Annotated in this window: 56 protein-coding genes (1 of these 56 running past the window's edge); 24 read left to right on the top strand and 32 right to left on the bottom strand. The window is 61.3% G+C overall.

Translation table 11 applies throughout. The features are described from left to right. The 9 genes from KW403_RS18315 to KW403_RS18275 form a co-directional block, all read right to left on the bottom strand. On the bottom strand, positions 1-292 hold the 5' portion of the coding sequence (locus tag KW403_RS18315; protein ID WP_223022681.1) for a carbon-nitrogen hydrolase family protein. It extends 515 nt beyond the left edge of the window; the window shows 292 of its 807 coding nt (coding positions 1-292); the start codon lies at positions 290-292; its stop codon lies off the left edge, out of view. Positions 293-329: 37 nt separating this feature from the next. Beyond that, complete coding sequence (locus KW403_RS18310) at positions 330-1,613, bottom strand: TRAP transporter large permease (RefSeq protein ID WP_223022680.1); 1,284 nt, start codon at positions 1,611-1,613, stop codon at positions 330-332. Between the two features lie 15 nt (positions 1,614-1,628). Then, entirely contained in the window at positions 1,629-2,132 is a 504-nt protein-coding gene (locus tag KW403_RS18305; protein ID WP_223022679.1) for a TRAP transporter small permease, read from the bottom strand. Between the two features lie 34 nt (positions 2,133-2,166). Further along, positions 2,167-3,171, bottom strand: coding sequence for a TRAP transporter substrate-binding protein (locus KW403_RS18300; protein WP_223022678.1), 1,005 nt, complete (start codon positions 3,169-3,171; stop codon positions 2,167-2,169). Between the two features lie 98 nt (positions 3,172-3,269). After that, complete coding sequence (locus tag KW403_RS18295) at positions 3,270-4,187, bottom strand: LysR family transcriptional regulator (protein WP_223022677.1); 918 nt, start codon at positions 4,185-4,187, stop codon at positions 3,270-3,272. 94 nt (positions 4,188-4,281) lie between these two features. Then, positions 4,282-5,472 carry an acetylornithine deacetylase gene (gene argE, locus KW403_RS18290; protein WP_223022676.1) on the bottom strand — a complete coding sequence of 397 codons (1,191 nt, stop codon included), beginning with the start codon at positions 5,470-5,472 and terminating at the stop codon, positions 4,282-4,284. Further along, positions 5,465-6,958, bottom strand: a complete 1,494-nt coding sequence (locus tag KW403_RS18285) for a tripartite tricarboxylate transporter permease (protein ID WP_223022675.1) — start codon at positions 6,956-6,958, stop codon at positions 5,465-5,467. Before KW403_RS18285 ends, argE begins: the two co-directional genes overlap by 8 nt. Positions 6,959-6,985: 27 nt before the next feature. Then, positions 6,986-7,498 (bottom strand): tripartite tricarboxylate transporter TctB family protein, encoded by a 513-nt coding sequence (locus KW403_RS18280; RefSeq protein ID WP_246637990.1) that lies wholly within the window; start codon positions 7,496-7,498, stop codon positions 6,986-6,988. Positions 7,499-7,524: 26 nt separating this feature from the next. Then, the gene (locus KW403_RS18275) at positions 7,525-8,499 is read right to left on the bottom strand and encodes a Bug family tripartite tricarboxylate transporter substrate binding protein (RefSeq protein WP_007007218.1); all 975 of its coding nucleotides are present in this window, start codon (positions 8,497-8,499) and stop codon (positions 7,525-7,527) included. A 137-nt stretch (positions 8,500-8,636) separates the two neighbouring features. Between KW403_RS18275 and KW403_RS18270 the strand changes: the two genes are divergently transcribed. Further along, a complete protein-coding gene (locus KW403_RS18270; protein ID WP_007007217.1) occupies positions 8,637-9,545 on the top strand; it encodes a LysR substrate-binding domain-containing protein in 909 nt (302 codons plus the stop codon). 159 nt (positions 9,546-9,704) lie between these two features. On the opposite strand, the gene KW403_RS18265 is transcribed toward KW403_RS18270, so the two are convergent. Then, positions 9,705-10,715 (bottom strand): LacI family DNA-binding transcriptional regulator, encoded by a 1,011-nt coding sequence (locus KW403_RS18265; RefSeq protein ID WP_223022674.1) that lies wholly within the window; start codon positions 10,713-10,715, stop codon positions 9,705-9,707. Positions 10,716-10,971: 256 nt separating this feature from the next. Between KW403_RS18265 and KW403_RS18260 the strand changes: the two genes are divergently transcribed. From KW403_RS18260 to KW403_RS18200, 13 genes are all read left to right on the top strand, one after another. Next, positions 10,972-11,670, top strand: a complete 699-nt coding sequence (locus KW403_RS18260; protein ID WP_223022857.1) for a 6-phosphogluconolactonase — start codon at positions 10,972-10,974, stop codon at positions 11,668-11,670. Beyond that, entirely contained in the window at positions 11,663-12,433 is a 771-nt protein-coding gene (locus tag KW403_RS18255; RefSeq protein ID WP_223022673.1) for a sugar isomerase domain-containing protein, read from the top strand. Before KW403_RS18260 ends, KW403_RS18255 begins: the two co-directional genes overlap by 8 nt. After that, on the top strand, positions 12,430-13,581 hold the full coding sequence (locus KW403_RS18250; RefSeq protein WP_223022672.1) for an N-acetylglucosamine-6-phosphate deacetylase: 1,152 nt from the start codon (positions 12,430-12,432) through the stop codon (positions 13,579-13,581). The genes KW403_RS18255 and KW403_RS18250 overlap by 4 nt, the downstream gene beginning before the upstream one ends. Next, on the top strand, positions 13,578-14,840 hold the full coding sequence (locus tag KW403_RS18245; RefSeq protein WP_223022671.1) for a neutral/alkaline non-lysosomal ceramidase N-terminal domain-containing protein: 1,263 nt from the start codon (positions 13,578-13,580) through the stop codon (positions 14,838-14,840). Before KW403_RS18250 ends, KW403_RS18245 begins: the two co-directional genes overlap by 4 nt. 144 nt (positions 14,841-14,984) lie before the next feature. Continuing rightward, entirely contained in the window at positions 14,985-16,307 is a 1,323-nt protein-coding gene (locus KW403_RS18240; RefSeq protein WP_223022670.1) for an extracellular solute-binding protein, read from the top strand. Positions 16,308-16,385: 78 nt separating this feature from the next. Beyond that, positions 16,386-17,273: a carbohydrate ABC transporter permease gene (locus KW403_RS18235; RefSeq protein WP_007007211.1), complete on the top strand. Its 888-nt coding sequence runs from the start codon at positions 16,386-16,388 to the stop codon at positions 17,271-17,273. Between the two features lie 47 nt (positions 17,274-17,320). Next, the gene (locus KW403_RS18230) at positions 17,321-18,151 is read left to right on the top strand and encodes a carbohydrate ABC transporter permease (protein ID WP_378597181.1); all 831 of its coding nucleotides are present in this window, start codon (positions 17,321-17,323) and stop codon (positions 18,149-18,151) included. Further along, positions 18,148-19,389, top strand: a complete 1,242-nt coding sequence (locus tag KW403_RS18225) for an AGE family epimerase/isomerase (RefSeq protein WP_223022669.1) — start codon at positions 18,148-18,150, stop codon at positions 19,387-19,389. Before KW403_RS18230 ends, KW403_RS18225 begins: the two co-directional genes overlap by 4 nt. Positions 19,390-19,391: 2 nt before the next feature. Beyond that, the gene (locus KW403_RS18220) at positions 19,392-20,453 is read left to right on the top strand and encodes an ABC transporter ATP-binding protein (protein WP_223022668.1); all 1,062 of its coding nucleotides are present in this window, start codon (positions 19,392-19,394) and stop codon (positions 20,451-20,453) included. 6 nt (positions 20,454-20,459) lie between these two features. Further along, on the top strand, positions 20,460-21,920 hold the full coding sequence (locus tag KW403_RS18215) for a mannitol dehydrogenase family protein (RefSeq protein ID WP_223022667.1): 1,461 nt from the start codon (positions 20,460-20,462) through the stop codon (positions 21,918-21,920). Beyond that, the gene (uxuA, locus tag KW403_RS18210) at positions 21,917-23,077 is read left to right on the top strand and encodes a mannonate dehydratase (protein WP_223022666.1); all 1,161 of its coding nucleotides are present in this window, start codon (positions 21,917-21,919) and stop codon (positions 23,075-23,077) included. Before KW403_RS18215 ends, uxuA begins: the two co-directional genes overlap by 4 nt. 293 nt (positions 23,078-23,370) lie before the next feature. Continuing rightward, positions 23,371-24,006, top strand: coding sequence for a group III truncated hemoglobin (locus tag KW403_RS18205; RefSeq protein WP_425518231.1), 636 nt, complete (start codon positions 23,371-23,373; stop codon positions 24,004-24,006). 4 nt (positions 24,007-24,010) lie between these two features. Further along, positions 24,011-24,475, top strand: coding sequence for an Rrf2 family transcriptional regulator (locus tag KW403_RS18200; RefSeq protein ID WP_223022665.1), 465 nt, complete (start codon positions 24,011-24,013; stop codon positions 24,473-24,475). A gap of 19 nt (positions 24,476-24,494) precedes the next feature. On the opposite strand, the gene KW403_RS18195 is transcribed toward KW403_RS18200, so the two are convergent. From KW403_RS18195 to KW403_RS18175, 5 genes are all read right to left on the bottom strand, one after another. Next, entirely contained in the window at positions 24,495-25,973 is a 1,479-nt protein-coding gene (locus KW403_RS18195; RefSeq protein WP_223022664.1) for a M81 family metallopeptidase, read from the bottom strand. A gap of 23 nt (positions 25,974-25,996) precedes the next feature. Then, positions 25,997-26,362, bottom strand: coding sequence for a RidA family protein (locus KW403_RS18190; protein WP_223022663.1), 366 nt, complete (start codon positions 26,360-26,362; stop codon positions 25,997-25,999). A 26-nt stretch (positions 26,363-26,388) separates the two neighbouring features. Beyond that, positions 26,389-27,213 (bottom strand): carbohydrate ABC transporter permease, encoded by an 825-nt coding sequence (locus KW403_RS18185; protein WP_007007193.1) that lies wholly within the window; start codon positions 27,211-27,213, stop codon positions 26,389-26,391. Continuing rightward, positions 27,210-28,085 carry a carbohydrate ABC transporter permease gene (locus tag KW403_RS18180; protein ID WP_223022662.1) on the bottom strand — a complete coding sequence of 292 codons (876 nt, stop codon included), beginning with the start codon at positions 28,083-28,085 and terminating at the stop codon, positions 27,210-27,212. The genes KW403_RS18185 and KW403_RS18180 overlap by 4 nt, the downstream gene beginning before the upstream one ends. Positions 28,086-28,169: 84 nt before the next feature. Further along, complete coding sequence (locus tag KW403_RS18175; RefSeq protein ID WP_223022661.1) at positions 28,170-29,402, bottom strand: ABC transporter substrate-binding protein; 1,233 nt, start codon at positions 29,400-29,402, stop codon at positions 28,170-28,172. A 287-nt stretch (positions 29,403-29,689) separates the two neighbouring features. Between KW403_RS18175 and KW403_RS18170 the strand changes: the two genes are divergently transcribed. Genes KW403_RS18170 through KW403_RS18150 form a run of 5 tightly spaced genes read left to right on the top strand, consistent with a single transcriptional unit; the run spans position 29,690 to position 34,017 of the window. Next, positions 29,690-30,448 carry an SDR family NAD(P)-dependent oxidoreductase gene (locus KW403_RS18170; protein ID WP_223022660.1) on the top strand — a complete coding sequence of 253 codons (759 nt, stop codon included), beginning with the start codon at positions 29,690-29,692 and terminating at the stop codon, positions 30,446-30,448. An 11-nt stretch (positions 30,449-30,459) separates the two neighbouring features. Further along, the gene (locus KW403_RS18165; RefSeq protein ID WP_223022659.1) at positions 30,460-31,527 is read left to right on the top strand and encodes an ABC transporter ATP-binding protein; all 1,068 of its coding nucleotides are present in this window, start codon (positions 30,460-30,462) and stop codon (positions 31,525-31,527) included. Between the two features lie 2 nt (positions 31,528-31,529). Further along, entirely contained in the window at positions 31,530-32,441 is a 912-nt protein-coding gene (locus KW403_RS18160) for a MurR/RpiR family transcriptional regulator (RefSeq protein WP_223022658.1), read from the top strand. 4 nt (positions 32,442-32,445) lie between these two features. Continuing rightward, a complete protein-coding gene (locus KW403_RS18155; protein WP_223022657.1) occupies positions 32,446-33,504 on the top strand; it encodes a D-TA family PLP-dependent enzyme in 1,059 nt (352 codons plus the stop codon). Between the two features lie 27 nt (positions 33,505-33,531). Continuing rightward, positions 33,532-34,017 (top strand): hypothetical protein, encoded by a 486-nt coding sequence (locus tag KW403_RS18150; protein ID WP_223022656.1) that lies wholly within the window; start codon positions 33,532-33,534, stop codon positions 34,015-34,017. Here the strand turns inward: KW403_RS18150 and KW403_RS18145 are convergent, their stop codons facing one another. Genes KW403_RS18145 through ugpB form a run of 4 tightly spaced genes read right to left on the bottom strand, consistent with a single transcriptional unit; the run spans position 34,018 to position 38,224 of the window. Then, entirely contained in the window at positions 34,018-35,094 is a 1,077-nt protein-coding gene (locus KW403_RS18145; protein WP_223022655.1) for a sn-glycerol-3-phosphate import ATP-binding protein UgpC, read from the bottom strand. It abuts the gene before it with no gap. A 16-nt stretch (positions 35,095-35,110) separates the two neighbouring features. Further along, positions 35,111-35,947, bottom strand: a complete 837-nt coding sequence (gene ugpE, locus KW403_RS18140) for a sn-glycerol-3-phosphate ABC transporter permease UgpE (RefSeq protein ID WP_223022654.1) — start codon at positions 35,945-35,947, stop codon at positions 35,111-35,113. A 12-nt stretch (positions 35,948-35,959) separates the two neighbouring features. After that, positions 35,960-36,841: a sn-glycerol-3-phosphate ABC transporter permease UgpA gene (ugpA, locus tag KW403_RS18135; RefSeq protein ID WP_223022653.1), complete on the bottom strand. Its 882-nt coding sequence runs from the start codon at positions 36,839-36,841 to the stop codon at positions 35,960-35,962. Between the two features lie 60 nt (positions 36,842-36,901). Next, complete coding sequence (gene ugpB / locus KW403_RS18130) at positions 36,902-38,224, bottom strand: sn-glycerol-3-phosphate ABC transporter substrate-binding protein UgpB (protein ID WP_246637989.1); 1,323 nt, start codon at positions 38,222-38,224, stop codon at positions 36,902-36,904. Positions 38,225-38,437: 213 nt separating this feature from the next. On the opposite strand from ugpB, the gene KW403_RS18125 reads away from it, so the two are divergent. The 3 genes from KW403_RS18125 to KW403_RS18115 are packed head-to-tail and all read left to right on the top strand — an operon-like array spanning position 38,438 to position 40,667. After that, the gene (locus KW403_RS18125; protein WP_223022652.1) at positions 38,438-39,076 is read left to right on the top strand and encodes a lysophospholipid acyltransferase family protein; all 639 of its coding nucleotides are present in this window, start codon (positions 38,438-38,440) and stop codon (positions 39,074-39,076) included. Next, a complete protein-coding gene (locus tag KW403_RS18120; RefSeq protein ID WP_223022854.1) occupies positions 39,076-40,026 on the top strand; it encodes a phosphatidate cytidylyltransferase in 951 nt (316 codons plus the stop codon). Before KW403_RS18125 ends, KW403_RS18120 begins: the two co-directional genes overlap by 1 nt. Continuing rightward, the gene (locus tag KW403_RS18115; protein ID WP_223022651.1) at positions 40,023-40,667 is read left to right on the top strand and encodes a CDP-alcohol phosphatidyltransferase family protein; all 645 of its coding nucleotides are present in this window, start codon (positions 40,023-40,025) and stop codon (positions 40,665-40,667) included. The genes KW403_RS18120 and KW403_RS18115 overlap by 4 nt, the downstream gene beginning before the upstream one ends. Positions 40,668-40,674: 7 nt before the next feature. Here KW403_RS18115 and KW403_RS18110 read toward each other — a convergent pair whose 3' ends face one another. The 7 genes from KW403_RS18110 to KW403_RS18080 form a co-directional block, all read right to left on the bottom strand. Then, entirely contained in the window at positions 40,675-41,307 is a 633-nt protein-coding gene (locus KW403_RS18110; protein WP_223022650.1) for a MarC family protein, read from the bottom strand. Positions 41,308-41,413: 106 nt separating this feature from the next. Continuing rightward, the gene (iolB, locus tag KW403_RS18105) at positions 41,414-42,229 is read right to left on the bottom strand and encodes a 5-deoxy-glucuronate isomerase (protein ID WP_223022649.1); all 816 of its coding nucleotides are present in this window, start codon (positions 42,227-42,229) and stop codon (positions 41,414-41,416) included. A 10-nt stretch (positions 42,230-42,239) separates the two neighbouring features. Further along, positions 42,240-42,434, bottom strand: coding sequence for a DUF3329 domain-containing protein (locus KW403_RS18100; protein WP_246638006.1), 195 nt, complete (start codon positions 42,432-42,434; stop codon positions 42,240-42,242). 2 nt (positions 42,435-42,436) lie between these two features. Next, complete coding sequence (gene iolE / locus KW403_RS18095; protein WP_223022647.1) at positions 42,437-43,345, bottom strand: myo-inosose-2 dehydratase; 909 nt, start codon at positions 43,343-43,345, stop codon at positions 42,437-42,439. Continuing rightward, on the bottom strand, positions 43,346-45,169 hold the full coding sequence (iolD, locus tag KW403_RS18090) for a 3D-(3,5/4)-trihydroxycyclohexane-1,2-dione acylhydrolase (decyclizing) (protein ID WP_223022646.1): 1,824 nt from the start codon (positions 45,167-45,169) through the stop codon (positions 43,346-43,348). Then, the gene (locus KW403_RS18085) at positions 45,166-47,088 is read right to left on the bottom strand and encodes a bifunctional 5-dehydro-2-deoxygluconokinase/5-dehydro-2-deoxyphosphogluconate aldolase (RefSeq protein ID WP_223022645.1); all 1,923 of its coding nucleotides are present in this window, start codon (positions 47,086-47,088) and stop codon (positions 45,166-45,168) included. The genes iolD and KW403_RS18085 overlap by 4 nt, the downstream gene beginning before the upstream one ends. 142 nt (positions 47,089-47,230) lie before the next feature. Continuing rightward, positions 47,231-48,043: a MurR/RpiR family transcriptional regulator gene (locus KW403_RS18080; protein ID WP_223022644.1), complete on the bottom strand. Its 813-nt coding sequence runs from the start codon at positions 48,041-48,043 to the stop codon at positions 47,231-47,233. A gap of 83 nt (positions 48,044-48,126) precedes the next feature. Here KW403_RS18080 and KW403_RS18075 point away from each other — a divergent pair, with 83 nt between their 5' ends. After that, positions 48,127-49,245, top strand: coding sequence for a Gfo/Idh/MocA family protein (locus tag KW403_RS18075; protein WP_223022643.1), 1,119 nt, complete (start codon positions 48,127-48,129; stop codon positions 49,243-49,245). 145 nt (positions 49,246-49,390) lie between these two features. Continuing rightward, positions 49,391-49,777: a hypothetical protein gene (locus KW403_RS18070; protein ID WP_223022642.1), complete on the top strand. Its 387-nt coding sequence runs from the start codon at positions 49,391-49,393 to the stop codon at positions 49,775-49,777. Here KW403_RS18070 and KW403_RS18065 read toward each other — a convergent pair. The 6 genes from KW403_RS18065 to KW403_RS18040 all read right to left on the bottom strand — a co-directional run bounded on the left by KW403_RS18065 (position 49,774) and on the right by KW403_RS18040 (position 56,478). Further along, the gene (locus KW403_RS18065) at positions 49,774-50,469 is read right to left on the bottom strand and encodes a GntR family transcriptional regulator (protein WP_223022641.1); all 696 of its coding nucleotides are present in this window, start codon (positions 50,467-50,469) and stop codon (positions 49,774-49,776) included. The genes KW403_RS18070 and KW403_RS18065 overlap by 4 nt on opposite strands. A gap of 3 nt (positions 50,470-50,472) precedes the next feature. Beyond that, a complete protein-coding gene (locus tag KW403_RS18060) occupies positions 50,473-51,402 on the bottom strand; it encodes an ABC transporter permease (RefSeq protein ID WP_223022640.1) in 930 nt (309 codons plus the stop codon). Further along, positions 51,399-52,919, bottom strand: coding sequence for a sugar ABC transporter ATP-binding protein (locus KW403_RS18055; RefSeq protein WP_223022639.1), 1,521 nt, complete (start codon positions 52,917-52,919; stop codon positions 51,399-51,401). The genes KW403_RS18060 and KW403_RS18055 overlap by 4 nt, the downstream gene beginning before the upstream one ends. Positions 52,920-52,930: 11 nt before the next feature. Then, entirely contained in the window at positions 52,931-53,845 is a 915-nt protein-coding gene (locus KW403_RS18050; protein ID WP_246637988.1) for a sugar ABC transporter substrate-binding protein, read from the bottom strand. A gap of 12 nt (positions 53,846-53,857) precedes the next feature. Then, positions 53,858-55,303, bottom strand: coding sequence for a xylulokinase (locus KW403_RS18045; protein ID WP_223022638.1), 1,446 nt, complete (start codon positions 55,301-55,303; stop codon positions 53,858-53,860). Between the two features lie 194 nt (positions 55,304-55,497). After that, a complete protein-coding gene (locus tag KW403_RS18040; RefSeq protein WP_246638005.1) occupies positions 55,498-56,478 on the bottom strand; it encodes a helix-turn-helix transcriptional regulator in 981 nt (326 codons plus the stop codon). Positions 56,479-56,765 lie beyond the last annotated feature (287 nt).

Below are 56,765 nucleotides of genomic sequence, written 5' to 3'. Positions count from 1 at the left end.
TGGTCGTGTTGTAGCACTTCTCGCCGGCGGCCTCGGCCATGGAGCCGGCGTGAATGTTCACCTTGAGTTCGGCCGCCAGGGCCGACATGGCGCGATAGGCTTCGCCGTCAGGAAAGGTTTCCGCATTTGCACGGCGGCTTTCCACGGTCCCGCCCATATAGGTGAAGGTTTCGGGCAGAACGACGAGATCGGAGTTGTCCTCGGCCACGGCCTTTCGGATCAAGGCTTCCGCATCGGCGATGTTTTTTGCCTTGTCATCCTGCGAGTTCATTTGAACGACGGAGATTTTCATGACTGTCCCTTGGTTTGGAGTGTGAACGGATCGGCCGTCAGGCCGGCCCCAGAACGAGATTGGGAAGGAAGAGCACCAGCTCGGGCACGAAGGTGATGACGAGCAGGGCGACGATGAGCGGAACGAGGAAAGGCAGGATCGCCACCGCCACTTTCTCGAACGGCACCTTTCCCACCTCCGACACGATGTAGAGCGCAATGCCCATGGGAGGCGTGGCAATGCCGATCAGCAGCGCCAGGGTGATGATCAGGCCGAAGTGAATCCGGTCGATGCCGAACTGGTCGATGATCGGCAGCAACATCGGCACGAGGATCAGCTTTGCCGGCACACCTTCCACGAAACAGCCGACAAGAAGCAGGAAGCCGAGCAGGAGAAACAGGAAGACCGTGCGCGATTCGGTGAACAGAAGGATCTGATCCGCCAGTTGCTGCGGGATTTGCTCGATGGCCAGAAGCCAGCCCATCACATGCGAGAAGCCGATGATGATCATGATCACGCTGGTGATGGTCATCGTCTCCGTCAGCGCCTGCCAGAGCATGCGGAAGGAGAAGGTACGGTAAACGAAGCCCAGCGCGATGGTGTAGACGCAGGCCAGAACGCCGGCTTCCGTCGCGGTCGTGAAACCGGTGAGGATCGCCACGAGAATGATGCCCGGCGCAACGAGAGCGGCAATGCCATCAATGGCGGCGCGACCGATCTGCGGCAGGCTCTTGCGCTCCTCGCGCGGGAAGTCCTGCTTCAGCGCGACGAGATAGTTGAACGCCATCAGCGACAGGCCGACGATGATGCCGGGAATGATGCCCGCCAGAAAAAGTCGCGCCACCGATGTGTTGGACAGAAACGCATAGACCACAAGGCTGATGGATGGCGGGATGATCGGCCCGACCACAGCGCTTGCAGCCGTGAGGGCCGCCGCAAAGGGTGCTGGGTAGCCGCGCTCGCGCATCGCCTTGATCTCGATCGTGCCAAGGCCGGCACAATCGGCCACCGCCGCACCGGAAACACCGGCAAAGAGCAGCGAGGAAACGACGTTCACCTGTGCAAGGCCCGCCCGCATATGGCCGACAAGAGCGGAGGCGAAGTTGAAGATGCGGTCGGTCATGCCGACGCCATTCATTAGATTGCCGGCCATGATGAAGAAGGGGATGGCAAGCAGGGACGGGTTGTCGACCCCGTCGAGAACCTGAAGCGGGATGATGTAGAGCGTGTCGGAAAAGCCCGCGTAGATGAGCGCGGAGAGCACCGCCAGGCCGATCGCCATGGTGATCGGCACACGCAGAAGGATGAGGGCGACGAAGCCCGCGAAAAGTAGCAAGGTCATGGTTCTACCCGGATCCTAGATGTCGCCGACATGATGGTGTTCAGGCTCCGGATGCCCCTTGAGGGCATGGACGAAGTCGCTGAAGAAATGCAGGGCAATCAACCCGCAGGACACGAAGAAGGGGACACTCAGCCAATAGCGCTGGATTCCCACCATCTCGATATTGCCCACCTGACGTTGGATCAGCTCCGGCGCCTCGCGCAGAATGATGAGCAACAGTGCGATGACGGCAATGTCCACCAGCATCCGCCCGGCGCGGCGCACCGGAGGCGGGGTTGCGTTCAGCAGAAAATCGACGGTGATGTCCTTGTTCTGCCGGTAGACGACGAAAAAGCCCAGAAAACTCATCCACACGAAGCAGACGATGCTGATGGGGAAGGCCCAGACCACCCCCTGGCCGAGAAACGCGCGTGACGCGACATTGAGTGCGGTCACAAGGAGCATGGCAAACAGGGCCGTATTCGCTCCCACAAGAAACAGCCGGTCTATAACGGCCAGGATTCGATCCAGGACGGGCATGAAACCTCCCCCATCAATGAAAGTTCAAGGAAACCTATTCGGCGCGCGACGAACGAACCGCATCGAGGAAACCTTCAGGCAGTTCGCCCTTCTCTTCCATCTCCTGATAGAAGCTCTGCATGCGCTCGACGAAATCGGACGTGTCCGGCTCGGTATAGGAAACGTCCTTTGCCTTCATGGCTTCAAGGTCATTGTTTGCCGCCGCGATCGTACGCTTCTCCGACTCTGCCGCCATGTCCGCAAAGGCTTCGAGAACCTGAGCACGCAGTTCATCGGAAAGAGCGTTCCAGCGTTTGGCATTGGTCATGAAGGCCATGCCCTGAGGGTATTCGTCATGACGGATGACGTAAGGAGCCACTTCGTAGAATTTCATCGGCTCGACCAGCGCAATCGGGCTGTTCACCGCATCGACGATGCCGCGGCTGATGGATTCATAGACCTCCGTCCAGGCCAGCGTGCGAACTTCCGCGCCCAGATGGCGCCAGGCGGCCGCGGCCAGCTCATCGGGATGCATGCGCAGCCGCGTGCCCTGCATTTCCTCCAGGTTCGTCCACGGCTTGTCGGTGACCATGACGCGGTATGGACCGCGCAGGAAGGCCGTCGGAGAGCCGATCAGCGCAATGCCGGCCTCGTCTTCGATCTGCTGGAACCAGCCCTTGACCAGGTCGGTCTGCATGAAGCGGACCCAATGCTCGCGGTCATCAAAGAGGAAAGGCGCCGAGGAGAACTTGATGTCCGGGACCCATTTCTGGAGATAGCTGGTGCCCTCAGGATAGACGTTCACAGTGCCGATCTGGAGCTGTTCGAGAACTGTGTCGTCAGAGCCAAGCTGCTCGTTCGGAAACACCTTAATCTCGACCTCACCACCGGTCTTCTCAACAACTTTGTCGGCGAAGAACTGGAAAAGTTGGCCTTCGATACTGTCTGGCGGCATCTTGTGCGCCATGCGCCAGGTCTCTGCTTGCGCAGAGACCGTTGCGGCAGCACCGATTGCCGTCATCACACCTGCAGCCAGAGCATTGCGTAGAATACGGTTCATTATCCTTCCCCATCGTTTTTGTGTGGTTATGGGGTCAGGATCGGAGAGCCGCCTTAAAAAGTCCAAATGAAAAATATGGCTTCCTGTGATAAGTTTTTTCAATCAAGATGGATCAGATAGTCGTCCGGAAAGCGGCTTGCATAAGCAACCGCCTGCTTGCGGGCCATTTCCACAAACTCATCCCGGAGGGTCTTGCGCGGCGAAGCTTCGGTGATTGCGAAAAATTCAAGCGGTGGAAATTCCACATCCACGGTGATTTCGTGCAGCGTGCCGCTTGCCAGCTCCTTCATCACGACCGCCCGCGGCATGGGGGCGATGCCCAGCCCTTCCTCCGCCATCTGGACGATGGTGGCGATGGAGTTGGACGAGTGCATATTGACCCGAACCTTGGAGTGCATCTTCAGATAGCGCTCCAGCGTCTTGTAGGGAATCGAGTTCTTGGGGAAGCTCAGGATTGGTAGGTCGAGCAGCGTGCCCACCGCGGCTCTGCGGATGGGGAAAGCGGTCGGGCTTGCCACCCAGGCGACCGGGAACGAACCCAGAGGCACGAAGTCGAGTTTGGGGTCGTTTCCATCCCGCATTGCCAGTCCCACATCCACCGCACGATCCCGCAGCGACTGGATGACATCGGCCGAGGTGGATGAGAGCATCTCGATGTTCACGCCGGGGTATTTTTCCCGAAAACACTCCATGAGCTGAACGAACCAGGAGCGCAGGATCGTGTCGGTCACGCCAACGCGCAGCGAGCCGGTCATCTTTCTGTCCCGGTTGACCAGCCATTTCATTTCATTGGTGAGCTCGACCACCATCTCCGCATGTGGAAGAAGCACCCGGCCTTCGCTGGTCAATTGCACCCCGCGCTTCGAACGTTCGAATAGCTTGGTGCCCAGCTCGTTTTCCAATGCGTTGATGCGTGAGGAAATGACGGGTTGGGTGGTGTGCAGAAGATCGGCCACCTTGCGAAAATTCCGTACTTTCGCCAGGTGAATGAAGGTTTCCAGAAATCGCAACTGCACGGAAGGCACCTCAAAAAAACAACGGCCCACCACCCTTTCGGGCAGCAGGCCGCATGCTAGTTGATGCTTTGCTCACGCGCCATAGCGCCGAAGTTCACGCCGGTTCGGACATCTTCGCTGCCACCTTTTCCAGAAACGCAAGACAGAGAGAAAGCTGTTCGACCTCGACGAATTCATCCGGCTTGTGCGCCTGCCGGATGGAGCCCGGACCGACGATCACGGAAGGGATGCCGCCAATGGTCTCGAACACGCCTCCCTCCGAACCGTAAGAGACCTTTCCGGACCACTCAGGCATGATGTCGCAGAAGAAGGCGAAGCCCTTGCTCGCCGTGTTGTCGCCCATCGCGGGATAGGCGAAGATTTCTTCCCATTCGATACCGGTTTCGGCGCATTTTTCCTGCATTTTGGGCAGAATTTCCGAATTTGCACGCGTTTTCAGAAATTCCAGTTCGGCCCGTGCGTCGTGAGTAGGCAAGCTACGGATTTCAAAGGTGAAACTGCAAAGATCCGGCGTCACATTGGTGGCGACGCCGCCGGAAATCATGGTGGCCAGCATGGTGGAATGCGGCACGGTGAAATCGTGGTCGAAGGGGCCGCTTTCAGCAATCTCCCCGGCGCGCTCGGCGATCATCGCGATGATGCGCGCTGCATGGTCTATGGCGTTGACGTGATCCGGCGCGAAGGAGGAATGACCTGAAGTTCCATGCACATGGCAGCGCATGGCGATCTTGCCTTTCTGGCCAGTCACCAGCTTCATGTCGGTCGGCTCGCCGATGATCGCAAGCATGGGCGGAACCTCGCGTTTCGCCAGCCATTCGGCGATGGCCGGCGCGCCAAGGCAGCCCACTTCCTCGTCATGCGAAAAGCACAGCCAGACAGGGCGCTCCAGCTTCGCGGCGACAAGCTGCGGCACCATCGCCATGACGCAGGCGGCAAAGCCCTTCATGTCGCAGCTCCCGCGGCCATAGAGCTTTCCGTCGCGCTCGGTCAGGTCGAAGGGGCCGGAGGTCCAGCCCTTTTCCAGCGCCGGCACCACATCGGTGTGACCTGACAGCACGACACCGGGAACGTCGGCCGGGCCGATGCGGGCGATCAGGTTTGCCTTCTCGCCTGTCTCGTCCAGCAAAATCACCGGCTCGATGCCGTATTCCCGCAGGAAGGCCGCCATGTGGTCGATGAGCGGCCGGTTCGTGTAGCGGCTCGTCGTATCGAAGGCGACCAGATCCTTCAGATGCTTCTTGGCATTCTCAAGCAGTGACATGGTGGACTTTTCGGCCTCAGGCATTCTTTGCTGCACGATTCTCTCTGAATTTTTGCCACTCCCGGCGGATCGTCAGGCCGACGAAGAACACGATGAGACCTGCGAAAATCCAGGAAATGGCGGACTGGAAAAAGACGGACGGATCGCCGCGCGAAATGGCCAGCGCGCGGCGCAGATTGTCCTCGAACATCGGCCCCAGAATGAAGGCGATGAGGAACGGCGCCGGGGGGATGTTCAGGAGCAGCATGATGAAGCCTACCACGCCCATGACGAGCAGGACGGTGACATCGAACATGCTGCTGGAGATCGAGTAGATGCCGTAGATGCACAGCATCAGAACGACCGGCGTCAAAAGCACCTGCGGAATGGACGAGATGTGAGAAAAGAAGCGCACCGTGAGCTTGCCGGCGCCGAACAGGAGAACCGAAGAGAACATCATGCCGATGAACAACATATAGACCTCGTTCAGATTGTTCTGGAAGAGAAGCGGGCCGGGCGTGAGCCCCTGGATCATGAACGCGCCAAGCATGACGCCGGTGATGACATCACCGGGAACGCCGAGCGCCAGAAGCGGGATCATGGTCGCGCCGCAGCAGCCATTGTTGGCGGATTCGGACGCGGCGATGCCTTCCAGCTCGCCCTTGCCGAAATTCTCGCTGTTGGGCGAGGAGCGGCGCGCCTCGCCATAGGAGAAGAAGGCGGCAGCTGACGGGCCAATGCCGGGAATAGCACCCAGAACCACGCCGATGAAGCTGCCGCGAATGATGGATTTCAGCGAGCCGCGGAACTCCGCCAGCGTCAGGCGGTTGTCGCCGAGTTTCATCGCCTGACCATGGTTTTCATCGCGGAACATGATGAGGCGCAAAAGCTCGGGCAGGGCGAACAGGCCGATCAGGACCGGCGCAACCGAAAGGCCGCTCTTCATGTCTTCCGTCATCGCGAAGCGGAACGAGCCGTACATATCCTCACCGACCGTGGCGAGCAGCAGACCGAAACAGGCCGAGACCACGCCCAAAAGCAGCGAACCGCCGGAAATGGAGGCGACCATAGTGAGCGCAAAGGCCATCAGCATGAAATATTCCGGCGGACCGACGCGCAGCGCCAGAAGCGCCAGCGGGGCTGCGAGGAAGATCAGCGAAATGTTGGACAGGAAGTCGCCGATGCAGGACGAGATGAGCGCCATGTTGAGCGCCTTGCCGGCCTTGCCCTTCTGGGCGAGCGGCCAGCCATCGAGCACCGTGCAGGCAGCCGAAGCCGTGCCCGGTGTCTTGATCAGGATTGCCGAGATCGAGGCGCCGTAGGTGCTGCCCTTGTAGAGCGCGACAAGCAACAGAATGCTGGTGACGGGCGGCAGATAGAAGGTGAAGGGCAGGGCAAGCGTGACCGCCATCGTGCCGGTCATGCCCGGAATGGCGCCGATGATCACGCCGGCCAGAATGCCCGCGCCCATGGCCAGCACATTGGCGAGCGTGGCGACGGATTCGAATGCGAAAAGAAGATCGTTCCACATGTGTTGAGCGGTCCCGGTGGCGGTCGGTCAGTTGAGGGCGGGGAAGATGCCCCAGCTTCCCGGCGGAAAGGGCGTGTGCGTCACATTGCCGAAGAAGAGTTGCAGGCCGAGCGGGAGGACAACGGCAAGGGCCAGAACGGTAACCCATCGCCCGGATGCGCCGGCAAGCAGGAAACAGGCGAGTGCCAGAAGCATCGACGCAGCGAGAAAGCCCAGCAACGGTGCAATTACGATAAAACCGGCGAATGCGCCGAGCGCCAGCGCGAGCCGGATGAGCCGATTGCGCCATTCAACCGCCGACGCCGGTCCCCGCTCCGGCTCATCGCTCGTTTCGCTCCCGCCGCCAAGCGCCGCGAACGCCATCGCCAGCAGGCCAAGGGCGAGCCCGAGGATCGAGACAGTGCGCGGCCACATGTCCGGCGGCGGCGCGAAGCCCGGAATGAAGGAAGGACGCGGCACATGAACCGGAATCAATGCGAAAAGCACCGTGCCGAAGAACAGGGCTATCAGCAGCCCCCGGAGCATGGCCTTGTTCAACATGCCGCGTCCTCCTTTGCTGTGCCGGCTTACTTAATGTAGCCGAACTCGCGGGCGAGCCCGTTGAAAAGCTCGTACTGTGACTTGGCGTAGGCAGCCATGTCTTCCTTGCCAGCGGTAGAGATGGAGCCACGACGCTCGGCGAGCTCCAGCCATTTCTCGTCCTCGGCAACCTTTGCAAGCGTTTCCTGCCAGCGGGTCACGATTTCTTCCGGCAGGTCCTTCGGGCCGTAGAGCGCGCTCCAGCCGGTGATCTGGCCAGCCTTTTCAAAGCCAAGCTCGGCGGCGGTTGGCACGTCGGGCAGCGTGTCCATGCGCGACGGTGCATAGACCATGAGGGCGCGCATCTTGCCGGACTCGATGTGCGGCATCAGCGAACCGGCCGCGATGGCGAGGAAGTCCACATGGCCACCGAGAAGCGCAGTCGCCAGCGCGCCGCCGCCCTTATAGGGGACGAGGGTTGCTGCCGTCAGCGGGTCGAGCTCGTTGTCGGCCAGCAGCGCCTGAACGGTGAAACCGTCAATGGCGGTGGCACCCGATGCACCATAGGTGAGGGCGCCGGGGTTGGCCTTCAGGCCCTCGACCAGCTCTTCAGCGGTCTTATAGGGAGAGTTTTCCGCCACGGCGAGGATCATCGGCGTGGCTTCCAGAGAGCCGAGGAAGGTGTAATCGTCCCAGCCGACCGGCGAGCTTTCCTGCACGGCGGGATATAACGCCATGCCGACGCGGGCGAGCAGCAGCGTGTAGCCATCGGGTGTGCCTTCGGAAACGAAGCGGGCACCATTCATGCCACCATTGCCTGGCTTGTTCACCACCACGACCGGCTGATCGCCGAGATATTCGCGGGACGTTTCGGCCAGCGCGCGGGCTGCCAGATCGGAAGCACCACCAGCCCCATAAGGGGCGACGATGGTCACGGCCTTTTCCGGATAATCGGCGTGGGCAGTGCCGGCAGCAAGGGCGACAACCGCTGCCGCCAGAACGGTTTTCATCAGAGATTTCATGCAAATCCTCCCAGGGAGAGTGAATTCATTCGCCCGAAGGGTTCGAGCGCCGTGAGGTTTTTGCACAGTATGCTTTCTTCTGCAAATTACGCATGTTAGTATTACATTCATGAATACTGACTATTGAGGATACGCAGATGAACCTGAAGCAGCTCGAAGCTTTCGATGCGTTCATGAGCCATGGCTCGGCGACACGGGCAGCGGCCGCGCTCAAGATCAGCCAGCCAATGGTGAGCCGGCTTCTGGGACAACTGGAAGAGACCATCGGCTTTCCGCTGTTCGTCCGCAAACGCAACCAGCTGATGCCGACACATGAGGCGATCCTTTTTCACGCCAATGTCTCACGCTCGCTGACCACATTTCAGGAGCTCGAACGCGAGGCGCGCGCCATCGCCAACCGCCAGGTGGGGCGCATTGTGGTGGCCGCGCAGCCGATCTATGTGGATACGTTTCTGCTCGACGTGGTGGCGCGCTTCAAGGAGACGCATCCCGACGTGGCGGTGAAGATCGTCGATACGGGACTGGAAGAACTGCTGCGCATGTTCAACGAGGGAAGCTGCGATTTGGGCGTCGGCATCACGCTCGATGCGAGCCCCTATGGCGCACGCCTGATACCGCTCGGCGCCTGCGAGGCACGTTGCCTGATCCCGCGCGGACACCGGCTGGCGAGCCGCGACGTTGTGCGCCTTGAAGACCTGCGGCGCGAGGTGTTCGTCGAGCTGGCCATCGGCAGCCCGCTGCGCACGCGTGTCGACTACATGATGCAGACGGCGGGCGCCCAGCGGCGCATTGCCGCCGAAGCGCGCACGTTGCGCGCGGTGCATGGTCTCGTGCGACGCGGCGTGGGCATCGCAATCGTCGACCCGTTCAGCATTCTCCTGCCATCGGGCGATGATGTGATTGAACGGCCACTGGAGCCTTCCATTCCCTGGGAAATGGCGATTTTCCACCATGAAGACCGGCCGCTGAGCCGCATCGAGAATGCCTTCATCGAAACGATCAGAGCCGAAATCGGCGAATTGCGAGAGGAGGGTGTTCTTTCTTGATGGTCGCAAGTTCCATAATGCATATTATGCGAGCTACTGGTGAATGGGGTGATCGCAACATTGCAGCAAACGTTGCCGTCGCATTCACAGCCCACTTGGCCATAAGGCAAATGGGCAAGGCCATCTGCAGGGAAGAACAAGCCCGTGCGGTATGCTTTCTCAGCCCTGCCCGCGCTCGGGCGCAGGACCGGTGGTCGAGCGCACGATCAGATGGGTCTCCAGAACATAGGAAGCATCGCGCACCGCCTGCGAGCCCAGCACCTCCAGCAGCAGAGACACGGCCAGTTTTCCTGCTTCTATGGAGCGGCTGGAAACGGTTGTGAGGCTTGGCACGGTCAACGGTCCCAGCGCATCGTCGCAGCCCACCACCGAGAATTCTCCGGGCACGCTGACCCCGCGCTCGCCAAGACCCGCCAGAATGCCCTGCGCCGTCACGTCGTCGAAGGCAATCGCCGCCGTCGCGCCCTTGGCAAGGATGGCATCGACCGCCTGCAAACCGGCCTCGAAACTCGGAACGCTGGCAGAGACGAAGCTCAGCTCAAGGCCGAGTTTCTTTGAGGCATGGCGCACGGCGGCACGGCGCTGCTTGTTGGACCAGGATGTGGACGGGCCGCTGACATAGACGATGTTGCGGTGCCCGAAATCGGCCAGATGCTGCGTCGCCTCGGCAATGCCGGTGCCGCTGTCAATCAGCACTTTCGGGATGCCCTTCACATCGCGGTTGATCAGAACCAGAGGGCGCAGAAGCGCATGGGCCGCGATGCGCTCGTCTGAAAGCCGGGGCGAGGCCAGGATGATGCCCTCGACCTGCCCGGCAAAACGACCGAGAAGCTGGTCCTCCTTCTCCGGGTCTTCATCGGAATTTCCAAGAAACACGCAAAAATCGGAGCGATCCGCCTCGACCTGGGCGGCGCGGATCATGGGCGGGAAAAACGGGTTTGCGACGTCCGGCACAATCAGCGCCACATTGCCATAGCGCCCGGTGCTGAGCGCCCGCGCCGTGTGATTGGGTACATAACCCAGTTTGCCGGCGGCGGCCTTGATCCGTTCAACGGTCTCCGGGCTCAGCATATCGGGTCGCGTGTAGGCGCGGGACACGCTCGAACGCGCCACCCCGGCCTCCTTTGCCACCTGACTGATCGTGACGCCGCCCTTGCGTTCCGCTGCCACTGCCTGCCCTCGAACCCTCTGCTTGCTTGCCACAAGATGCACCGCCGCGAGGCGTCAGGCAACCGGTTGACATGCAACCGGTTGCACAGCATAGTGCGCGCATTCTCGTTCTACTCTGCCGCAAGGCCCTGCGATCAGCGGGCGCACTCTTGGGAGACATGATTTGCAGCACAGCCAAGCCGCGCTCCAGCCAACCCCGCTTCTTGACCGGAAGATCGACAGGCTCACCGTAAAGACGTTTGCAGACCGCGAAGCGATGGGAGCGGCCGCTGCAGCCGATATTGCAGAAGCGCTGCGCGAACGGCTGGCCAGCCAGGAGAATGTGCGCGTCATTTTCGCCTCCGCGCCGAGCCAGACCTCGATGGTCGAGCAGCTTCGCGCCATGCCGGGCATCGACTGGTCCCGCGTGACCGCCTTTCACATGGATGAGTTCATCGGGCTTGCGCCGGATGCGCCCCAGCGCTTCGCGCACTGGCTGAACCGGCACATTTTCGATGCGCTTCCGCTGGCTGCCGCACACCGGATCGACCCCGGGGCAGACCCGGAGAAAGAAGCGCAACGCTACACCGCGCTGCTTAATGAAGCGCCCATCGACTTTGTGTGCCTCGGCATCGGCGTCAACGGCCATATCGCGTTCAACGATCCGCCCATCGCCGATTTTGAGGATCCGCTGGACGTCAAGCTCGTGGAGCTCGACGCGGTCTGCCGCCAGCAGCAATATGATGATGGCGGATTTGAAAGCCTCGACGCAGTGCCGCGCACCGCGCTTTCACTCACCATTCCAAGACTGTTGCGCGCGGACCGCCTCTTCTGCATCGTGCCGGGCGCACACAAGCGCGATGCCGTGCACGGGGCGCTACACGGACCGCTGACAACAGATTGCCCGGCAAGCATCCTGCGCGAGCACGGCAATTGCACGCTTTATCTGGACAAGGAGGCTGACCCGGATGCCTGAGATCAACGCCGACGCGATCTGCGCAGACTATCTCGCAACGAGCCACGCGCTCATGCAGCGCATCCTTGTCGAAGAGCGTGACACTCTGGACAAGGCTGCCGAACGCCTTGCCTCCCAGATCGAGGCAGACCGGCTTGTGCACATTTTCGGCCCTGGCGGCCACTCCAATCTCGCCAGCCAGGAGGTGTTTTTCCGGGCCGGCGGCCTCATGCATATGAGCGCCATTCTCGATGAAGGCACGCTGCTGTCCAACGGCGCACTGCGCTCCATGGCAATCGAGCGCACGCCGGGTTATGGCCGCGTTGTCATCGCCGATGCCCGGCTTGGCGAAGGTGACGTGCTGATCCTCGCAAACGCCTACGGCATCAACGCAGCCCTGATCGACGCCGCACTGGAAGCGAAGTCTCGCGGGGCGTTTCTCATCGGCGTCAGCTCGCGCGAACATGCCGAAAGCACGAGCCCGGATCACCCGGCGCGCCACCCGGAAAAGAAGAACCTGCATGATGTGGTCGACATCGCCATCGACACGAAAGTCCCGATCGGCGATGCGGTGGTCAGCCTGCCGGGCATGACGGAGAACATCTCCGCCATCTCCACTTTTGCCAATGCGTTCGCACTCAACTGCCTGGTGATCCGCACCGTTGCGAAGCTGCTCGACCGCGGCGTCGAACCGCCGGTCTGGCGCAGCGGAAATGCACCAGGTGGCGATGAGGCAAACGCCCGCTTTCTGGCCCGCTTCCGCGACCGGGTTCGCGCGCTGTGAGCACGGAGAAGACCATAACCGGGCGCGATCCCGTTACCGGAGGCGGCATCACCATCACGATCCGCGACGGGCGGATCGCGGCGATTGCCGAGACGGATTCGCAGGATGAAACCTATCTCACGCCCGGCCTGGTCGACCTGCAGGTTAACGGCTATGCGGGGCTTGACCTGAATGACGGCGCGCTAACGCCGAAGCGCGTTTGCGAGCTCACCCGCATCATGGCCGGGCTCGGCGTGACCACCTATCTTCCAACCCTTGTGACCGGATCGCGCGAGCGGCTGCTCGATGGGCTTGACGCCATCGCTACGGCGCGGCGCGAAGATCCTCTCTGCGCGCGCATGATCCCCGGCGTTCACATGGAAGGCCCGAGCATCGCGCCCGAGGACGGGCCGCGCGGCGCGCATCCGGCGGAGCATGTGCGGCCGCCATCGCTTGATGAATTCAATGCATGGCAAAAGGCGAGCGGCTGCCTTGTCCGTCTCGTGACCCTTGCGCCCGAATATGAAGAGGCCCCGGCCTATATTCGCGCAGTAATGGCGCAGGGCGTTCATGTCGCCATTGGGCATTCCTCTGCCACGCCCGAGCAGGTTCATGCCGCTGCCGAGGCCGGCGCGCGGCTCTCCACACATCTGGGCAATGGCGCTGCCGCGCTCATGCCGCGCCATCCGAACCTGATCTGGGCGCAGCTCGCCGATGACCGGCTGACCGCCACGCTTATCGCCGACGGCCATCACCTGCCGGACGACGCGTTCAAGACCATGCTACGCGCCAAGGGGCTGGAACGCGCTCTTTTGGTTTCCGACAGCGTGGCGCTTGCCGGCATGGAGCCCGGTGTCTACCGACAACCGATCGGCGGCGATGTCGAGGTGCGCGCAGACGGACGCGTGGGCATTGCCGGGACACCTTATCTGGCCGGAGCCGGCTTGCCACTGATCGCCAATATTCCTATCGCGATGCGCATGGCCGGGCTTTCGCTGGCACAGGCGCTCAGGCTCGCCACGACGAACCCCGGCGCGTTTGTCGATGGGCGGGGCGTGATGAAGCTGGATGCACCGGCCGATCTCATCCGTTTTTCGATTGACGGGAAAACCGGCGCGTTTGAGCTTCAAACCACGCTCGTTCACAGCGAAGAGGTGTTCTCCGCATGATCCGCGCAGGCGTCGCCACGGTAGACATCACGCCGCCTGCAGGCTTGCCGCTTTCGGGTTTTGCCGCCCGCACCTTGCCGGCGACGGGTGCGCATGATCCGCTGACGGTGCGTGCGCTGGCTGTCAACGATACGGCGATGGTGGTTGCCGATGTGATCGGCCTGCACGGAGACATGAGCGCGCGCATTCGCCGCCGCTGCGCCCTCCCCGAGACCAATGTCATCATCAGCGCCCTGCACAATCATGGCGGCCCGGTTTCCATGGCCGGACGCCTGACGATTGAGACCGACGAAGACTATCTGCAGAAGCTGGAAGACGCCTGTGTCGAAGCCATCGATCAGGCTGTTGCCGCGCAAAGGCCTGCAAAGCTTTCCGTCGGGCTTGGAACCGACCCCGACATTGCGCGCAATCGCCGCCATCCGGGCGGCTCGGTAGATCGCGCTCTGCCGCTCTTGCGTGTACGCGACGAGAATGGCGGCATGATTGCCTTGATGACGGGCTATGCCTGCCACCCCGTGGTGCTCGGTGCAGACAACCGGCTGTGGACTGCCGACTATCCGCACTATGTGCGCCGCGCGCTTGAGACCGCGCATCCCGGAGCCACCGCCCTGTTCGTGACCGGATGTGTGGGCGACGCGAATACGGGCCACAGCGCCCATGCCTCGATCAGCCTTGCCGCAAACCCGGATCGCAGCTTTGCCGCCGCCGAACGGATTGGAGAGAAAATCGCAAAGGCGGCAATGGATGCAGCGGAGCTGCAACTTGGTGGGGACGTGGCGGCACTGGAAGCGCAGGTTTCCCTGCCGTTCAAGCGGCGTGAGACCGAGACGCCGGCAGAACTGGCAACCCGATGGCGCGCTGAGCGCGCAGGGGCTGAACCCGCGCATGCAGCGCTACTCGATGCCTGGATCCACTGGGCGGAGACCATTGCGCTTGAGTCAACCGACGCCCTTACGGGCCGGGTGTCCCTGCTCGATTGGGGCGGATTGGCAGTCTTTGGCCTCCCCGGGGAGATCTTTGCGGCGACCGCGCTCGGTCTGCGCGCCGCCTGTGGGGACCGAGTGGCGTTCATCGCCGGGTTTTCCGAAGACAATCCCGGCTACATCCCTCCGGCAGAAGAACATGCTTTTGGCGGGTATGAGGTGGAAGAAGCACACCGTTATTATGGGCAGCCGGCTACTTTCGCACCCGGTTGCGCAGAGGCGCTCGCTGCCGCCGGTGTTGCGCTTCTCGAGAAAACACAGGCTGACAGGGAATAGAGGAAGACGAAGCCAGGCCATCGCGAAATGCAGGGCGGCCATGCTGATGCAAACGGAAGTCGGCTTGACGCGCAACCGGTTGCATGGCAGTTTTTCATTGGGAACGAAATTGCAGTCTGCTCACGTCGAAAGGGAGAACAAAAGATGAGAGCGTACAGATCCAGCAACACAAAATCCGGCAGCTCGCGATTCACGGCTCGGGTGGCGGCGCTGTCACTGGGGGCGGCGATCACCGCGATCTCCGGTTCCGCATTTGCCCAGACCATCAATGTCTGGAGCGGCTATCCCGAAATGGCGCCGTTCTACGAGCACGTGGCGGAGGGGCTGAAGGAGAAATATCCCGACCTCAAAATCAACGTCGAAGCGATTGCTTTGCGCGAACATGAAAAGCGCATTGCGCTGGGCCTCACCTCCGGCTCCGCCGGCGTGACCGTGATCGAGCTCGCGGGCTCCACGGCCAGCCGCTACATCGAAAATGATCTGCTGCCGGCGGCACCGGAAGCCGTGGCGAATTTCGTCACCAACAGTGATAATTTCGGCGCGTTCTTCGTCGATGCCGCTTCCAAGAACGGCACCGTTTATGGCGTTCCGCTTTTCCGCGGTCAGGGCGCGCTGTTCTACAATGTCGACATGTTCGAGGCGGCAGGGCTCAATGAGCCGCCGCAGACCATGGAGGCCTACACGGATTATGCCGAGAAGCTCACCCAGCGCGACGCTGACGGCAAGGCGACCGTTTCGGGCTGGAGCCTGCGCCTTTCGGGCGGCGGCCAGGGCATTGCCGAAAAATTCTGGATCAACCTCTTCCAGTTTGGCGGCTCGGTTATCGAGGAAGTGAGCGACGGCAAGTGGAAGGCGAACTACGCCAATGAGGCCGGCCGCAAGGCACTCAAGCAGTATCTCGAGAACGTGCATGTGCTGAAGACCGTGACGCCCGAAATGCCGGCAGATGCCGAGGCTTTCGAGCGCGGTCAGACGGCGATGTTCATCCGCGAATCCTGGGTGATCGCCGACATCGCGGCCAAGGCTCCGGACCTGAACTATGCGACCGCGCCGCTGCCGGTCGGCTCCATCGCTCTGCCGGCCAACCTCTATGTGAACTCCGTCGAGGGTGAGGACGCAGAGGCTGCATGGGCCTATGTGCAGGCCGCCAACGACCCGGAGAACCTCGTCTGGCTTCTCGACAATGTCGGCTGGCTGCCCAACCGTTCGGGCGTCGACTACAGCGTCGTCACGGACAAGGTGCCCGCCTATGGCGCATTCGTCGACTATCCGGAGGACTACAAGTTTTTCACCCTGCCGGCCATTGGTCCGATCGAGGAGGTGCTGACCCGTCTCGCCGCTCAGCTCACCAACGCCTATAGCAATCCCGTGCTCGCCGAGGATGACGCGGCCATCGACGCAGTGCTTGCAAAGGCTGCCGAAGAGACCAACAACATTTTGAAGCGCGAAGGCCTTCTCGCCGAATAGGCGCTTCAACGATACCCTCATCCCGGAAACGGCGTCCGCGCCGTTTCCGATCAGTGACTTCAGGCGGACGGGAACAAAATGCTGCAACAAAAGCGATGGCGCTTTGCCATTCTGGCGATCCTACCGACGCTGGCGATCTTTGCCTGGGTGCGCATGTACCCGATCGTCGAGACATTGCGGCTGAGCCTGCATCAGTGGAACATCCTGTCGAAGAACAAACCGTTCATCGGCCTGGCGAATTTCCGCGAGCTCTTTCAGGACCAGCTCTTCCTGAACGCCCTGACAAACACGTCGATCATCGCTTTCGGCGTGGTCATTCTCACGGTGCCCACCGCCATGGTGATCGCCGGGCTTATCCACCACCGCACGCATTCGCGCTTCTCCGGGTTCTACGAGACATCGGTCTTCATCCCGCATGTCGTGTCGCTGGTGCCGGCGGCGATGGCCTGGAAATGGATTTTCGACGCCAAGCTCGGCCCGCTCAACGCTTTGCTCGAATTCTTCGGCATCCCGGCGCAGGCATGGCTTTTCGATCCCGTTCTTTCGGTGATCTGTATCATCGTCCTGTGTTCCTGGCAGGCGCTCGGCTATGCCGTGCTGATCTATCTCGTCGGTTTCAAGAACCTTCCGGTCTCTCTCTTCGAGGCAGCCAAGCTTGATGGCGCGTCCGGCGTGCAGCGTTTCTGGCATGTCTCGGTGCCGATGCTGAAACCGATCACGCTCTATGTTTCCGTCGTCACGCTGATCTCCGGCTTCAATGTCTATGCGCAGGCCTTCGTTCTTGCCTCGGACTCACAGGGCGCGCCCGGCAGGCAGGTCCGGGTTCTGGTGCTCGACATGCTCGAAAACAGCTTCCGCAACTACCGTGTCGGCTATGCGGCCTCCGAAGCCGTGGTGCTTCTGGCCATTGTTCTCGTGCTGACTCTCATCCAGTTCGGTCTTCTTCGGGAAAAGGGGCGGAAATGACACAGACGATAGCCGCTTCCACACCACGCCCGAAAGCCGGCGGGCGCATGAAAACGCGGGGCAAACTCATCGATTTCGCCATCGATGTGTTCCTGTTCTGCTTCTCGATCCTGATGATCCTGCCGCTGGTGTTTCTGGTGTCGAACGCCTTCAAGACGCCTGAAGAGATCGTCGCCTGGCCGCCACGCATCATCCCCACCGATCCGACGCTGGAAAACTTCCGCTCGGTGCTGGCGGACACGCCGTTGCCGATGTGGATATTCAACAGCGTCGCGTTCTCCACCCTTTCCATGGTGGCGATTGTCATGACCTCGGCAATCGCCGGCTATGTGCTGGCCAAGTTTCCGTTTCGCTCGCTCAACATCATCTTCATCCTGATCCTCGCCACGGCCATCGTGCCGTTCGAGGTCTATATGATCCCGCTTTATTTCCAGGCGCAGGCGCTGGGTGTGCTCAATTCTCTCTGGGGCCTGCTGCTTGGCTATCTGGTGATGAGCTTCGGCATCTTTCTGATCCGCCAGAATGTGATGCATTCCATACCCGACGAACTGCTTGAGGCCGCGCGCATCGACGGGGCGGGAGAGTTCTGGATCTTCTGGAAGATCGTCCTGCCGCTCTTGCGCGGTGCGCTCGGCGCGCTTGCCGTTCTCGCCTTTTTCCAGGCATGGACCTCCTTCGCCTGGCCGATGATCGTGACGACGACGCGCGACAGCTACACGATCGAGGTTGGCCTCGCCCTGTTCCAGACCGGATTCACCGTCGATCTTGGCCGGTTGAGCGCGGCATCTGCGGCCGTGCTCGTACCCTCCATCACGCTGTTCGTGATCCTGCGTCGCAATTTCGTGCAGGGTGTTGCCAGCACGGGGATGAAGGAATGACCGCCGGGAACGCCTTCTTTCCAGAGGCCGCTGACCGCTATGCATCGGCCAATGCCGGGACGCTCCAATGGATGCTGGATCGCCCCCTGCTTGGGGCGGGCTTTTTGAACACCAAGGTCAACAGCCTGACGCTTGCCGATTATGGCGAGGCCGACGGGCTGCGCGGGCCGGACTACACCTATGGCTGGATTCAGGGGCGTGGTCTCGAAGCGCTGGTCAGCCATGCGGCTTTCTTCGAGACGCGCGATGCGGCGCTATCTCAGCGGCTCAATGATGCCGGACGCTCGCTCTTCGCGCGCATCAAGGAACTGCAGGCGCGCGATGGCCATGTCTATTTCCGCTATGATGCCGGGCTTCGCCCTGTTCGCGCGGACGGCGATGGCGCGGTGACTGCCCAGGAACCGGCGGGAGACGTGTTCACCTATTCCGATGCTTTCGCCGCCAAGGGACTGGTGGCGGCAGCCGCCCGCTATGTGCCTGAAGAACTGCCCGGATATTTGCGCTATCTCGCCGATGTGATTGCGGCAATCGAGGATGGCCGCTTTCAGATGGGCGAAGAAAAGCCTTTGGGGGGCGAAGCGCTCGCCGGCGAACCGGACGATTTCGGGCCGCGCATGATCGTGCTCGGCGCTGCCGGCATGCTGGAACGCTGCGGCCTTTCAGATCACACCGCCTATGCGCAGCGTTTCATCGATCATGTCATCGAGGACCATCTGGACGAGAAATCCGGATTGCTGCGCAATGTGCCGGGCGGCGATAAGTGTAATGTCGGACACGGCATCGAGTTTGCGGGCTTTGCCCTGGACCATGCGCCCATTCGCCGGAACCCGGCGCTGGTGGCCACGCTGGAGCGCATTCTGATCGCTTCGTTTCGGGCAGGCTTTGCCGAGTGCGGGCTGCATCTCACCGTCTCGGTTTCTTCCGGCGAAAAGCTCAGCCCCTACCGACCCTGGTGGTCTTTGCCGGAAACGATCCGCACCGCCGCGCTCTGCCACCAGCTGACCGGCAGCGCCGACAGCCTTGCCATCTGGCAACAAGCGGACAGCGCATTCTTCGACCATTACTGGCGCGGTGCGCCGGCCATCGGCTACCAGACCCGCACGGCAGATGGCCCGGTGAACTATGTGCCGGCCACGCCCGATCTCGACCCCGGATATCACACCGGTCTGAGCCTTCTTGCCGCGATCCGCGTTGCGGAGGCTCTTTCAACGTCACACACCGCTTACGCCTCGAGGTAACCATGGCTTCAGTCGACATCCAGGATGTCCGCAAATTCTACGGACAGCTCGAAACCATCAAGGGCGTAACCGTCGAAGTGCCGGATGGCGCCTTTGTGGTTCTGGTCGGCCCTTCCGGCTGCGGCAAGTCCACGCTTCTGCGCATGATCGCCGGGCTTGAGGACATTTCCGGCGGCACGATCAGCATCGGGGGACGCGTCATCAACGATGTGGAGCCCAAGCACCGCGACATCGCCATGGTGTTCCAGAACTATGCGCTCTATCCGCATATGACGATCGCCGAGAACATGGGCTTCTCGCTCAGGCTCGCCAAGCGCCCGAAAGACGAGATCGACCAGCGGGTCCGCGAGGCCGCCGCCATTCTCGGCCTGTCGGACTATCTCGACCGGTATCCGCGCCAGCTTTCCGGCGGTCAGCGCCAACGCGTCGCCATGGGCCGCGCCATCGTGCGAAATCCGCAGGTCTTTCTCTTCGACGAGCCGCTGTCCAATCTCGACGCCAAGCTGCGCGTTCAGATGCGCGCTGAGCTGAAGGACATTCACGCCCGCCTGAAGACAACCACCGTCTATGTCACGCATGACCAGATCGAAGCCATGACCATGGCCGACCGCATCGTCGTGATGCGCGATGGCATCGTGGAGCAGGTGGGCGCGCCGCTGGATCTTTACGACCGGCCGAACAACACCTTTGTGGCAAGCTTCATCGGCTCGCCTTCGATGAACCTCCTACCGGGCCTCCTTACCAATGGTGGCAAGAGCGTCCGTGTTGAAAGCGGCGCTGAACTGCCGCTTGAAGGCGAACCGCCTGCCGCCAGTAAGGTGGTCTACGGCATGCGTCCTGAGCATTTGTTCCTGGCCGCTGATGGTGAAGGGTTCGAGGCCGTTGCGACCAATGTCGAGCCGACAGGGTCTGAAACACTCGTTCAGGTTCGCGTGGGAAAGCAGATCGTCTCGGCGCAGCTTCGTGATCGCGTCCACATTCGCGCGGGCGACACAGTGCGCCTTGGCGTTCAGGCGGCCAAGGCACATCTCTTCGACGCGGAGACAAGCCAGAGGCTTGGCTGATCCGTGATGGCGCAGCGTCTTAACCGTTCCTGTCTGTCGCATCTGGCCGGCGCCGTTCAGGGTCCAGCCTACGATCCAACCCATTTGGTCGCGGGCGTCGTGCATATCGGCATCGGGGCGTTTCATCGCGCTCATCAGGCCGTTTATGTGGACGCCTGTCTTGCGGAGGGAGATGCCAGTTGGGGCATCATCGGCGTTTCCCTCCGCAGCTCTGCCATGCGCGACGCCCTCGCCCCGCAGGATTGTCTCTACACACTCGCCGAGCGTGATGGTTCCGGTGAAACGCTGAAGGTCATCGGATCCGTGATGAAGGTGCTGGTGGCACCGGAGGACCCGCAGGTGGTTCTTGCCGCGATGAGCAGTCCGCAGACGCGGATCGTGACGCTGACCGTAACGGAGAAGGCCTATCCACGAAACGCGGACGGCACCCTGAATGTGCAGGATCGCACAGTGGCGGCGGACCTCGCCAACCCCGACCGGCCGACCGGCATACTGGGTTTTCTGACCGAAGCCCTCGCCCGAAGAAGGGCTGACGGCACGCCGCCTTTCACCGTTCTCTCATGCGACAACCTGCCCGCCAACGGCAAAACACTACGCGGGCTCGTGACCGAATTTGCGACCCTGCGCGATCGCGAACTGGGCCGTTACATCGAGCAGAATGTTGCCTTCCCTTCGAGCATGGTGGACCGCATCGTTCCGGCGACCACGGATGCCGACCGCGAACGAGTTGCACAGGCACTCGGCGTTGAAGATGCCTGGCCCGTGGTGACAGAGCCCTTCATGCAATGGGTGGTGGAAGACAATTTCCCGATGGGCAGGCCCGCCTGGGAACGCCATGGCGTCGAGATGGTGGCCGATGTCGCTCCTTTCGAGGAGATGAAGCTTCGGCTTTTGAACGGCGCGCATTCGGCCATCGCCTATGCAGGACAGCTGCTCGGGCACGAGACGGTGGCGGATGCCTTTGCCGACCCGCTGATCCACGGTTTCGTAAAGGGCCTCTGGCGAGAATCTGCCCGGACGCTTTCCGGCGACGCCGGCCTGAAGCCGGACGAATACATGGAGCGGCTTGCAGACCGTTTCGCCAACCCCGCGCTGCGTCACCGCACGGCGCAGATTGCCAATGACGGCTCGCAAAAGCTTCCGCAGCGCTTCATCAATCCTATGCTGGAGCTGCAAGATGCGGGTGAAGATGCAGCGCATCTTGCAGCCGGTGTTGCACTCTGGATTGCAGCACTCGCTGACAGAGGCGAGCCGCCTGCCTTCTCCGATCCGCTGGATGAGGCGCTGAAAGCGGCCATCGCAAAGACGACCAGTCCCGCCGACACTGTCGCCGCCGTCCTTCAGGCTGCCCGTTTCGACAGGGTCGACCGATATCTGCCCGCCGTCACCAAAGCCTATCAGCGCATCTCGGATGATGGCATTTCGGCGCCCCTTGCCCTTTATGCTCAAGGAGAGTTCCCTCAATGAAAGAGACCTGGCGGTGGTTCGGTCCGGACGATCCGGTGACGCTCGCTCATGTTCGGCAGGCGGGTGCTACAGGGATTGTCACCGCACTGCATCATCTCAATGACGGCCGTGCCTGGCCGCAGGACGAGATCGACAAGCGCAGGCAAGAAATCGAACAGGACGGCCTTGAATGGTCGGTCGTCGAAAGCGTGATCGTGCATGAGCATGTCAAAACGCGCAGCGGCGCCTTTCGCGCGCTGATCGACAATTACAAGACCTCGATCCGCAATGTCGCCCGCGCCGGGGTGCGCACCATCTGCTACAATTTCATGGCCATCACCGACTGGACGCGCACGGATCTCGACTATCCGATGCCGCATGGCGGGACGGCGCTGCGCTTCGATGCAGTCGAGTTCTGCGTCTACGATGTCTTCATCCTCGCGCGTCCGGGTGCCGAGGCTGACCACCCGGCCGAGCGGGTGGAAGCTGCGCGCGAGCGCCTGAAGACGATGAGCGAAAGCGATCTGGCGCGGCTGGAACGCAATCTCATCGAATGGGTGCCGGCGCGTGAATTCGTCTATGACCGTGAGAGCTTCCGGCGCATGCTGGATACCTATCGCGACATCTCAACCGATGGCCTGCGCGAAAATCTGGCAGAGTTCCAGAGGGAGATCATGCCGGTGGCGGAGGAGGAAGGCGTGGTGATGGCGATCCATCCCGACGATCCACCGTTCCCGCTGTTCGGCCTGCCGCGCATCGTTTCAACGCATGACGACCTGAAGGCATTGCTCGATGCCGTTCCGACCAGAGCAAACGGCCTAACCTTCTGCACCGGCTCGCTCGGCGCGAACCCGGCAAACGACCTTCCGGCCATGGCGAAGGCGCTTGGACCGCATATTCACTTCGCGCATCTGCGCAATGTGAAGAGGGAGCCGTGCGGGTCTTTCCATGAGGCAGAGCATCTGGAAGGCGACACGGACATGATCGCCGTGGTCGCCGCCCTGCTCGATGAAGAGAGGCGGCGCGACGGGCAGATTCCCATGCGTCCCGACCATGGACATGCCATTCTGGACGATCTCGGCAAGCGCGTGAATCCGGGTTATTCAGGTATTGGCCGATTGAAGGGGCTGGCGGAACTGCGCGGCGTGATGCGGACGCTCGAATATATGCGAAGGTGACGACGGACAGCTGTTCGGGTTTCCTGTGCACGAAGCCCTGCTACCGGTATTTTACTGACAGGAATCGCCCGCATCCGCGATGGAACGAATACGGCATGCTCTGGCGCATCCCAGAAAACGAACCATCGCAGAAGCCGTGTCACGAGAAAGCCCAGCAGGCTGAGCAGCAGAACCCTTACGAAAACACGGCCGACGCGCAGCAGTCTTGCGGCAAGCGAGCCACGCCGGTTACGGCGGATTTCTCGAGTTTCGCCCCAGAACTTATGCGATGACATCTCGGTCCCGACAGGGGAATGAGCGGCCCCGTTCAAGACAACCGGGAGGCGCAAGCGCTGCTTCCAGCTCAAGACTCTACTCATAACGCCAGTGAGAGTTTTATTCCAGGCATGGCCTGCGGCATCGCGTCCGTTGTGCGGGAACGCGGAAATGGTAAACTGGTAGATAAAATACCAGTTTGGGAGAGTTTCATGAGCGGCACCTTCATCGTCCGACCAAAATCTCAACCGGAAGAAGCTCTCAAGGACCCTGCCGTGGACCGGGAATTTATCGGGCGACTGGTGCGCGCGTTCTATACGCGCGTACGAAGCCACGCGCGGCTGGGGCCCATCTTTGCCGGCGAAATCAGGGATGACTGGGAACCGCATTTGGAGAAGATGACCGATTTCTGGTGCGCGGTCATCCTCAAGGATGGCAGCTATCACGGTAGGCCGGTGCCGGCTCACCTCAAGCTGAAAACGGTTGTGGAAGCCGACTTCGACATTTGGCTGGGGCTGTTTCGCGAGACCGTCGAGGAGCTTTCCACACCGTCGGTTGCGACCGTGTTCATGGAGCGGGCGGAGCGCATCGCAAAAAGCCTGAAACTTGCCATGTTCTTCCGCCTGCCTGCTGCGCTTGGGCCTGATGTAGCACGCACCCGGGCGCGGGAATGACTTGATGCGCATGACACTCCATACAGATTATGCACTGCGGATGCTGATCTTTCTGGCATTACGGCCTGATGCGCCCTGCATTGTGGGCGATGTCGCAGAAGCTTATGGGCTTTCGCACAACCATCTCCTGAAGGTTGCACGAAGGCTCGCGCAACTTGGCGCAGTCACGACGCTGCGCGGACGCGCCGGGGGAATCATGCTGGCAAAGGAACCCGAAGACATCGAGTTGGGGGCCATCGTTCGCGGTATGGAGGAAAGCCTCGCCCTCGTCGAGTGCATGGGCGTGGGAGAAAGCACTTGTGTTCTGACGCAGGGTTGCCGGCTGAAGGGCATCGTGACCGAGGCGCTGGATGCCTATCTCGCCGTGTTCGATCGCTATACGCTTGCCGATCTTGTCACCAATCGGCAGGCCCTTGCGGGGTTGCTCGATCTCAAAATGGAAACCTCGGGCGCGACGGCATCAGCTTGAGGCCGCCCCCTGCCCTGCTCTATCCCAACTGCTCATCAAGAGCGTTTTCATCGATAGGCCAGATCAGACGCGCGAGCTTTTTGTAACCGGCGGTCTTCGGGTTGTTGGGGTAGCAACCTTCCACGACCGCATAGATGATCTCCTCGGCGATGGGAGCAAAGCCCGCGTGGAAATGGTTGGTCGACTTGATAAGCAGCGCCTGTTTTTCGAGCGGATCGACGCCGAGATTGGAGAAGATGTCCGGCTCGAAAGTCTGCGTGCGATTGGTGTTGAGCACGATGTCGATCTCCGTGCCCACAAGCCGCACTACTGCGGCAGGGCCAAGTGTGACGCGGCTGGTGCCAAATGTCTGCCAACCCTCCTTCGCCAGTTTGCGGATCTCGAATGACCCGTCGAACGGTGTGCCGCTGGCGGCGTTTGCCTTGCCGCCAATGCGCATGTCGAGAACGGTGCCCTCGCCTGCGCCATGAGCGAAACCGACTGCCTGCGGATCCCATATCGTAGCAATGCCGGCGCGTGTTATGCCGCTTTTGACGAGCGCATGCAGGAGAACGGTGTTGTCGCCTGCCGTTCCACCGCCGGGATTGTCCCACATGTCGGCGATGACGACCGGCCAGCCGCTTGCACCGCCGGCTTTAGCCCTGGCGATGGCATCATCGGCGGAGATGCTGTTCATGGCGGTCGTGCCGCGCATGGAACGCACTTCACGACCAAGCTTTTCGGCAAGAGTTGCGCCCTTGGCCGGGGCATTGTCAGTGACGACCATGACCTGGGTCCCGAGCTCCGGCACGTCTCCGGCCATAAAGCCGTGAATAAGCGAGACGGAGAGAACCCCCTCCCTGCCCTGAAGTGCCTTCATGCGGTCAACGAAGGAACGCATGGGCTCGCGGCTGGTCGGGAAGACATCGATCATACGGCAGTCAAAGGTGGAGATGACCGGGCGGATTTCGCCACGCGTGGCCCGCAGGGCGAGATCCACCACATGTTCCGCCCGCTCCAGGAAATCCGTGTGGGGAAATTCCAGGAAAGACGCCAGAATGTCGGCTGCCGCCACGCGCTTCGCTGTCAGATGGCTGTGCGGGTCGAGCTCTGCTGCCACCACCACGTTTGGCCCGACGATCGCGCGAACGCGGGCAAGAAGATCGCCCTCGCAATCATCGAGTCCGCGCGCGACCATTGCGCCGTGCAGGCCAAGAACCACGCAGTCCACCGGCATGGCGGCCCGCAGCTGATCCAGTATTTCATCGCGCAACGCCTCATAGACATCGAGCCGCACATAGCCTCCCGGCTCCGCCCAGGTGGCGGTGCCTTCGATCAGGGTGAACCCCTCCTCCCGCGCGCGCCGCCGCAAAACCGGAATGGGCGCCGAACAGAGGGTCGGGGTCTCGGGATGCTCCCCCGGCCCCGCATAAAACGCCATCTCGAAATCGCGTCGATCCGTGGGGATCGGCGAGAAGGTGTTCGTTTCGGTGGCGAAGGAGGCAGTGAAGACACGCATGCGTTGATATCCCGGCTTATGGTTCAAAGCGGCTTGTAGGCTACGGCCTCAACCTCGATCTTGATGTCGAGCATCAGCCGCGATTCAACCGTGGTGCGCGCGGGCGGGTCTTTCGGGAAATATTTGCCATAGACCGCATTGAACGGGCCGAAATCGCGAGCGTCTTCCACCCAGACGGTTGTCTTGACCACATCGTCCAGCGTGCAGCCGGCAAGCGCCAATGCCGCCTTGACGTTTTCCATCACCTGCATGGTCTGCTCGGTGATGCCACCCTTGACGACAACGCCATCGGCACCCACCGGAACCTGGCCCGAAATGTACACGAAATCACCGGCGCGCACGGCGGGGGAAAGTGGCACATGGGAGGTGCCGAAGCACTGTTTGGACATGAATATACTCCGTTCCTAGAATTGCTTTATTTCACCGCACCGATGGCCAAGCCGCGCACCAGATAGCGCTGTAGCCAGGCGAAGATGACGGCGACGGGGATCGTGGCGACAAAGGTTGCCGCCATGACGTGATGCCACTCGACCGTGTAGCGGCCGGCAACGAGCGAGAAAATCTGGATCGGCAGCGTGTAGCTTTCCTGACGCCGCAGCATGGTGAGTGCGATGACGAACTCGTTCCACGCATTGATGAAGGAGAAGATGGCGGTGACCGTCATCGCAGGAAGGGCAAGCGGCAGGAACACCATCACCAGCGCTTTTGCCGGGCTCGCGCCCTCGATCCACGCGGCTTCTTCCAGATCTTTCGGAATGGTGGAGAAATAGCTCTGCAGCATCCAAACGGTGAATGCGACATTGAACGCGCCATAGACGAAGACGATGGAGTTCACATTGTCGAGCAGGCCGAGCCACACCACCAGCCGGAACAGGCCGATGACAAGCACGATGGGCGAGAGCATCTGCGTGACGAGCAGGAACTGGCGGAAAAAGCCCTGCCCCCTGAAGCGGAAACGGCTCATGGCGTAAGCCGCTGGAATGGAGACCGCGAGCGCCAGAACGGTCGACAGCACCGAGACATAGATCGAATTCCACAGCGCGGTGCCGAAATTGGTGACGGCCCACATGTCTATGAAATTCCGCCATGCTGCCTCACGCGGCCACCAGGTGGGCGACAGCACCTCGTTGGCCGGCTTGATCGCGGTGATGAACATCACGGCAAACGGAAACAGGATCAGCACAATGAGCGGTGACAGCAGTGCCCAGTAGAGAAGCGATTTCTTCAGTTTGGGGTTCATGTCCGTTCCCTACGCATGGCCAGCGCGACATAGAGGATGGTGAAGACCAGAAGCAGCGCGAACATCATCACCGACAGGGCGGACGCCTCGCCCAGTTTGCCGAAGCGGAAACCGAGCTTGTAGAGATAGGTGACCAGGATGTCGGTGGAGTTGGCCGGCCCACCCTGCGTGGTCGCCCAGATGATCGGGAACGAATTGAACACATAGATCATGTTGAGCACGATCGAGATGTTCAAAAACGGCTTCATCAGCGGCAAGGTGATCTCGCGGAAAGTCTGCCAGCGCGATGCACCTTCAAGCTTTGCCGCCTCATAGAGATCATCGGGAATGGATGAGAGGCCGCCGAGAAAGATCGTGGTCGTGAACGGGATCGTGACCAGAATGCCGATCATGATCTGCACCGGAAAGGCGGTAGAGGCGCGGGCAAGCCACTGGATGTTATGATCGATCAGGCCGATGTTCTGCAGGCCCGAATTGAGCATGCCGCTCTCGCCATTCAGCGCCCACCGCCAGACGATGGCGGTCATGGTGAGCGACACGGCCCAGGGCAGCATGACGATGACGCGCGCAAGCGAGCGACCGTAAAAATCCTCGTTAAGGATCATGGAGACGGGCACGGAGATGATGAGCGTGCCGAAGACGATGCCGCCGGTCCAGATGAAGGTGCGCCACAGCGCGCCCAGAAAATCCGGATCGGTGAAGACGGCGACATAGTTTTCGACACCGTTGAAACCACGCAGCTGGCCAAAGCGGTTGACGTCGTTGAGCGAAATCGTGCCGAGCTGGTAAAGCGGCCACAGGATGATGAACGCGGCGAGCAGAAACCCCGGCAGGATCAACAGATAGGGATTTGTCAGGGGCGAGCGGATCATGGTCCCGTCAGTGTTCGCAGGATTTCAAGCGGACAGAAGCGGCATGCGCAGCCACAACCGCGCACGCCATCTTCAATGGATCGGCTATTGCCCGAGAATGCCGTTGATCTCTTCAGCGGCAGCGTCGAGCGTGGCCTTGGGCTCGCCATTGCCGAGATAGATTGTCTGCACCGCATCCGACGTGGCGGCCGCGATTTCCTCCCAACCGGCGATGACGGGCGCGAAGCGGGCATCCGGCAGAAGCGCCGTGAAGGCTTTCAGATCGGCATTGTCAGCAAAGGCGGGCTGGGCAGCGACCTCAGGATTGACCGGCAGGAAGCCTTCACCCGAGGTGAACTTTGCGCGCCACTCGGTGGTGAAGAGCTGATCGAGGAATTTCCAGGCCAGATCCTTGTTCTGGGAATTTTCGAACATGATGATGGAATCGGTCACGCCATAAGTGCCGCGCTCTCCATCCGGTCCAGCCGGAATGGCGGCAACGCCATATTCGAGATCGGGCGCTTCTTCCTTGATCTGGTTTGAAAGGAAGGGCGCGGTGATCATCATGCCGACCTTGCCCTGCTTGAAGAGGTTCTGCACGTCTTCGCGGCTGTAGGAGGTGACGCCGGGCTGGGTCGCGCTGGCATCGATCAGCGATTTGTACATCTCCGCGGCCTTGTAGCCGGCATCCGTGTCGAGGCCGGACGTGCCGTCTTCCTCAACAAGCTGGCCGCCATAGGCCCAGAAGGCATAGTAGAAATAGACGTCGGTCTCGATTTCCTTGCCCTGAAGTCCGAAGCCGGCAATGTCGTCACCCAGCGCGCCGATCTTCTTGGCCGCTTCGGCAAGCTCGTCCCAGGTGTCGGGAACCTCGGTGATGCCGGCCTGCTCAAACAGCGCCTTGTTGTAATACATGGCTCGGGCCGATGCCGCGATGGGCAGACCATAGGTCTTTTCCTGCATCACGGATGGCTCCAGGAAGACCGGGAAGAAGCGGTCCTTGAAATCCTGCGTCATGTAATCGTCGAGTGGGGCGGCAATGCCCTGATCGACGAAATCGATCAGCCAGCGTGTGCCGATGATCGACAGGTCGGCATTGGCGCCGCCCGAAATGTCGGTGGTCAGCTTTTGCAGAAGCACGTCCCACGGCACCACTTCTACCTGAATTTCAGAGCCGGGATTGGCCTCCTCGAACGCTTTGGCGGCTTCTTCGAAATAGGGGCCGGTCTTGGAACTGTATTCAGCTACGGTGACGCGCACGGTCTCCGCCTGCGCCCACCCAGCCATGGATAGAAGCGCGGCACCGGCGACGGTGGCTCTCAATGCGGTCCTGATCATTGCTAACTCCCTGTTCCTCTCTCGGGTTCCTGATGCATGCCCGGTGAAGGGCACCTGCGCCTTAACTGTTCTTTGGGATCGCCACACGGCGCGGGCGGCGGCCTTTTGTGTAATTTTTTTACAGAAACTAGAATTAAGCAAGAGAAATCGCACATTCATGTTGCTAAATTACGATTTATCGGCAAATCTTTGGCTGTGGATCCTTAATTGGGCCCGCGCCAATTGCCCGGAAAAGACCAATCGATTTCAAGAAAAGCGGGCACACCGAGGGGAAGAACGGGAGCGCAATGATCGATCTGAAGGATCACAGGATCGTGGTGACGGGTGCGGGCGGTGGCATCGGACGAGCCATGGTGGATGTCCTCTCGGGGTTTGGCGCCTTTGTGGTCGCCTGCGATCTGGAGGAGGCCGATCTGTCGTTTGACGGGGTTGGGGAAGCACAGCGCTTTGACCTTTTGGACGATGGTGCGGTTGAAGCGGCGGCAAAGCGCATTTGCGACGGGGGCGTTCCGGATGCCGTGATCTCAAACGCCGGCTGGACGCGCGCCGAAACGCTGGATGACGTGACGCCCAAGGCGCTCTCCCTCGAGCTGGACCTGAACCTGCGCAGCGCGGCACGACTTTCGCAGGCCTTTCTGCCCGCCATGCGTGACAGGGAGAACGGCGCAGCGTTCGTGTTCATTTCCTCCATCAACGCGCTTTCGCATTATGGCAATCCCGCCTATGCGGCTGCCAAGGCCGGGTTGATCGCCTGGATGCGCGCCATCGCGACGGAGGAAGGCCGGCATGGCATTCGCGCCAATGCGATCACGCCGGGTTCGGTGCGCACCATGGCCTGGGACCACCGCATCGAACGCGACCCGGGCATATTGGCGAAGGTGCGGCAGCTTTACCCGCTGGGCCGCATGGTCGAGCCCGCCGAAGTGGCGCGCGCAGCGGCCTTTCTCGCCTCACCGCTTTCAAGTGGCATCACCGGCACGGTGCTTCCCGTGGATGCCGGGATTTCCGCCGGCAACCTGCCCTTTCTCGAACAGATATCCGGCTGAGGAGACCCTTCATGGCAAAACTGAGATTGAAGGACATTTCCAAGCGCTATGGCTCGCTGACCGTGATCGAGAAGCTCTCGCTGGCGATCGACGACGGCGAGTTCGTGGTCCTGGTCGGGCCATCCGGCTGTGGCAAATCCACACTCATGCGCATGATCGCGGGGCTTGAGCCCATTACCGGAGGGGATCTTTTCATCGGTGGGGCGCGCGCGAATGACATTCCGCCTCAGAAACGCGACACGTCCATGGTGTTCCAGTCCTATGCGCTCTTTCCGCATATGAGCGTGCGGGAGAATATCAGCTTTGGGCCACGCGTGCGCGGGGAGCCGAAAGACGAGACCGAGCAGCGCATCAGGAAGGCGGCGGAAATCCTAAATCTCGGCGCCTATCTCGACCGCAAGCCGGGCCAGCTATCGGGCGGTCAACGCCAGCGTGTCGCCATGGGCAGGGCCATCGTGCGCGATCCGAAAGTGTTTCTCTTCGACGAGCCGCTGTCGAACCTCGACGCGAAACTGCGCATCCAGATGCGCACCGAGATCAAGGCGCTGCACCAGAAGCTTGGCACGACCATCGTCTATGTCACGCATGACCAGATCGAGGCCATGACTATGGCCGACCGGATCGTGGTCATGAATGGCGGCAATATCGAGCAGGTGGGCACACCGCTGGAGCTTTACGACCGGCCCGCCAACACATTTGTTGCCGGTTTCATCGGCTCACCCGCGATGAGCTTTCTTCAGGCAGAAACGGGCATGGTTGACGGCACGCCCGTGGCGGTGCTGCAGGATGGGACGAGCCTCCCCGTTGCGCAGGGTTTTGGCGAGAAAACGGTGACGGTTGGTATCCGTCCCGAATCCTATCAAAGGAACCCGGAAGGACCGCTGAAACTCCATGTAGAAGTTGTGGAGCCCACCGGCCCGGAGATCCATGTGTTCGGCACCATTGCCGGAGAAGATGTACGCGTCGTGCTCCGGGACCGCGAACTCCCCCATCATGGCGAGACACTTGCGCTTTCCGTTCCGGTCGAGCATGTCCACCTCTTTGACAGCGATGGCGGACAAAGGCTGGAGGCCCACTGACCATGGACAAGCGCGTGCCCGACGACAGCGAACGCACGGTCGATATCATCGCCCGGCTGCAGGATCGCCTTGAGCGCGGGCGTGGCGCGGAAATCCGCCTGGTGGAGAGCATTCTGGCCAATCCGCAGTTTGCCGCCCACGCGCCCATCGCGCAGATCGCCGAACGAGCGGGCGTGAGCGAACCGACCATCACGCGGCTGGCGCGTGCACTTGGCTTTCCCGGAACGCGGGAAATGCGGTTTCATCTGGCGCAGGCGCTGGCCATTGGCGGTGCCTATCTGCGCGAGCCGAGCGCACCGGTGGAGGAACTGCCACTTTCCGGTCAGGTGGTGGCGAAGGTTGCCTCAGGCGCTCATGCCGCGCTCGACCTCATGTCGATGGCGCTCGCGGACATTGATCTTGAGCCCATGGCGAAAGAAATCAGCCGCGCGAGCCAGATCCTCGTTTATGGCACCGGCGGCAGCTCTTCCTTTGCGGCGGTGGAGCTGCAAAACCGGCTCTTCCGGCTTGGTCTGCATGTCACCGCACACACCGACCCGCAGCTTCAGCGCATGAGCGCCTCGGTGCTGGAGCCCAAGGCGGTGGTGATCGGCTTTTCCGTTTCGGGGCAGGCCGCCTCGGTGATGGATGCGGTGACGATTGCCCGGCAATATGGCGCGCGCGCCTTTGTGGTGACCACGCCCAACTCGCCGCTGGCGGCGGCGGGCGACGACATTCTGCCGCTCACCTTCAAGGAAGACGGCAATCTCTACAAACCCTCTTCCATGCGCTATGCGCTGCTCTCGGCGGTGGACATGATCGCCATGGCGACCGCGCTCACGCTTGGCAAGAAGGTGCTGGAGCCGCTCCGGCGGGTGCGCCACAGCCTGGCCAGTCAAAACATCAAGAACCCCAATCTGCCCATCGGAGACTGATGTCTTGCGCATTCTCGACCTTGAAACGCCCGCCGTGGTGATCGACCTTGCGAAGGTGCGGGCCAACCTCGCCCGCGCGCAGGCCCATGCGGACACGCACGGGCTGAAACTGCGCCCGCACATCAAGACCCACAAACTGCCCCTGTTCGCCAACATGCAGTGCGAGATGGGCGCGATCGGCATCACCTGCCAGAAGGTGGGCGAAGCAGAAGTGATGGCCGATGCGGGGCTGACCGACATTTTCATTCCCTACAACATTCTTGGTGCTGCCAAGCTCAACCGGCTTCTTGCCCTGCACAAACGCGTGACGCTTTCGGTGACGGCGGACAGCGCGGTGACGATTGCCGGCTATGCCAAGCATTTCACTGACCCGGAGCGCCCTCTCCCCGTGCTGGTGGAATGCGATACGGGGATGGGCCGATGCGGCGTGCAAACGGTGGAAGAAGTCGTTACGCTGGCGAAACAGATCGATGCAGCAACGGGGCTCCGCTTTGAAGGGCTGATGACCTATCCGCCGCGCGGCGAGCCGGAAAAGGTGGAGCGCTGGCTGGCGGATGCCATCGCCGCGCTCGGGGAAAGCGGGCTGGCGGTCAACACGGTTTCCAATGGCGGATCGCCCGACTTCTATCGGGCCGAGCAGGTGACCAGCGCCACCGAACACCGGCCCGGCACCTATATCTATTCCGATCGCATGCAGGTGGCTTTCGGTCATGGCACGCTGGAAGACTGCGCGTTCACCGTGCTGGCCACGGTGGTGAGCCGGCCGACCGACAACCGCGCAATCATCGATGCAGGCTCCAAGGCGCTTGCGGCCGATACGGCGCCCGTTCCAGGCCATGGGCACATCGTGGAGTATCCCGATGCGGTGATCGGCGCGCTCAGCGAGGAACACGGTATTGTGGACCTTTCGAACTGTGCGGCAAAACCTGAGATCGGCGACAAGGTGCGGATCATCCCCAATCACGTTTGCCCGGTGTCGAACCTTTACGACGCGGTGAACATCGTCGAGGGCGACCGCGTGACCGAAACACTGGTCGTTGCCGCCCGCAGCCGCCTGACCTGAGAACCAGTCATTCCGAGGAACAAGCATATGACCTACGACAAGAACCCCTTCCCTGAAGGCGATGCCGACCGTCACTATCTCTGGGAGATGCTGGTGCGGCGCGACATCGACGCGTTTCTCGCGCAGGACTGGTCGATGGTGGAAGGGGATTTTGCCGAGGACCGGTTCTTCGGCATGCATGCGCATTTCCTCAACGACGCGGATTCCTGGCGGCTCCAGTTTCCAGATGTGCAAACCTATCGCGACGAATGGCTGCGTCAGGGCAGGGAAACGGCGGCCACCGAGTTTGCCGAGCCGCTGCGCGATGCGCTTTTCCGCGTGACGAACATGCGTGACATCGACATCGATGGCGACCGCGCCGTGCTGCACAAGAAATTCAACGGCAGCGTGGCCAAGGCTGACGGCAGCGTCGACCGGCTGAACTGGCAAACACTCTATTTCTGCGCGAAGATCGACGGGCGCTGGAAGATCACCGGCTTTGTCGGCTACATGCCGCACCCGCTTTGCGGCTGATCACTCAACGCGCCTGCCCGTCTCGGCATCGAAGAGATGGGTCATGTTCTCCTGAACGGTGAGCGGCAGTGTGTCGCCGGGCGCGACCTTTGCGCTGCCGGGAAGCCGGGCGATCAGCTCGCCGCCGGCACCATTGGCGCCTGAAAGCGTGCCATGGGCCAGCGTGTCGGCTCCGAGCGTCTCCACCGCCGTGACGGAAAGATTGAGCGTCGCCTCTTTCGCCGTGGCAATCTGCAGGTGCTCGGGACGCACGCCGAAGAGAAGCGGGCGGCCCGTCTCTTGCGGTTTCGTGTCCAGCGCGAGCTTTCCGCCGCCTTCCAGCACGAAATCCGAGCCCGAAACGCTTCCCTTCAGAATGTTCATCGCCGGGGAACCGATGAAGCCCGCAACGAAGCGTGTCGCGGGACGTTCATAGACAGCCATGGGAGTGTCGATCTGCTCGGCAATGCCGGCATTCATGACGACCAGCCGGTCGGCGAGCGTCATCGCCTCCACCTGATCATGCGTCACGTAAAGCGCGGTGGTGCCGACCGAGCGCTGCATCTGCTTGATCTCAAGCCGCATCTGGACGCGCAGCTTCGCATCGAGATTGGACAGCGGCTCGTCGAACAGGAAGACGGCCGGGTTGCGCACGAGCGCGCGGCCCATGGCAACACGCTGGCGCTGGCCACCGGAAAGCGCGCGCGGCTTGCGGTCGAGATAGGGTTCGAGCTGCAGCATGGCGGCGGCCTGATCGACCCGCTGGCGGATCTCGTCCTTCGTCTTGCCGGCAATTTTCAGCCCGTAGGCCATGTTGTCGAAGACGGACATATGCGGATAGAGCGCATAGTTCTGGAACACCATGGCGATGTCGCGCTCGCGCGGCTCCAGATCGTTGACCACCCGCCCGCCGATTTCCATCGTGCCGGCGGTGATGCGCTCAAGACCGGCCACCATGCGCAGGAGTGTGGACTTGCCGCAGCCGGACGGGCCGACAATGACGATGAATTCGCCATCGGCCACATCCAGGCTCACACCATGAATGACCTCGGTCTTGCCGTAGGATTTGCGAACGTCGCGTATGGAAATCGTCGCCATGCCGATTTCGGTCCTTCTATTTCTCTGTCTCGACAAGGCCTTTGACGAAAAGGCGCTGCATGAAGATCACCACCGCCACCGGCGGCAGAACGGCCAGCGTTGCGGCGGCCATGGTCACGGGCCAATTGCCGTAGTCGTCGGCGGTCGGCATCATCTGTTTCAGACCCATCACGATGGTGTTCATTTCCGGCTTGGTCGTGATCAGAAGCGGCCAGAGGAACTGGTTCCAACCGTAGATGAAGAGGATCACGAAAAGCGCCGCGATGTTGGTCACCGAGAGCGGTAAGAGAATGTCCTTGAAGAAGCGCAGCGGCCCGGCACCATCGACACGCGCAGCCTCCACCAGCTCATCCGGCACGGTCATGAAGAACTGGCGGAAGAGGAAGGTGGCGGTCGCCGAGGCGATGAGCGGCAGGATCAGGCCGGTGTAGGAATTGAGCATGCCGAGCGAGGCGACAACCTCATAGGTCGGCACAATGCGTACTTCCACCGGTAGCATCAGGGTCATAAAGATCGCCCAGAAGGCGAACATTCGAAACGGAAAGCGAAAATAGACGATCGCATAGGCCGACAGGATCGAGATGGCGATCTTGCCGAGGGCGATGCCCATGGCCATGACAAAGGAATTGAACAGCATGCGCCCCACCGGCGCGGTGATGCCCGAGGTAAGCGCTTCGCTGTAATTGTCGATGAAATGCGGCCCCGGCACCAGTGGCATGGGCGGGCGAATGATCTCGAAATGAGTCAGCGTCGAGCCGACAAAGGTGAGATAGATCGGGAAGCAGACAATGGCGATGCCGATGATCAGCACCGCGTGCATCAGGATCGTGCCTAAGCCCTGTTTTTCAACCATGCCCCGCCCTCCTCAATAGTGCACGCGCCGCTCGATGAAGCGGAACTGGATGACAGTCAGGATGCCAACAACAACCATCAGAATGACGGATTGGGCGGCGGAAGAGCCGAGATCCTGCCCGACGAACCCGTCGGAATAGACCTTGTAGACGAGGATGGTGGTGGACTGGCCCGGCCCGCCGGCCGTCATGGTGTGGATGATGCCGAAGGTCTCGAAAAAAGCGTAGACGATGTTGACCACGAGCAAGAAAAAAGTGGTGGGCGATAGAAGCGGGAAGATGATGGTGCGAAAACGATGCCATTTGCCCGCGCCATCGATCGCCGCCGCCTCGATCAGACTTTTGGGGATCGCCTGCAGGCCGGCCAGGAAAAACAGAAAATTGTAGCTGATCTGCTTCCACGCTGCGGCGAGAATGACCAGCGTCATGGCCTGCCCCCCATTGAGAACGGGGTTCCAGTCGATGCCCATCGCCTTCATGTAAAAGGCGATCACGCCGATGGACGGTTGGAACATGAAGAGCCACATCACGCCGGCCACGGCAGGCGCCACGGCATAGGGCCATATGAGCAGCGTCTTGTATGCCCCTGCCCCCTTGACCGCCTGATCGGCCATCACGGCAAAAAGAAGAGCGACCGACATGGAAACCAGCGTCACGAAGAAGGTGAAGACCGCGGTGGTGATAAAGGACTGGAGATAATAGCGGTCGTTGAAGAGATATTCGAAATTGGAAAACCAGACGAAGCGCGCTCCAAGCCCGAACGGATCAGGGAGAAGCAGCGACTGGTAAAGGGCCTGACCGGCCGGCCAGAAGAAAAAAACGATCGTCACTGCAAGCTGCGGCGCGAGCAGCAGGTATGGCAACAACCGGTTGTCGAAGGTAACGCGCTTTTCCATGGGCAAACCAAGAATGCCAGGGCCGGCAAGATTTCTGCCGGCCCCGCAGGTTTCATAGACTTATCGCGTCGACTGTTCGAAGCGGCGCAGCAACTCGTTGCCGCGGTTCACAGCCTCGTCAAGCGCGGCCTTGGCGTCCTTCTGACCCTGCCAGACGGCTTCCAGCTCCTCGTCGATGATGGCGCGGATCTGGTCGAAATTGCCAAGACGGATGCCCTTGGAGTTTTCCGTCGGAGCCTTGCCGGTCATTTGCAGGATGGCAATGTCGGTGCCCGGGTTTTCTTCGTAGAAACCCTGCTCCTTGGTCAGGTCGTAGGCAGCGGTGGTGATCGGCAGATAGCCGGTGTCCTGATGCCACTGGGCCTGCACTTCTGCGCTGGAGAGATAGTTCAGAAATGCTGCAACACCTGCATATTCCTCAGCCTCATGGCCCGACATGACCCACAGCGAAGCACCGCCGATGATCGTGTTGTAGGGCACGCCTTCCGCATCCGGCCAATAAGGTAAATTGGTCACGGTGAAGGGGAAGTCGGCCTCGGCCTTCACACCGGCATAGCCGGCTGACGATTCGGTGAACATGGCGCACTCGCCCGAGCGGAAGCGTGCACCGCCCTCGTTGCGACGGCCCGAATAGCTGAAGAGACCTTCCTTGGCCCATTCGCCCATCTTGTCGATGTGCTGCACCTGAAGATCGCCATTGAAAGCGAGTTCGGTATTGGTGCCGGCAAAGCCATTGGCTTCCGTTGCGAACGGAACATTGTGGTATGCGCTCAGATTCTCGAGATGGATCCAGGACTGCCACGCCGTCGTCAGCGGGCATGCAGAACCGGCTTCCTTGAGCTTGACGAGAATTTCCTCGACTTCTGGCCAGGTGGCAGGCTTTGACTCGGGATCGAGACCGGCTTCCTCAAGCGCCTTCTTGTTGATGTAGAGAACAGGAGTGGAAGAATTGTAGGGTAAGGACAGCATCTCGCCGTCGGTGTTGGTGTAGTAGCCTGCAACCGGTGCAAGATAGGCGTTGGGATCGAACTCGGCTTCGGCCTCGGCCATCACTTCATAAACCGGCTTGATGGCACCCTTGGCAGCCATCATCGTGGCGGTGCCGACCTCGAAAACCTGCAGGATGTGCGGTTGCTCGCCGGCGCGGAAAGCGGCAATGCCGGCATTCAGGGCTTCGGAATAATTGCCCTTGAGGGTCGCCACAACCTCATACTCGTCCTGACTGGCATTGAAATCGGAAACCTGTTTTTCCAGAAGTTCGCCGAGACGGCCGGTGAAGGCATGCCAGAATTGCACCTCGGTCTGCGCCTGTGCGGCGCCGACCGTTACCGGAAGCACCACGGTCAAAGCCGTGGCAGCGGAAAACATTGCGCGAAATCTCATTGTGTATCTCCCTGTAGCGTCGATCGCCGGTTAACCGGTCTCTATTGGTCGGCTTATGTTACCGTTGGATGACAGCATCTGTAGAATACATTGTCTATAGCTTTTCCAGTATAGAAATTTCATGCTGAAATGAGGCGATCATGCGATTGGCCTAGCCTATCGCCATCCTATACAAGGTGCAGGGTCGAATCGGTTTCACGATCTGAGGGTAAAATGGGTTTCCTGGCGCGGCTCGCGGCTGGTGCAATCACGCTGTTCGCGCGCTTTATTACAGCCGTGCGGGCCGTTTGGGATGGCATAGAGCCTGTTCCCCGGCAGCGCATCTACTTTGCCAATCACGTAAGCCATGGCGATTTCATTCTCCTGTGGGCGGTCCTACCTCCCCGCATGCGCGAGCAGACCCGCCCGGTGGCGGGCGCGGACTACTGGCTCAAGTCACCCATCCGCCGTTTTATCGGCCGTGATGTGTTCAACGCAGTGCTCATTGATCGCGACCGCAAGACGCGTGCCGACGATCCGATCAAACAAATGGCAGATGCCCTGGATGGCGGCGCCTCGCTCATCATCTTTCCCGAAGGCACCCGCAATGAAACCGACAAACCTCTTCTGCCCTTCAAGAGCGGAGTCTATCATCTTGCGACAGCGCGGCCCGACATCGATCTCGTGCCTGTCTGGATCGACAATCTGAACCGTGTCATGCCGAAGGGTGAGTTTGTCCCCGTACCACTGATATGCACTGTTACCTTCGGTGCGCCATTGCGTGTGGAACCTGCAGAGACCAAAGACGCCTTCGTGAGAAGGGCGCGCGCTGCGCTCTTATCAATCTCCGATGCTGAAGAAAGCACCGCATGATGACCGTGCACCAGATAGACCTTTTGAAACTGCTTGGTGGGCTCGCCGCCGTGCTCGTTCTGGCCTCTCTTGCAGGGCAGGTTCTCCAACGCAGGCTCTCGCCTGACGGCTCCAATGCCGCCATTGAGAACCTGAACGACCGGGTCAACGCCTGGTGGGTGATGATCATCCTCATGGGCGGCGCGCTGCTCTTCGGCCGGCTCGGCGCCATTCTTCTCTTTGGCTTCGCCTCCTTCGCCGCCCTGCGGGAGTTCGTGACGCTGACGGACACACGGCGCGGTGACCACTGGGCGCTCGCCTCAGCATTCTTCATCGTGCTGCCGGTTCAGTATTATCTGGTCTACATCGACTGGTACGGGCTCTATTCGATCCTTGTTCCGGTCTATGCGTTTCTGCTGATGCCCATTGTCTCTGCCCTGCGCGGCGACACGGACCATTTCCTCGTGCGGGTGGCAGAGGTGCAATGGGCGCTGATGATCTGCGTCTTCTGCGTTTCCCATGTGCCGGCACTGCTGACCCTGCAGATCCCCGGCTATGAGGGGCGCAACCTGCTTCTCATCGCTTTCCTGGTGGTGGTGGTGCAGTCGAGCGACGTGCTTCAATATGTCTGGGGCAAACTGCTTGGACGCACGAAGATTGCGCCAAAACTCTCTCCCTCCAAAACGGTCGAAGGCTTTATTGGCGGTGCGCTGAGCGCCACGGTGGTCGGCGCGACACTGTTCTGGATGACACCCTTCACACCTCTCCAGGCAGGGCTTCTGTCCTTCGTTGTCGTGCTCATGGGATTCTTCGGCGGGCTCGTCATGTCGGCCATCAAGCGCGACCGCGGCGTGAAGGACTGGGGGCATCTGATTGCCGGCCATGGCGGCTTTATCGATCGGCTGGATTCGGTCATCTTCTCGGCCCCCATCTTCTTTCACCTTGTCCGTTACTGGTGGTCGCTTACATGAACAAGACCGAAAATCGTCGCCCCCTTGCCAGCCGCGACACAGGCTGGGCGAAAGCCGTGGCCCGCCGGCTTTCCCACACATCCGTCACACCCAATCAGATTTCCGTGGCGAGCATGGTGTTCGCGGCGCTTGCCGGGCTGGCTTTCTGGCAGGCTGGTGAGATGGATGGCCCTACGCGGCTTCTGCTTCTTGTCCTTTCCGGCCTGCTCGTGCAGTGCCGGCTGCTTTGTAATCTCTTCGATGGCATGGTGGCCGTGGAAGCTGGCAAGGGTTCACCGGACGGTGCCTTCTGGAACGAGTTTCCTGACAGGGTTGCCGACATCGCGATCCTCGTCGGGGTCGGCTACGGGATCGGTCTGCCAGCGCTGGGCTGGGCGGCAGGCGGCTTTTCCGTTCTCACCGCCTATGTGCGTGAGCTTGGACGCGCCTGCGGCCAGAAGGCGGACTTCTCCGGCCCCATGGCGAAGCCGCATCGCATGGCGGCGATCACACTTGCCGCCGCGCTTTCATTGTTCGAACCTCTTTGGAACGGGCGGGGCGAGGTGTTGACGGTGGCACTCTGGATCGTCGCCATCGGCGCGGCCCTGACCGCACTGCGCCGCTCCGTGCGGCTCGTGAAGGGACTGCGCGGTCAGGCCTAGTCTCTATTCAGGCAAGGCCCGGCAACACGGCTTTCACACCTGCGACGATCATCTCCACAGCTATCGCGAGCAGGATCATGCCCATGAGCCGCGTGGTGATCACGCGCATGGTTTCGCTCAACACGCGTCCGATGAACGATGCAAAGAAGAGAACGACAAACAGGATCGCCAGTATGCTGGCGACAACAGCACCTACGGCGAATGTGGCTTCAACTCCACCCGCCTGGCCCGCATAGATGATCAATGTTGCGATGGTGCCGGGACCAACGATCATCGGAAAGGTGATCGGGTAGAAGGCGAGCCCGGAAAGATCGTCGATGTGCGCCTGTTCGCTCTCGGTGCCATGGTGGGATGAAAAGCCGTTTCCGTTCAGCATCGACCAGGCGATGTGCGCAAGAACGATGCCGCCAGCGACGCGAAACTGATCAACCGTGATTCCGAAAAACCCGATGATCGCCTGACCGGCAAACAGGATAACCGCACACATAATGGCTGAAAAAATCGAAACTTTGAACGCGAGCACACGCTGCTGCTGAACCGTGAAACCGTCCGTCAACGCCAGAAAGATCGGCAGGTTCACAAACGGATTCATGATAGCGAAAAACGCGCCGAACACTTTTGTCAGTTCGGTGTAGTCCATAAAAATGCCCCGCCTGCCGATTTCGCACCGCCCGGATCATGGCAGGTGCGACTCACTGAATTGCGGGGCAGTATGGCAGCAAGATGCGCCACAGGCGACGGCGCAGTTAGCCGGCCTTCGCATCCCGTTGGAATATCCAGTCATGATCCGGGTGGTTCTTGAAGCGCCATCTGCGCAGTGGGCCGGCCATGACGTTGAGATAGTACATTTCATAGCCATAGGGCGCGCCGCAGGGGTGGTGCCCTTTTGGCACCAGCACCACATCGTGGTCGCTGACGGCCATCGTCTCGTCCAGTTCGCCATCCTCGGTGAATACACGTTGGAAACCGAAGCCCTGCGCCGGGTTGAGCCGGTGGTAATAGGTCTCCTCCAGATAGGTCATGTTCGGGAAATCATCCTCGTCATGCCGGTGCGGCGGATAGGACGACCAGTGGCCCTGCGGGGTGTAGACCTCTGTGACGAGCAGGCTGTCTGCAACGTCGCGGCCCTCCATGGCGATGTTGTGGATGTGGCGGGTGTTGGCTCCTTTGCCGCGCTCTTCGAGGCTGATGCCTGTGGGGCCGATAACCTGTGCCTCATGGCCGCTCTTGCCGGGTGCCGAGCAGACGGCAAGCGTGCAGTCCGTGGTGGCTCGGGCTTGCCATTCGGTGCCATCGGGAATGTAGACCGCATGGGGCGGCAGCCGCTCGAACACGTTCATGCGCTCGCCAACCTCGCCAAACGCTTTACCCGCGCCTGAGATCTCCGCCTTACCTTCAACGAGCACGAGAATGACTTCTCGGTCTCCGGTTGCCTCGGATGCGGTTTCGCCAGCTTTTAGACGGTAGAGGCCGAAGCCGACATATCCCCAGCCCGCCGATGTCGGTGTGATGTCGTGCACCTTGCCGACGGTGCCTGCGGGTCTGACCAGAAGATCGGGCATGGTTCCTGCCTTATTCGTTTTCAATGTCGCCGGGCTTGAAAGTGTAGAGCAGCGACCAGGCCGCATAGACACCGACGGCGGTATACAGAATTCCCCAGAACGGTGCGCCGGACACAAACTCGAACACCCCCCAGCCAAGACAGACTGCCACCACCGCCACGCGCCGCCATAGCGGCCGAAAGAAGGGATGGCGTGCGTCAATCAAACTCATCGTGCTTCATCCTTGACCAGCCCGGCAGCATGCGCTGCCTGCCGGAGCGCTTTCAAGCCCATGGATTGATATTTGACCGGGTCCGCCTTGAGCGGGTCCTGCTCGGCCTCGATTACGAGCCATCCATCATAGCCCTTCTTCGCAAGCACGTTCAAAACCTCTTCGAACGCAATGCCGCCTTCCGGGTCCCCCGGCACAGTGAAGACGCCGCGACGCACGCCTTCGAGGAAGGAAAGCTCGTCCTGCTCCACTTCCCTGCGAATCGCGGGGCGCACATTCTTGGCATGGAAATGAGCCACCCGCTCGCCATAGGTTTCGGCGAGCTCCACCGGGTCGGACCCGCCGAACCAAGCATGGCCGGTGTCGAGCAGAAGGTGGGTCGTGGGGCCTGTGCCGTCCATCAGGCGTCCGATCTCTTCTCGGCTTTCAACCACGGTCCCCATATGGTGATGATAGACCAGTGTTATGTCCTGGCCCGCGCAATGTTCCGCAATCGCCTCGACGCCCGCACAGAAGGCCGGCCAGCGATCATCCTCAAGGCGGGGACGGTTTGCTAGTGCCACGGCGTCGTTGCCGTGAATGGCGTTCGATGTCTCGCATACAATGCAGACGTCGCAATCATTGGCCTTCAGCATGTCGAGATGCGGCTGGATTGCCTTTTTCTCGGTTTCGATGTCGTTGACCAGCAGGTTGAGCGAATGCCAGCCAGAAACGAAGACGAGACCGTGCCCGGCCAGAACCGCCTTCAGCGTCTCGCCATCCGAGGGCATCTTGTGCCCCTTCTCGATCCCGTCAAAGCCGATTGACGCCGTTTCCGACAGGCATTGTTCAAGAGGAATATGCGCGCCTATGGTCTGATCATCATCATTCGACCAGGCAATGGGATTGGTGCCGAAGCGGATCATTCAGTGTCTTTCCTTCAACGCTTTTTCATAGACCCTGCGGGCTGCATTGACCTCCTGCCGGTCGGAAACCTCCGGAACCGTCACATCCCACCAATGACCGCCCGCCTCTGTCGAGGGATAGGGATCGGTATCGATCACCACGACAAAGGGCCCCTTGGCGGTACGCGCCTCTGCAAGAGCTGCCTCGAGCTCGGTGATAGAGCCCGCTTTTCGGGCCTCCGCCCCCATCGAGGCAGCGTGGGCGACGAAGTCGACCCGCAGCGGATTGACATGGTGTGTGTGGTCGAGAAGATTGTTGAACTCGGCTCCGCCGGTGCCCATCTGCAGCCGGTTGATGCAGCCGAACCCGCGATTGTCGGTGATGACCACGGTGATCTTGATGCCCATGGAAACGGCGGTGGCCAGCTCCGAATTCATCATCATGTAGGAGCCGTCGCCCAGCATCACGACCACATCGCGATCAGGCTCCGCCATCTTGATGCCCAGCCCGCCGGCGATCTCGTAACCCATGCACGAATAGCCGTATTCCATGTGATAGGAGCCGGGTCGCCCGGCCTTCCAAAGCTTGTGCAACTCGCCTGGCATGGTGCCGGCAGCACACATCACAACCGTGTTCTCGCGCGCCGCGCGCTGTACCGCGCCGATCACCTGCATGTCGGTGGGAAGTGCGTTGTCATCGGCCGCGGGTGCTGCCGTCACGGCGTCAGCGGCTTTGAACCACGTTTCCTTGAATGCCGGATCGGGCGCCTGCGCCCGCCATCCACCGAGCCCTTCGGACAGAAGTCCGAGGCCGACATCAGCATCGGCGATCAGCGCCTGCGCATCGTGTTTGTTACCATCGTAGGGCTGAACATTCAGAGACAGGATCCCGGGTCGTTTTTTGAACAGTGCCCAGGACCCGGTGGTGAAATCCTGGAACCGCGTGCCGACCCCAAAGACCAGATCCGCCTCCTCGCAGACCGCATTGGCGCTCGACGAACCCGTGACCCCGACCGGCCCGAGATTGAGCGGGTGATCCCAGGGAAGCGCGGATTTGCCCGCCTGCGTTTCCACCACTGGAATGGCGTGTTTATCCGCAAAAGCTTTCAGCGTTGCGCACGCACGCGAATAGTGAACACCGCCACCGGCGACGATCACCGGAGAGCTAGCGGCGCGAATGGTTTCGATCGCGTCGGCCAGTTCGGCTTCATCGGGCTGCGGTCTGCGGCGGCGCCAGGTTCTTTCCGCAAAGAAACTCTCCGGCCAATCATATGCCTCGGCCTGAACATCCTGGCAGAAGGCGAGCGTCACGGGCCCGCAATCGGCCGGATCGGTCATCACGCGAAAGGCGCGCGGCAGCGCGGTCAAAAGCTGCTCGGGCCGGGTGATGCGGTCGAAATAACGCGAGACGGGGCGGAAACAGTCATTTGCGCTCACCGTGCCATCGCCAAAATCTTCGATCTGCTGCAAAACGGGATCGGGGCCGCGATTGGCAAAGACGTCGCCCGGTATGAGAAGCACGGGCAGGCGGTTCACATGGGCGAGTGCAGCCGCCGTCACCATGTTTGTCGCGCCGGGGCCAATGGACGACGTTACCGCCATGGCGCGGCGGCGGCCAAGCTGCTTCGCATACGCGATGGCGGCGTGGGCCATCGATTGTTCATTGTGTCCGCGGTAGGTGGTAAGCGTGTCGCGCGCCGCATGAAGCGCCTCGCCGAGGCCCGCCACATTGCCATGGCCGAAAATGGCCCACATGCCGGCAATGAAGGGCTCGCCCTCCTCGTTCTTCTGGGCAGCAATGTAGCGAATCGCCGCCTGCGCCCCCGTCAGCCGGATAGTCTTCATGCTGCCGCTCCCTTCCCCGCCTGTGCCCGCGCCCGATCCCAAACAGCGCAGAGATTTGCATACTTCTCCGCCATTTCGGAGATGGCCGTATTGTCGTCGATTGCACCGGATAGCCAGCGCCGCGCTGCATCCGCAAAGATGGTACGGCCAACAGCGAAACCCTTGACCAGTTCGAAGGAAGCCGCAACCGCGAAGCTTTCCTCCAGCTCTTTTGCCGGCGCATCGAGCCCGAGCACGACTATGCCCCGCGTGTGCGGATCGTTGGATTGGATCGCATCGCAGGCTTTTTGCCACGCGGCACGGGACGTCATCGGCTCCAGTTTCCACCAGTCCGGGTAGACACCGATCTCGTAAAAACGCCGAATGGCGCGGGCTGCGGTGTCATCGTCACACGCGGCGACCTTGGACGGGATGATTTCGAGCAACATTTCCAGCCGATTGCGGCGGCTTGCGGCAAACAGGCGTTTGACCGTTTCTTCCTGTTCTTCTCGCATCGCCGGCTCATCGTTCGGGTGATAGAAGCACAGAACCTTGACCACGTTTTCCAGCGGCCATTCATTGAGTCCGCCGCAATCGGAGCCAATGGCCGGCTCCAGCGTGAGCGGGCGCGAGCCGGGCCATTCGGCGGGGCGACCGATCCAGAGCCCGGAACCCGAGGCAGCGTAGAGGGCGTCCCGCCCGAGACGGCCATCGCACAAGATCCCGTAACCATGACGCCCATCAGCCACAGTTTTCGCTGCCTCAAGGCAGAGTTTCTTGAAGCCGCCGATGCGTTCACGGGAGACGCCCGCCTCATCAGCCATGACTTCGAGTTGCATGCGGTGATCGAAGGCGAAGACACGCATCTGCGACCAGTCGCCATGCCGTGTCGTCGCCCAGTGAACCTGCTCCAGCGCGGCGTCCTTGCGCAGCGCCTTCTCGCGGATACCGGTGCGAAAGAAGTATTGAAGTTCCTCAAGAGAGGGATAGGCCGGCGTGCAGCCATGACGGGAAACCGCAAAGGCCCCGCAAGCATTGGCGTATTTCAAGGCTGTTGGCCAGTCCTCCCCCGAGAGCCAACCCTTGAGAAGCCCAGACATGAAACCATCACCCGCACCGAGCACGTTGAACACCTCGATCGGGAACCCCTCTCCCGCCTCGCCGTCATCCAGCGTGCCGGGAATTGCGCCGGCAAAGGCGGAGGCGCCCATCGGTCCCCGCTTGCAGACGAGGACGGCATCGGTCAGCGCGCGCACATTCCTCAGCGCTTCGATCGTGTCGGTGGAACCGCCTGCGATATGAAACTCCTCTTCCGTGCCGACAATGAGGTCGAACATTGGCAGGGTGGATTGCAGTTTCACGGTAACGCGTTCGGATTCGATGAAGCGGCTCTCGCCCTCGCCATGCCCGGCAAGACCCCAGAGATTGGGGCGATAGTCGATATCGAGCGCCGTCAGCGCGCCGTGTTCGCGGGCAAGCCGGACCGCCTTCAGAACTGCGGCCTCGGTGCGCGGATGCGAAAGATGCGTGCCGGTCGCGCACACGCAGCGTGCCTCGGCAATGAAATCCGGGTCGATGTCTTCCTCGCCAAGCGCCATGTCGGCGCAGTTCTCGCGATAAAAGATCAGTGGAAACTGTTCCTGATCACGAATGCCGAGCAACACCAGCGCGGTCAGACGTTCGGGATCAGTCACAACGCCGCGCGTGTCGACTCCCTCGCGCTCAAGCTCCTCACGAATGAAGCGGCCCATATGTTCATCGCCCACCCGCGTGATCAACGCCGATTTGAGGCCGAGACGTGCCGTGCCGGCGGCAATGTTGGTGGGGGATCCGCCGATATACTTGTTGAAGGAGCTCATGTCTTCCAGGCGACCGCCAACCTGCCCGCCATAAAGATCGACCGAAGAGCGGCCGATGGTGATGAGGTCTAGGGACTTCATCGCTGTCTCCTCCATGCATTCCTGCGACGCCATTCGCTCAGCGAACGGCAGGGCGATGAACATCCGGTCACGGCGTTCCATCTGCTTCAATAATGGAAGATATGTTCTATTTCTAACTCGAAATCAACATATGAGTTCTATTTCACTGGCCGCTAGCCCCCACCGCAACCACAAGTGCAACAGCCAGCGAGAGTGTTGCCGAAAGCGAGCGAAAGTTTCCGAAATCCGCTTCCGATACGGTCAGCATGAGCGGTGTGATGGGCCGCAACGGGCTGGCGATGGCATCGGTAATTGCAATGACATCGGCCCCAGCCGCCCGCGCGGCCTCGGCGAGCTCGATTGTCTCGGGCGTATAGGGGGCGAAGGTGATGGCGATCACCGCATCGCCCTTGCGAATCGCATGCCGGTTGTCGAGCCGCCCCACATGATCGTGGATCATTGTCGGCACATTCATCTTCTCGAACGCATACGCAAAATAGGTGGCGACGGAAAAAGCCCGGCGCAGCCCCACAATGTGCACCATATTGGCCTGCGATAGCGTCTTGATGGCCGCGTCGAGCACGTCCGGGTCGATGGTCTTGGCCAGACTTTCAAGGGAAAGACGCCCTGCCTCAATAAACTCCGCCAGAAGAGCGGAGGGACTGCCAGCGCCGCTTTCACGCAGTTTTTCAAGACGGGTGGGATAATCAGGCCAGTTCTGGGCATAGGACTCCCGGAACAGGCGCTGCATCTGCGAAAACCCGGAAAAGCCGAGCACCTGGCAAAAGCGCATGAAAGCGGAAGGTTTGACACCGGCACCTTCCGCCATTTCGGCCACGGTGGACACGGCGATGCGATCGGGATTTGCAGCCACATAGTCGGCGCACTGTTTAAGCCGCTTCGGCAGACCATCGGAGATATCCAGCATTCGATCGAGCAATGCCTCGATGGTTTCCGGTGCTGAAAGCTCTGACATGCTGCCCCTCGTTGGCTTGACAAAATGGCGTCACCGACTTTACGCAATTGGAATAAAAATTCCAATAGTGGAGGAGAATTTCCATGCGCGAAATCGGCATCGGTCTGATCGGTACGGGGTTCATGGGCAAAGCTCATGCGCTCGCATTTCGCGCGGCAAGGGCAGTGCTTGGCGATGTGCCAGCCGCCCGGCTGGAATTGTTGTGCGATACACCCGCAAAACGCGCTGCACAGATGGCGGAGCAGTTCGGTTTCTCCCGATCCACGGACGACTGGCATGTGCTGGTAAACGATCCCGCCGTCAACATCGTTTCCATAACCACGCCAAACCGGATGCATTGCGAGATGGCGCTGGCAGCCATCGAAGCCGGCAAACACGTTTACTGCGAGAAGCCGATGGGCCTCACTCTGGAGGAAACCCAGGCAATGGCTCGTGCGGCCGGCAAGGCCGGCGTCAAAACCATGGTCGGCTACAACTACATAAAAAACCCGGCATTCGAACACGCCCGAGGCCTGATTGCCCAGGGCGCCATAGGCACGCCTGTGCATTTCCGCGGATTTGTGGATGAGGATTACCAGGCTGACCCGGAGAGCGCCTGGACATGGCGCGCGCGGATAGAAGAAGCCGGGCTCGGCGCCCTTGGCGACCTTGGATGTCACCTGGTCTCCATGGCGTATGGGCTGATGGGGCCCATTGAAAGCCTAATTGCCGATATGCAAACCATCCACGAGTCACGCCCGATGCCCGACGGAAACGGGCGTGGGGCAGTGGAAAATGAGGACGTTGCTTCCGCGCTGGTGCGGTTTGCGAGCGGGGCACAGGGAATACTCGCCACGTCCCGCTCTGCCTGGGGGCGCAAGAACCGGCTGGGCTTCGAGGTGCATGGCACCACGGGGATGATCGCCTTTGAGCAGGAGCGCATGAATGAACTGCAGGTGTATCAGAATCAGGGTCCGGCGGCAGAGCACGGTTTCAAGACCATCCTTACCGGTCCGGCCCATGGCACTTATGGCGCATTCTGCCCGGCTCCCGGCCACCAGCTCGGATTCAACGATCTCAAAGTGCTGGAGGCCGGTGCCTTCCTCCGGGAAATAGCGGGCGGCGACAAGTTTGGTCCTGATTTCGCGGAGGCGCTGGAATTCGAGAAGGTCATTCACGCCATCGCTGCTTCTGCACGAGAAGGGCAGCGCGTAACGATCTAGGGGCAAGCACAGATAATCTCCACGCTGTGCTGATCGATGGCCCGATTTGACCACGTCAGAAGAAATAGCGATTTCTCCGCTTGATCTTTGCCAAAGCAGGACCAGAATCACATCCATAGGGTGGTGGAGAACGAAAGGATCCAGCATGACAACAGCTTCTGATCTCTCCCCGAAATTCCGGCATGTGCGACTTGAGCTCGCCCGCGAGAAGGGACATCCCCTGGGCGATCATGACGAAGGATATGATCTGCTGGTTCCACTTGACACGGAAGGCCATCTCGACGCCGCGGAATGGAAGAAGCATCAAACGCAATGCCGCGTGCGGCGCTTCGAACCCAATGCGGAAGACAAGATCGGCCGATTGCGCCGCAAGCCCGGCGGGCAATGGTATTTCGATTACGAAGAAGGCACCCGCGACGATGAAATCGGCTTCCGCCTCGGCGAAGAACGCTTTCGGCAAGGCGAGTATATCTCGATCTCCCGACAGGGTGAGATGCACACGTTTCAGGTCAAGCTGGTGGAACGGCTCTAGAACCGGAAGAAGGAATCCTGCAGGGCGGAGTTGGAGTATTCGACAGGCCGGCCTCCCGCATCCACCACCACGCGCTGAACCCTGAGCAGCGGCGAGGCCTTCGGGATCGACAGTGCCTCTGCCTCTTCCTCCGAGGCCGACAGAAGCGAGACGTGTTCGCGTGCAAGGAATATTTCGCCACCCAGCGCCGCGCGCAGCATGGTGTAGAGCGAGGTTTCCGCGAGACTGGAAATGTCCAGTTTCTCAACAAGGGCCGCCGGCAAAAGCGAGGTCTGGTGAACGACGGGACGGCCCTCCAGAAGCCGCACACGGCGGATCTCGAAGACCTCGGTTCCCAGCGGGAGCGCCAGCGCATGGGCGATGGACAGCCCTGCCTCAACACGCCCAGTGGAGACAAGACGCGTCGAGGGGCGAAAGCCGGCCTCGCGCGCGGCGGTGGGAAAATCCATCAGCTTTTCACCGCTGCGTCCGATGGCGCGTTCGCGGTAGACGGTGCTGCGCCCCTGCCCCTTGGAGACGAAACCCTCGCGCTGCAGGAGCTCCAGCGCCTGACGCACAGTACGCCGCGAAACCGCATAGGCAGATGCCAGTGCATGTTCGGAGGGAAGCGGATCGCCATTGCGCCACAGGCCGCCCGTCAGCTCGCGGATGAGCCTGTTGGCGAGGCGCTGATAGGCGTGATCCGCAGCCATGTTTCAGGCTGCCCTGCCGCCGATGTTTCGCACCAGCACCGCGCCGATGATGATCAAGCCGGTGAAAATGTCCTGCAGATAGTTTGGTACACCGAGAATGGTGAGGCCATTGGCGACCACGGCGATGATCGCCGCCCCCAGAAGCGTGCCGAGCGCATTGGCCTGCCCGTCGCGGAAGGCAGTCATGCCGAGAAAGACTGCCGCATAGGCCTGAAGCAGGAAACCGTTGCCGCCGGTCGGATGAGCGCTGCCGAGGCGCGCGGTGAGAAGCAGGCCGGCAAGGGCGGAAAAAAGCGTGCAGAGGCCGAAGGCCCAGACACTGTTTGGCACGATGCGCACGCCGGTGAGCCGTGCCGCCTCCCGGTTGCCGCCAATGGCGAGGATGCGGCGACCAAGCTCCGTGTGGTCGAGGATGAAGGCTGCTAAAAGCGTCGCCGCGAGCGCCCACAGCGTGAGAACGGGAATGCCGGCGAGATAGCCGCGCCCCAGATCACGGAAGCCCACCGGAATGTTTCCGAAGAGCGTTGCGCCATCGCTAATCCAATAGGTGATGCCACCGACAATGGTGCCCATGGCAAGCGTGACGATGAAACTGGGCATGCGATAGGTGGCAATCGCAAGTCCGCTGACCGCGCCAACGGCAAAGCCTGCAATGAGCGTGACCAGCATGACGGGCACGATGCCCCAGCCGGCGCCGAACAGCGTGACGGAAACGATGCCCGCCATGGAAACCACCGCGCCAACCGAAAGATCGAACTCCGACAGCGACATGACGAAGGTGGCGCCCAGCGCGACGATGGCGAGCAGCGACATCTGCTGGGTGATGTTGATGAGGTTCGAGCCCTTGGCGAAGGCCTCCGGCGAGAGCGCTGCAAAGAGGGCGATGATGGCCAGAAGGCCGATCAGGGTTCCGTAGCGGGCGGAAAAGCTCAAACTCTTATCTCCGGCTTTGATGGCTGAGGCGGCGAGGCGCGGAACGTGGCGTCGATGACGGACTGGCGCGTCACGGCTCTGTTGGGCGCATCGAGCGTGACGGCTCCCTGCGCCATGACCACGACGCGGCTTGCGAGCATCAGGAGTTCTTCAAGGTCGCTGGTGGCGAAGAGAACGGCTGCTCCCTCGCCCGCAAGGCGATTGCATAGCGCGTGGATTTCCGCCTTGGAGCGCACATCCACGCCGCGTGTCGGTTCATCGAGCAGGAAGAGTTTCAGCGACGGATCGAACCAGCGGCCGATCATGATCTTCTGCTGGTTGCCGCCCGACAGGGTGGAGATGCGGTCCCCGAGGTCCCCATATTTGACGCTGAGCCCTTCAAGCGCGGCGCGAACGCCGGCCCGCGCCCGCTTCCACGAGACAATGGGCAAGGAACCGACGGCACGATGCCGCTCCAGATGCGGCAGGACGGCATTGTCGAGAATGGAGTGATGCATGACGAGACCGGTGTTGCGCCGGTCTTCGCAGACATAGGCGACGCCGGCGCGTTTGCGGCTTTCAATGCCCGAGGCCGGGAGCGGCGCACCTTCAAGCGCGATGTCGCCCTCCGCCATACCGCTTGCTCCCCAGACGGCTTTCAGGAGACTGGAGCGGCCACTGCCGACCACGCCATAAAGACCCACGATTTCGCCGGCATGCACCGTTAGATCGATGGGGGCGCGGACCGGGCTGACGCGGAAACCGGAAAGCTCCAGAACGGGGTCGCCCGGAGCGCGCGCATCGCCATGGCGCTCGTGGCGAAACGCCTCGCCCGCCATGAGCGCGACGATCTCGTCGCGCGAGGTGTCGGCGATCTGCCCGCTGCCGACGGATTGGCCATTGCGCAGCACCGTGTAGTCATCAGCCAGCGCGAACACCTCATCGAGCCGGTGCGACACGAAGATGATGGCGCAGCCCTGATCGGCCAGATCGCGCACGATGCGGCGCAGGACGGTCGCCTCCTCCTCACTCAGCGAGGCGGTGGGTTCGTCGAGGATCAACACCCGCGCATCGTCCATCAGCGCGCGCAGGATTTCGACAATCTGGCACTTGGCGACCGAGAGGCGCCCCACCGGCACGTCGATATCCAGATCGAGCCGGTAGCGGTCGCGCAGGGCGGCAAAGCGCGTGCGCATCGCCTTCCAGTCGACGCGACCGAGACGGCGCGGATAGGCCCGGCCCACATAGGCATTCTCATAGGCCGTGAAGCCCGGAACGAGATTGAGCTCCTGATGCACGGTGCGCAGCCCGGCGGCTTCCGCCGCGCGTGGATCTGCCGGCTGATACGCCCTGCCGGAAAGTTGCATCGTTCCGGCATCGGCCCGGTGCACCCCGGAAAGGCACTTGAGCAGGGTGGATTTACCCGCCCCGTTCTCCCCCAGAAGGGCATGGACCCGCCCGGCGGTAACGTCGAGGCGCACGTCATCGAGCGCCGTGACGCCGCCGAACCGTTTCATGAGCCCTTCGATCTCAAGCATCGGCGCCGGCTTTACTCGCAGTTTGCGCCAAGCGTTTCGCGGTCGACCACCTTGGCCTCCACGAAGATCTCGCGCGACGATGGCTCGCCGCCCGCCAGAACGGATTCGATTTCTCCGACTGCGGCGCTTGCAATGCCCGGAAAATCCTGCCGCACGGTGGCGGCGAGATTGGTGCACTGCTTGATCAGGTCCACCGCCTGCGGATTGCCATCGATGCCTGCAATCACAATGTCGGCATCGGGCATGTCGCTTTGAAGGGCGAGCAGCGCGCCAATGGCCGGCTCGTCCCACGCGGCCCAGACGCCGTCGATTTTTTCGCCATACTGGCGGACGAAGGTTTCCATCGCCTGCCGCGCATTGTCGATTGGGCCTGGCACCTGGACATAATGCTCGGCGATGACCTTGACGGCATCGTTCTTCTCAAGCGCCGCATCCAGCGCCAATTCGCGCTGGCGAACGCCGGGATGCGCGGAGTGAAAGAATTTGACGATGTTGCCTTCGCCACCCAGCGCCTCGAACAGGTAATCGGAGAGGATGGTGCCAAGGGCAAAATTGTCGGTGGTGATGTTGGCGGTCACGCCATCGGCGAGCGCACCGTCGAGCACGAAAACGGGAATGTCCTTGCCCGCTGCGGCGGCAACCTGATCGGCGATCTGGTTTGGATCGACGCTCACCAGCACGATGGCGTCCGCTCCGGCATTGGTGACATCCTCGACACGGCTTGCGAGCTGCTGGAAATCGCCGCGTGTGTCGACCACATTCACGGTCCAGCCCTTGTCCTCGGAATCGGTCTTGAAGGTCTCGACCATCTCATTGGTCGCAACGGAGCTGAGATAGGGCGTTAGCACGGCGATGTCCTCGGCATTAGCCGTGGAGATCTGGGCGAAAGCGGCCAGTGCGGCCGTGGCAAGAAGCATGCGTTTCATCGTTTCCTCCGGTCAGATTATCGAATTTGCCTGTTCCCGCGCGAAGCGGGACGCTGCAAGATAGGCCTGGTAGCGGCTGTCACAGCGCGCGGCATGGGTGGTGTCAGGTGCGCGCGCGGGCGACGCATCCATGGCGGCTAGCGATAAGCCGGCCTTTGCCGCGATCATGCGCAATGCGCCCCGCGCTGTCATCTCCTGGCTGGCATCGGGAAAGGCAACTTCGAGGTTCAGCACATCGGCAAGAATCTGCCGCTGCAGCGGCGTACGGGCCGCGCCGCCAATGATGGTGAGCGGCGATGGCGGCAGGCCTGCGGTTTCCAGATTGTGCCGGATGGCGAAGGCCACGCCCTCAAGCACGGCGCGCGCCATCGCGCCCTTGCCATGAGTGCGGTCGAGGCCAAGAAAGGCGCCGCGCACGCGCTGGTCCTCGAAAGGCGCGCGTTCGCCAGAGAGATAGGGCAGAAAGAGCGGCAGGGCGCGCGCATCGTCCGCCGTTTCCGCCGCTTCCAGCAGGGCATCAACACTCTCGCCGGTGGTTTCGGCCAGCCAGTCCATGGCCGCCCCCGCCGTCAGGAAGGGCGAGATGATGATGACGCGGTCGCGGTGGACCGGATCGGCAAGCGTGTAGATGTCACGCGGGGCCGCGGCATCCTGCATGGTGAGCGTGGCTGCAACCCAGCCGGTGGTTCCGAGATAGGCATAGGCGCGTCCCGGCGCGTCAGCGGCTGCACCCCATGTGGCCGCTGCCGCATCGCCTGCGCCATTGAACACAGGAATGCCTTCGCTCAGGCCGAGCTCTGCAGCGGCTTCTGCCCGCAACGGGCCAAGGATCTCGTCGGCCGGGAGGATTTCAGGCAGGCGCGTCGCTGCGACACCGGCAGTGGCAAGCAGTTCGGCATCCCAGCACCGTGCTGCGATGTTCATCAGGCCGGTGGTGGAGGCGACAGTGGGATCGATGACAGCGCGGCCGGTCAGCCGGAAGGTGACGGCATCCTTCGCGCCGAAGAAGAAGCGGTGTTCATCAAGCAGATCGGGCGCGAAGCGGTCGAGCCGCATGAGTTTGAAAATAGTGTGGGCAGGGTCCGGATGATTGCCGACGCGCTCCGCGTAATCATCCGGCAGGCGGGCTTGGAGTTCGGCAATCTCGGCCTCGTTCAGCCGACGGTCGGAATAGAGCGCGGCAGGTGCCAGCGCTTCGCCTTCGGGCGAGAGAACGATCAGGTTCTGCATGGAACCGGTGAAGACGAGCGCTTCAACGTCTTTCCTGTCGGGTATGTCTGCGAGCGCGGAGACAAGCGCCGCCCACCAGTCGGCGGGGTCCTGCGTCTGCGACCGGTCTGTCCCGGACGCAATGACGAGGGAAGCCGACCGGGCGGCCAGCATCGCGCCATGCTCGGAAAACAGAACGGCTTTCAGGGCCGAAGACCCGATATCGATGGCCAGAACGGTCCGGCTCAAACCAACCTCCCTCACATGGGGTGGACGAATTCAACATCCACCGTGTCGCCGCGCGCTGGCTTTTTTGCAAGGTCCGTTCCCCGTTTTCGCGCGGTGATCCACGAGTGCGGGCCGGAAAGCCTGCCCTGTCAACGAAAAGGGAAGGTGCACCGCCATTTCACTTCCCGTTTTGGACAACGACTTCCGAAAATGCGTCAGGTCGCGCGGGTGCCTGCGGGGCTATGGCCGCAATGGCGGCGGAAGGCGGCGGCAAAGCGGCCAGCATGGGCGTAGCCGACGCGCGCGGCCACCGCCGCGACCGGAAGGCCATCCCGTTCGAGCAGAAGCCGGGCATGCTCCATACGGCGCATGGTGAGATAATCATGCGGGGAAAGCCCGGTGAACCGCCGCATGCCTGTGGTCAGCGTTCGCTGCGAAACATCAAGCCGATCACAAAGCGCCGATACGGTGAGCGGCAGCACAGCGGGATCATCGAGCAGCGCCTTGAAGCTCAGCACATAATGCGGCAGCGGACCGGCGGCGGCGAGCGCCGAGGGCTCCACCTCGCGGCAGGGCACATGGGCAAAGAGCGTTTCCAGCACCGCATTGACGAGCGGCATGGGCGATAGCGCCGTGCTGTCTGCGGCCTCGATCTCTTCCGCGACCATGAGCCCGAAGAGACGCGCCAGCCGTCGCCCCACCGGCGTGTCGAGGTCGATTTCCGGCTTGAAGAATGGTGTGCGGCGCACCGGATCGCCCGTGTAACGCTGCCAGGCGCGCTCCACAAAGTCGCGCTCCAGCCGCAGCATGACCTGCGTGGTGCCGGGCCGCCAGTTGGAGCGCACGAAGGGGCCGGGCGAGAGGATCAACCCACGTCCGGGGTGCGAAGCGACACGGTCACGCCCGTAGAGAATATCCACCCCGCCGGAGAGCGGGAACTCCAGCATGTAGAACGTGTCGAAGATGCCGGCCTCGACCTCGATATCGGGGCCATAGCGCAGGAGATTGAGGGACGCCCCCTCGCCTGCGACGGCGTGATGCCGGAAATCGAGCGCGGCTTCACCGGAGGGCATCAGAAGGCGATGCGGCCTGTAGCGTGCGCCGATCGCGGCCTCGGCCTCGGCAATGTCGAGCGAGTGCAGGCCGGGCACCCGTCCCAGCCTTTGCGATGCATCGATGAGATCCGCCACCACCATGGTTGCGAGGATAACAGGACAATGGAACCTGTCTAGAAAAAGCTGGGCCGCGAAAGGAACAAGTCGCACTTCAAAGCACGCAGAGTTTTCCTATTTTCTGATTTATTTTCAACCAACTAACTCATCATTGCTTTCGAGAAAGGTGTTTGACTTGTCCCGCCCGTCCGTGCCTCAATCGGGAAAAGCGAAAAAGGGACGTTGCGCGTATGACTGCACCCATGGAACCCAATTCCTTCCGGATTGGCCCTGACGATGAGGGCATGTACGGGATCTTCGGCGGCCGGTTT

It is taken from the genome of Nitratireductor kimnyeongensis (assembly GCF_019891395.1).
Lineage (GTDB): Bacteria > Pseudomonadota > Alphaproteobacteria > Rhizobiales > Rhizobiaceae > Nitratireductor > Nitratireductor kimnyeongensis.
The sequence above is the reverse complement of the archived record's forward strand: the minus strand, read 5'-3'. Positions and strand labels throughout refer to the sequence as shown.

Bases quoted from the DNA above. Each gene is read 5' to 3' on its own strand.
- KW403_RS18310 (WP_223022680.1), bottom strand. From the start codon at position 1,613: ATGACCTTGCTACTTTTCGCGGGCTTCGTCGCCCTCATCCTTCTGCGT.
- KW403_RS18305 (WP_223022679.1), bottom strand. From the start codon at position 2,132: ATGCCCGTCCTGGATCGAATCCTGGCCGTTATAGACCGGCTGTTTCTT.
- KW403_RS18300 (WP_223022678.1), bottom strand. From the start codon at position 3,171: ATGAACCGTATTCTACGCAATGCTCTGGCTGCAGGTGTGATGACGGCA.
- argE (WP_223022676.1), bottom strand. From the start codon at position 5,472: ATGCCTGAGGCCGAAAAGTCCACCATGTCACTGCTTGAGAATGCCAAG.
- KW403_RS18285 (WP_223022675.1), bottom strand. From the start codon at position 6,958: ATGTGGAACGATCTTCTTTTCGCATTCGAATCCGTCGCCACGCTCGCC.
- KW403_RS18280 (WP_246637990.1), bottom strand. From the start codon at position 7,498: ATGTTGAACAAGGCCATGCTCCGGGGGCTGCTGATAGCCCTGTTCTTC.
- KW403_RS18275 (WP_007007218.1), bottom strand. From the start codon at position 8,499: ATGAAATCTCTGATGAAAACCGTTCTGGCGGCAGCGGTTGTCGCCCTT.
- KW403_RS18270 (WP_007007217.1), top strand. From the start codon at position 8,637: ATGAACCTGAAGCAGCTCGAAGCTTTCGATGCGTTCATGAGCCATGGC.
- KW403_RS18260 (WP_223022857.1), top strand. From the start codon at position 10,972: ATGGGAGCGGCCGCTGCAGCCGATATTGCAGAAGCGCTGCGCGAACGG.
- KW403_RS18255 (WP_223022673.1), top strand. From the start codon at position 11,663: ATGCCTGAGATCAACGCCGACGCGATCTGCGCAGACTATCTCGCAACG.
- KW403_RS18245 (WP_223022671.1), top strand. From the start codon at position 13,578: ATGATCCGCGCAGGCGTCGCCACGGTAGACATCACGCCGCCTGCAGGC.
- KW403_RS18240 (WP_223022670.1), top strand. From the start codon at position 14,985: ATGAGAGCGTACAGATCCAGCAACACAAAATCCGGCAGCTCGCGATTC.
- KW403_RS18235 (WP_007007211.1), top strand. From the start codon at position 16,386: ATGCTGCAACAAAAGCGATGGCGCTTTGCCATTCTGGCGATCCTACCG.
- KW403_RS18230 (WP_378597181.1), top strand. From the start codon at position 17,321: ATGAAAACGCGGGGCAAACTCATCGATTTCGCCATCGATGTGTTCCTG.
- KW403_RS18225 (WP_223022669.1), top strand. From the start codon at position 18,148: ATGACCGCCGGGAACGCCTTCTTTCCAGAGGCCGCTGACCGCTATGCA.
- KW403_RS18220 (WP_223022668.1), top strand. From the start codon at position 19,392: ATGGCTTCAGTCGACATCCAGGATGTCCGCAAATTCTACGGACAGCTC.
- KW403_RS18215 (WP_223022667.1), top strand. From the start codon at position 20,460: ATGGCGCAGCGTCTTAACCGTTCCTGTCTGTCGCATCTGGCCGGCGCC.
- uxuA (WP_223022666.1), top strand. From the start codon at position 21,917: ATGAAAGAGACCTGGCGGTGGTTCGGTCCGGACGATCCGGTGACGCTC.
- KW403_RS18205 (WP_425518231.1), top strand. From the start codon at position 23,371: ATGAGCGGCCCCGTTCAAGACAACCGGGAGGCGCAAGCGCTGCTTCCA.
- KW403_RS18200 (WP_223022665.1), top strand. From the start codon at position 24,011: ATGCGCATGACACTCCATACAGATTATGCACTGCGGATGCTGATCTTT.
- KW403_RS18195 (WP_223022664.1), bottom strand. From the start codon at position 25,973: ATGCGTGTCTTCACTGCCTCCTTCGCCACCGAAACGAACACCTTCTCG.
- KW403_RS18190 (WP_223022663.1), bottom strand. From the start codon at position 26,362: ATGTCCAAACAGTGCTTCGGCACCTCCCATGTGCCACTTTCCCCCGCC.
- KW403_RS18185 (WP_007007193.1), bottom strand. From the start codon at position 27,213: ATGAACCCCAAACTGAAGAAATCGCTTCTCTACTGGGCACTGCTGTCA.
- KW403_RS18180 (WP_223022662.1), bottom strand. From the start codon at position 28,085: ATGATCCGCTCGCCCCTGACAAATCCCTATCTGTTGATCCTGCCGGGG.
- KW403_RS18175 (WP_223022661.1), bottom strand. From the start codon at position 29,402: ATGATCAGGACCGCATTGAGAGCCACCGTCGCCGGTGCCGCGCTTCTA.
- KW403_RS18170 (WP_223022660.1), top strand. From the start codon at position 29,690: ATGATCGATCTGAAGGATCACAGGATCGTGGTGACGGGTGCGGGCGGT.
- KW403_RS18165 (WP_223022659.1), top strand. From the start codon at position 30,460: ATGGCAAAACTGAGATTGAAGGACATTTCCAAGCGCTATGGCTCGCTG.
- KW403_RS18160 (WP_223022658.1), top strand. From the start codon at position 31,530: ATGGACAAGCGCGTGCCCGACGACAGCGAACGCACGGTCGATATCATC.
- KW403_RS18150 (WP_223022656.1), top strand. From the start codon at position 33,532: ATGACCTACGACAAGAACCCCTTCCCTGAAGGCGATGCCGACCGTCAC.
- KW403_RS18145 (WP_223022655.1), bottom strand. From the start codon at position 35,094: ATGGCGACGATTTCCATACGCGACGTTCGCAAATCCTACGGCAAGACC.
- ugpE (WP_223022654.1), bottom strand. From the start codon at position 35,947: ATGGTTGAAAAACAGGGCTTAGGCACGATCCTGATGCACGCGGTGCTG.
- ugpA (WP_223022653.1), bottom strand. From the start codon at position 36,841: ATGGAAAAGCGCGTTACCTTCGACAACCGGTTGTTGCCATACCTGCTG.
- ugpB (WP_246637989.1), bottom strand. From the start codon at position 38,224: ATGAGATTTCGCGCAATGTTTTCCGCTGCCACGGCTTTGACCGTGGTG.
- KW403_RS18125 (WP_223022652.1), top strand. From the start codon at position 38,438: ATGGGTTTCCTGGCGCGGCTCGCGGCTGGTGCAATCACGCTGTTCGCG.
- KW403_RS18120 (WP_223022854.1), top strand. From the start codon at position 39,076: ATGACCGTGCACCAGATAGACCTTTTGAAACTGCTTGGTGGGCTCGCC.
- KW403_RS18115 (WP_223022651.1), top strand. From the start codon at position 40,023: ATGAACAAGACCGAAAATCGTCGCCCCCTTGCCAGCCGCGACACAGGC.
- KW403_RS18110 (WP_223022650.1), bottom strand. From the start codon at position 41,307: ATGGACTACACCGAACTGACAAAAGTGTTCGGCGCGTTTTTCGCTATC.
- iolB (WP_223022649.1), bottom strand. From the start codon at position 42,229: ATGCCCGATCTTCTGGTCAGACCCGCAGGCACCGTCGGCAAGGTGCAC.
- iolE (WP_223022647.1), bottom strand. From the start codon at position 43,345: ATGATCCGCTTCGGCACCAATCCCATTGCCTGGTCGAATGATGATGAT.
- iolD (WP_223022646.1), bottom strand. From the start codon at position 45,169: ATGAAGACTATCCGGCTGACGGGGGCGCAGGCGGCGATTCGCTACATT.
- KW403_RS18085 (WP_223022645.1), bottom strand. From the start codon at position 47,088: ATGAAGTCCCTAGACCTCATCACCATCGGCCGCTCTTCGGTCGATCTT.
- KW403_RS18080 (WP_223022644.1), bottom strand. From the start codon at position 48,043: ATGTCAGAGCTTTCAGCACCGGAAACCATCGAGGCATTGCTCGATCGA.
- KW403_RS18075 (WP_223022643.1), top strand. From the start codon at position 48,127: ATGCGCGAAATCGGCATCGGTCTGATCGGTACGGGGTTCATGGGCAAA.
- KW403_RS18070 (WP_223022642.1), top strand. From the start codon at position 49,391: ATGACAACAGCTTCTGATCTCTCCCCGAAATTCCGGCATGTGCGACTT.
- KW403_RS18065 (WP_223022641.1), bottom strand. From the start codon at position 50,469: ATGGCTGCGGATCACGCCTATCAGCGCCTCGCCAACAGGCTCATCCGC.
- KW403_RS18055 (WP_223022639.1), bottom strand. From the start codon at position 52,919: ATGCTTGAGATCGAAGGGCTCATGAAACGGTTCGGCGGCGTCACGGCG.
- KW403_RS18050 (WP_246637988.1), bottom strand. From the start codon at position 53,845: ATGAAACGCATGCTTCTTGCCACGGCCGCACTGGCCGCTTTCGCCCAG.
- KW403_RS18040 (WP_246638005.1), bottom strand. From the start codon at position 56,478: ATGGTGGTGGCGGATCTCATCGATGCATCGCAAAGGCTGGGACGGGTG.